This is a genomic window from Nonomuraea fuscirosea (genome assembly GCF_003001935.1).
GTDB classification, from domain to species: domain Bacteria; phylum Actinomycetota; class Actinomycetes; order Streptosporangiales; family Streptosporangiaceae; genus Nonomuraea; species Nonomuraea fuscirosea.
Map to the genome: position 1 here is coordinate 112896 of NZ_PVNG01000005.1, position 55223 is coordinate 168118.

At 72.3% G+C, this 55223-nt stretch carries 53 protein-coding genes and 2 pseudogenes (1 of these 55 only partly in view); 29 read left to right on the plus strand and 26 right to left on the minus strand.

Annotated elements, in window-relative coordinates; all coding sequences use genetic code 11:
* The 3 genes from B0I32_RS13395 to B0I32_RS13405 form a co-directional block, all read right to left on the minus strand.
* A protein-coding gene (locus B0I32_RS13395) for a DNA polymerase III subunit alpha (protein WP_181307346.1) crosses the window boundary here: on the minus strand, positions 1–41 show its 5' portion. 3604 nt of this gene lie to the left of the window's left edge; 41 of the gene's 3645 nt are visible here — the first part of the coding sequence; the start codon lies at positions 39–41; its stop codon lies off the left edge, out of view.
* Entirely contained in the window at positions 41–307 is a 267-nt protein-coding gene (locus tag B0I32_RS13400; protein WP_106238537.1) for a DUF6504 family protein, read from the minus strand. Before B0I32_RS13400 ends, B0I32_RS13395 begins: the two co-directional genes overlap by 1 nt.
* A gap of 80 nt (positions 308–387) precedes the next feature.
* A complete protein-coding gene (locus tag B0I32_RS13405) occupies positions 388–1134 on the minus strand; it encodes a GntR family transcriptional regulator (protein ID WP_106238540.1) in 747 nt (248 codons plus the stop codon).
* 223 nt (positions 1135–1357) lie between these two features.
* On the opposite strand from B0I32_RS13405, the gene B0I32_RS13410 reads away from it, so the two are divergent.
* The 6 genes from B0I32_RS13410 to B0I32_RS13435 are packed head-to-tail and all read left to right on the plus strand — an operon-like array spanning position 1358 to position 7446.
* A complete protein-coding gene (locus B0I32_RS13410; RefSeq protein WP_245955804.1) occupies positions 1358–2398 on the plus strand; it encodes an ABC transporter substrate-binding protein in 1041 nt (346 codons plus the stop codon).
* The gene (locus B0I32_RS13415; RefSeq protein WP_106238545.1) at positions 2395–3219 is read left to right on the plus strand and encodes an ABC transporter permease; all 825 of its coding nucleotides are present in this window, start codon (positions 2395–2397) and stop codon (positions 3217–3219) included. Before B0I32_RS13410 ends, B0I32_RS13415 begins: the two co-directional genes overlap by 4 nt.
* Positions 3207–4052, plus strand: a complete 846-nt coding sequence (locus B0I32_RS13420; RefSeq protein WP_106238547.1) for an ABC transporter permease — start codon at positions 3207–3209, stop codon at positions 4050–4052. The genes B0I32_RS13415 and B0I32_RS13420 overlap by 13 nt, the downstream gene beginning before the upstream one ends.
* Complete coding sequence (locus tag B0I32_RS13425; protein ID WP_106238550.1) at positions 4049–5122, plus strand: ABC transporter ATP-binding protein; 1074 nt, start codon at positions 4049–4051, stop codon at positions 5120–5122. The genes B0I32_RS13420 and B0I32_RS13425 overlap by 4 nt, the downstream gene beginning before the upstream one ends.
* The gene (locus B0I32_RS13430; RefSeq protein WP_106238552.1) at positions 5112–5756 is read left to right on the plus strand and encodes an HAD family hydrolase; all 645 of its coding nucleotides are present in this window, start codon (positions 5112–5114) and stop codon (positions 5754–5756) included. Before B0I32_RS13425 ends, B0I32_RS13430 begins: the two co-directional genes overlap by 11 nt.
* A 58-nt stretch (positions 5757–5814) precedes the next feature.
* Positions 5815–7446: a serine/threonine-protein kinase gene (locus tag B0I32_RS13435; RefSeq protein ID WP_281262593.1), complete on the plus strand. Its 1632-nt coding sequence runs from the start codon at positions 5815–5817 to the stop codon at positions 7444–7446.
* 110 nt (positions 7447–7556) lie between these two features.
* Here B0I32_RS13435 and B0I32_RS13440 read toward each other — a convergent pair whose 3' ends face one another.
* Positions 7557–7937, minus strand: coding sequence for a winged helix-turn-helix transcriptional regulator (locus B0I32_RS13440; protein ID WP_106238556.1), 381 nt, complete (start codon positions 7935–7937; stop codon positions 7557–7559).
* Between the two features lie 80 nt (positions 7938–8017).
* Here B0I32_RS13440 and B0I32_RS13445 point away from each other — a divergent pair, with 80 nt between their 5' ends.
* Positions 8018–8944 carry an NADP-dependent oxidoreductase gene (locus B0I32_RS13445; RefSeq protein ID WP_106238557.1) on the plus strand — a complete coding sequence of 309 codons (927 nt, stop codon included), beginning with the start codon at positions 8018–8020 and terminating at the stop codon, positions 8942–8944.
* A gap of 65 nt (positions 8945–9009) precedes the next feature.
* Here B0I32_RS13445 and B0I32_RS13450 read toward each other — a convergent pair whose 3' ends face one another.
* Positions 9010–9567 carry a TetR/AcrR family transcriptional regulator gene (locus tag B0I32_RS13450; protein ID WP_106238560.1) on the minus strand — a complete coding sequence of 186 codons (558 nt, stop codon included), beginning with the start codon at positions 9565–9567 and terminating at the stop codon, positions 9010–9012.
* A gap of 182 nt (positions 9568–9749) precedes the next feature.
* On the opposite strand from B0I32_RS13450, the pseudogene B0I32_RS61650 reads away from it, so the two are divergent.
* From B0I32_RS61650 to B0I32_RS13465, 4 genes and pseudogenes are all read left to right on the plus strand, one after another.
* Positions 9750–10160: pseudogene (locus tag B0I32_RS61650) on the plus strand (ATP-binding cassette domain-containing protein); the annotation flags it as partial.
* Positions 10161–10862: 702 nt separating this feature from the next.
* A pseudogene (locus tag B0I32_RS61655) lies at positions 10863–11477 on the plus strand (ATP-binding cassette domain-containing protein); the annotation flags it as partial.
* Between the two features lie 104 nt (positions 11478–11581).
* A complete protein-coding gene (locus B0I32_RS13460; RefSeq protein ID WP_106238565.1) occupies positions 11582–12463 on the plus strand; it encodes a Vgb family protein in 882 nt (293 codons plus the stop codon).
* Positions 12464–12782: 319 nt separating this feature from the next.
* On the plus strand, positions 12783–13730 hold the full coding sequence (locus tag B0I32_RS13465; protein WP_106238567.1) for a quinone oxidoreductase family protein: 948 nt from the start codon (positions 12783–12785) through the stop codon (positions 13728–13730).
* A gap of 417 nt (positions 13731–14147) precedes the next feature.
* Here the strand turns inward: B0I32_RS13465 and B0I32_RS13475 are convergent, their stop codons facing one another.
* The 3 genes from B0I32_RS13475 to B0I32_RS13485 form a co-directional block, all read right to left on the minus strand.
* Positions 14148–15215, minus strand: a complete 1068-nt coding sequence (locus B0I32_RS13475; protein ID WP_245955807.1) for a PucR family transcriptional regulator — start codon at positions 15213–15215, stop codon at positions 14148–14150.
* Positions 15216–15910: 695 nt separating this feature from the next.
* Positions 15911–16702, minus strand: a complete 792-nt coding sequence (locus tag B0I32_RS13480) for an ABC transporter permease subunit (RefSeq protein ID WP_106238570.1) — start codon at positions 16700–16702, stop codon at positions 15911–15913.
* On the minus strand, positions 16680–17591 hold the full coding sequence (locus B0I32_RS13485) for an ABC transporter ATP-binding protein (RefSeq protein WP_106238571.1): 912 nt from the start codon (positions 17589–17591) through the stop codon (positions 16680–16682). Before B0I32_RS13485 ends, B0I32_RS13480 begins: the two co-directional genes overlap by 23 nt.
* Before the next feature lie 92 nt (positions 17592–17683).
* Here B0I32_RS13485 and B0I32_RS13490 point away from each other — a divergent pair, with 92 nt between their 5' ends.
* On the plus strand, positions 17684–18511 hold the full coding sequence (locus B0I32_RS13490) for a patatin-like phospholipase family protein (RefSeq protein WP_245955808.1): 828 nt from the start codon (positions 17684–17686) through the stop codon (positions 18509–18511).
* 19 nt (positions 18512–18530) lie between these two features.
* Positions 18531–19559, plus strand: coding sequence for a 1-acyl-sn-glycerol-3-phosphate acyltransferase (locus tag B0I32_RS13495; protein ID WP_106238576.1), 1029 nt, complete (start codon positions 18531–18533; stop codon positions 19557–19559).
* 6 nt (positions 19560–19565) lie between these two features.
* Here the strand turns inward: B0I32_RS13495 and B0I32_RS13500 are convergent, their stop codons facing one another.
* Positions 19566–21065 carry a cobyric acid synthase gene (locus B0I32_RS13500; protein ID WP_106238578.1) on the minus strand — a complete coding sequence of 500 codons (1500 nt, stop codon included), beginning with the start codon at positions 21063–21065 and terminating at the stop codon, positions 19566–19568.
* Positions 21066–21201: 136 nt separating this feature from the next.
* Here B0I32_RS13500 and B0I32_RS13505 point away from each other — a divergent pair, with 136 nt between their 5' ends.
* Entirely contained in the window at positions 21202–22527 is a 1326-nt protein-coding gene (locus B0I32_RS13505; protein ID WP_106238580.1) for an MFS transporter, read from the plus strand.
* A gap of 82 nt (positions 22528–22609) precedes the next feature.
* On the opposite strand, the gene B0I32_RS13510 is transcribed toward B0I32_RS13505, so the two are convergent.
* Positions 22610–22882: an antitoxin gene (locus B0I32_RS13510; protein ID WP_106238582.1), complete on the minus strand. Its 273-nt coding sequence runs from the start codon at positions 22880–22882 to the stop codon at positions 22610–22612.
* Between the two features lie 36 nt (positions 22883–22918).
* The gene (locus B0I32_RS59805) at positions 22919–23251 is read right to left on the minus strand and encodes an SCO4225 family membrane protein (RefSeq protein WP_245955810.1); all 333 of its coding nucleotides are present in this window, start codon (positions 23249–23251) and stop codon (positions 22919–22921) included.
* 128 nt (positions 23252–23379) lie between these two features.
* Between B0I32_RS59805 and B0I32_RS13520 the strand changes: the two genes are divergently transcribed.
* On the plus strand, positions 23380–24417 hold the full coding sequence (locus B0I32_RS13520) for a MerR family transcriptional regulator (RefSeq protein WP_106238586.1): 1038 nt from the start codon (positions 23380–23382) through the stop codon (positions 24415–24417).
* A gap of 83 nt (positions 24418–24500) precedes the next feature.
* Here the strand turns inward: B0I32_RS13520 and B0I32_RS13525 are convergent, their stop codons facing one another.
* A complete protein-coding gene (locus B0I32_RS13525; protein ID WP_106238589.1) occupies positions 24501–25385 on the minus strand; it encodes an NAD-dependent epimerase/dehydratase family protein in 885 nt (294 codons plus the stop codon).
* A 97-nt stretch (positions 25386–25482) separates the two neighbouring features.
* On the opposite strand from B0I32_RS13525, the gene B0I32_RS13530 reads away from it, so the two are divergent.
* Positions 25483–26400 carry a DNA-3-methyladenine glycosylase family protein gene (locus B0I32_RS13530; protein WP_106238590.1) on the plus strand — a complete coding sequence of 306 codons (918 nt, stop codon included), beginning with the start codon at positions 25483–25485 and terminating at the stop codon, positions 26398–26400.
* 30 nt (positions 26401–26430) lie between these two features.
* On the opposite strand, the gene B0I32_RS13535 is transcribed toward B0I32_RS13530, so the two are convergent.
* Positions 26431–26730 carry a hypothetical protein gene (locus B0I32_RS13535; protein ID WP_106238593.1) on the minus strand — a complete coding sequence of 100 codons (300 nt, stop codon included), beginning with the start codon at positions 26728–26730 and terminating at the stop codon, positions 26431–26433.
* A gap of 174 nt (positions 26731–26904) precedes the next feature.
* Between B0I32_RS13535 and B0I32_RS13540 the strand changes: the two genes are divergently transcribed.
* Positions 26905–28410 (plus strand): hypothetical protein, encoded by a 1506-nt coding sequence (locus B0I32_RS13540; RefSeq protein ID WP_146178146.1) that lies wholly within the window; start codon positions 26905–26907, stop codon positions 28408–28410.
* Between the two features lie 31 nt (positions 28411–28441).
* On the opposite strand, the gene B0I32_RS13545 is transcribed toward B0I32_RS13540, so the two are convergent.
* Both B0I32_RS13545 and B0I32_RS13550 read right to left on the minus strand, forming a co-directional pair.
* Positions 28442–29806, minus strand: a complete 1365-nt coding sequence (locus B0I32_RS13545; RefSeq protein ID WP_146178147.1) for a sensor histidine kinase — start codon at positions 29804–29806, stop codon at positions 28442–28444.
* A gap of 195 nt (positions 29807–30001) precedes the next feature.
* Positions 30002–31015, minus strand: a complete 1014-nt coding sequence (locus B0I32_RS13550) for a LacI family DNA-binding transcriptional regulator (protein WP_106238601.1) — start codon at positions 31013–31015, stop codon at positions 30002–30004.
* Positions 31016–31356: 341 nt separating this feature from the next.
* Between B0I32_RS13550 and B0I32_RS13555 the strand changes: the two genes are divergently transcribed.
* The 5 genes from B0I32_RS13555 to B0I32_RS13575 all read left to right on the plus strand — a co-directional run bounded on the left by B0I32_RS13555 (position 31357) and on the right by B0I32_RS13575 (position 36308).
* Positions 31357–32541, plus strand: a complete 1185-nt coding sequence (locus tag B0I32_RS13555; protein ID WP_219911776.1) for a sugar ABC transporter substrate-binding protein — start codon at positions 31357–31359, stop codon at positions 32539–32541.
* An 87-nt stretch (positions 32542–32628) separates the two neighbouring features.
* Positions 32629–33567: a carbohydrate ABC transporter permease gene (locus B0I32_RS13560; protein WP_245955811.1), complete on the plus strand. Its 939-nt coding sequence runs from the start codon at positions 32629–32631 to the stop codon at positions 33565–33567.
* 34 nt (positions 33568–33601) lie between these two features.
* A complete protein-coding gene (locus tag B0I32_RS13565) occupies positions 33602–34420 on the plus strand; it encodes a carbohydrate ABC transporter permease (RefSeq protein WP_106238605.1) in 819 nt (272 codons plus the stop codon).
* Between the two features lie 20 nt (positions 34421–34440).
* Complete coding sequence (locus B0I32_RS13570; protein WP_106238607.1) at positions 34441–35220, plus strand: ThuA domain-containing protein; 780 nt, start codon at positions 34441–34443, stop codon at positions 35218–35220.
* Entirely contained in the window at positions 35217–36308 is a 1092-nt protein-coding gene (locus tag B0I32_RS13575) for a Gfo/Idh/MocA family protein (RefSeq protein ID WP_219911777.1), read from the plus strand. Before B0I32_RS13570 ends, B0I32_RS13575 begins: the two co-directional genes overlap by 4 nt.
* Positions 36309–36412: 104 nt before the next feature.
* Here the strand turns inward: B0I32_RS13575 and B0I32_RS13580 are convergent, their stop codons facing one another.
* The 4 genes from B0I32_RS13580 to B0I32_RS13595 all read right to left on the minus strand — a co-directional run bounded on the left by B0I32_RS13580 (position 36413) and on the right by B0I32_RS13595 (position 42132).
* A complete protein-coding gene (locus B0I32_RS13580) occupies positions 36413–37795 on the minus strand; it encodes a S28 family serine protease (protein ID WP_245955812.1) in 1383 nt (460 codons plus the stop codon).
* Positions 37796–37947: 152 nt separating this feature from the next.
* Positions 37948–39786: a DUF2264 domain-containing protein gene (locus tag B0I32_RS13585; protein ID WP_106238611.1), complete on the minus strand. Its 1839-nt coding sequence runs from the start codon at positions 39784–39786 to the stop codon at positions 37948–37950.
* 100 nt (positions 39787–39886) lie between these two features.
* Positions 39887–41137, minus strand: coding sequence for a phospholipase D-like domain-containing protein (locus B0I32_RS13590; protein WP_181307348.1), 1251 nt, complete (start codon positions 41135–41137; stop codon positions 39887–39889).
* Between the two features lie 185 nt (positions 41138–41322).
* Positions 41323–42132 (minus strand): helix-turn-helix transcriptional regulator, encoded by an 810-nt coding sequence (locus B0I32_RS13595; protein ID WP_106238615.1) that lies wholly within the window; start codon positions 42130–42132, stop codon positions 41323–41325.
* A gap of 73 nt (positions 42133–42205) precedes the next feature.
* On the opposite strand from B0I32_RS13595, the gene B0I32_RS13600 reads away from it, so the two are divergent.
* Positions 42206–42937 carry an SDR family oxidoreductase gene (locus B0I32_RS13600; protein WP_106238617.1) on the plus strand — a complete coding sequence of 244 codons (732 nt, stop codon included), beginning with the start codon at positions 42206–42208 and terminating at the stop codon, positions 42935–42937.
* Between the two features lie 102 nt (positions 42938–43039).
* Complete coding sequence (locus tag B0I32_RS13605; RefSeq protein ID WP_106238618.1) at positions 43040–44557, plus strand: ABC transporter substrate-binding protein; 1518 nt, start codon at positions 43040–43042, stop codon at positions 44555–44557.
* Positions 44558–44566: 9 nt separating this feature from the next.
* On the opposite strand, the gene B0I32_RS58795 is transcribed toward B0I32_RS13605, so the two are convergent.
* The 5 genes from B0I32_RS58795 to B0I32_RS13635 form a co-directional block, all read right to left on the minus strand.
* Positions 44567–46024: a serine/threonine-protein kinase gene (locus B0I32_RS58795; RefSeq protein ID WP_219911778.1), complete on the minus strand. Its 1458-nt coding sequence runs from the start codon at positions 46022–46024 to the stop codon at positions 44567–44569.
* 311 nt (positions 46025–46335) lie between these two features.
* Positions 46336–46812: a hypothetical protein gene (locus B0I32_RS13620; protein WP_106238619.1), complete on the minus strand. Its 477-nt coding sequence runs from the start codon at positions 46810–46812 to the stop codon at positions 46336–46338.
* Positions 46813–46900: 88 nt separating this feature from the next.
* Positions 46901–47272, minus strand: a complete 372-nt coding sequence (locus B0I32_RS13625) for an arsenate reductase family protein (protein ID WP_106238621.1) — start codon at positions 47270–47272, stop codon at positions 46901–46903.
* A 24-nt stretch (positions 47273–47296) separates the two neighbouring features.
* The gene (locus B0I32_RS13630; RefSeq protein ID WP_106238622.1) at positions 47297–47788 is read right to left on the minus strand and encodes a hypothetical protein; all 492 of its coding nucleotides are present in this window, start codon (positions 47786–47788) and stop codon (positions 47297–47299) included.
* Between the two features lie 27 nt (positions 47789–47815).
* The gene (locus B0I32_RS13635) at positions 47816–48325 is read right to left on the minus strand and encodes a DUF2231 domain-containing protein (protein ID WP_219911779.1); all 510 of its coding nucleotides are present in this window, start codon (positions 48323–48325) and stop codon (positions 47816–47818) included.
* Between the two features lie 119 nt (positions 48326–48444).
* Here B0I32_RS13635 and B0I32_RS13640 point away from each other — a divergent pair, with 119 nt between their 5' ends.
* The 3 genes from B0I32_RS13640 to B0I32_RS13650 all read left to right on the plus strand — a co-directional run bounded on the left by B0I32_RS13640 (position 48445) and on the right by B0I32_RS13650 (position 50628).
* Positions 48445–49140, plus strand: coding sequence for a helix-turn-helix transcriptional regulator (locus B0I32_RS13640; RefSeq protein WP_106238624.1), 696 nt, complete (start codon positions 48445–48447; stop codon positions 49138–49140).
* A gap of 198 nt (positions 49141–49338) precedes the next feature.
* On the plus strand, positions 49339–49779 hold the full coding sequence (locus tag B0I32_RS13645; protein WP_181307349.1) for a nuclear transport factor 2 family protein: 441 nt from the start codon (positions 49339–49341) through the stop codon (positions 49777–49779).
* A 180-nt stretch (positions 49780–49959) separates the two neighbouring features.
* Complete coding sequence (locus B0I32_RS13650) at positions 49960–50628, plus strand: TetR/AcrR family transcriptional regulator (protein WP_106238627.1); 669 nt, start codon at positions 49960–49962, stop codon at positions 50626–50628.
* A 107-nt stretch (positions 50629–50735) separates the two neighbouring features.
* Here B0I32_RS13650 and B0I32_RS61390 read toward each other — a convergent pair whose 3' ends face one another.
* Complete coding sequence (locus B0I32_RS61390) at positions 50736–53357, minus strand: MFS transporter (RefSeq protein WP_342751734.1); 2622 nt, start codon at positions 53355–53357, stop codon at positions 50736–50738.
* Positions 53358–53468: 111 nt separating this feature from the next.
* On the opposite strand from B0I32_RS61390, the gene B0I32_RS13660 reads away from it, so the two are divergent.
* Complete coding sequence (locus B0I32_RS13660; protein WP_181307351.1) at positions 53469–53975, plus strand: MarR family winged helix-turn-helix transcriptional regulator; 507 nt, start codon at positions 53469–53471, stop codon at positions 53973–53975.
* Between the two features lie 10 nt (positions 53976–53985).
* Here B0I32_RS13660 and B0I32_RS13665 read toward each other — a convergent pair whose 3' ends face one another.
* A complete protein-coding gene (locus tag B0I32_RS13665) occupies positions 53986–54447 on the minus strand; it encodes a MarR family winged helix-turn-helix transcriptional regulator (protein WP_106238630.1) in 462 nt (153 codons plus the stop codon).
* A gap of 104 nt (positions 54448–54551) precedes the next feature.
* Between B0I32_RS13665 and B0I32_RS13670 the strand changes: the two genes are divergently transcribed.
* A complete protein-coding gene (locus tag B0I32_RS13670; protein ID WP_106238632.1) occupies positions 54552–55211 on the plus strand; it encodes a GNAT family N-acetyltransferase in 660 nt (219 codons plus the stop codon).
* Positions 55212–55223: the final 12 nt, after the last annotated feature.

Genomic DNA, 55223 nt, shown 5'->3' on the forward strand with positions numbered 1-55223 from the left:
TAGGCGGAGGACACGTGCAGGTGCGGGAACGGGGGCGCCATCAGTCCCACGCCCTCAGCAGCAGCCAGCCGTTGCCGGCGGTGTCGTAACGCAGCTCGTACGAGCCGGTCTCGCGGCCCGGGCTGGCCTCGACCCGCCAGAACCGGCGCTCGCCGGGATCGCCCTCCCCGGTCTTCCACCACTCGCGCGCGACCACCCAGTGATCGAGGACGCTCCGGACGAGGTAGAGCCGGTCACGCCAGACGAACTGGGTCGGCTCCCCGTCTCGGGTCCACACCTCTATCGGATCGCCATAGAGTCTGCTCAAGACGCTTCTCCCCGCCGGCTCTGGTCCGTATGCTGAGCCACCCGGGGGAAGACGGGCGCTTATGACTCGAACATATGTTCTCAGCGCTCGAAACGCAAGTCGCCGGGCTCCCGCACGAGCGGGTTGGCCCCGATCGAGTTGCGGATGCTGAAGGCCACGCTGCCCGCCCGGTACCGGTCGTCCGACGACTCCACCGGCCGGCCCTCGTGCGTGGTCGTCACCCGTCTCTGGCGCAGCAGCGGACTGCCCCTGCGCACGCCCAGCAGCCGGGCGTCCTGGGCGCCGGCGGGGACCGCGTCGATGAGGTGCTCGCCGTAGGCGAACACCAGGCCGACGGACTCGTACAGCGCCTCGGTGACCGACTCGCAGTCGGCGGGCAGGCCCTCCACGGCGGCGGCCACCCACCCGGCGTAGACCGTGCGCTCCAGCAGGACGGGCTCGTCCTCCAGCGAGCGCAGCCGCAGCACCTCCAGCACCTCGCCGGAGCCGAGCCGGGCGGGTTCCGAGCCGCTCGCGGGCCGGCGGCGCTGGGCGATCACCCGGCCGCCGTAGCGGTAGCCGTTCGCGCGGGCCCACTGGGCGAAGCTGTGCAGCTCGGCGAAGCTCTGGCTGCGCGTCCTGCCGAGCACGATGCGCCTGGCGCCCTGCCGGGAGCCGACCAGGCCCTCGGTGGCCAGCACCGCGACCGCCTGCCGTACGGTGCCGCGGGCCGCGGAGAAACGCCCGGCCAGCTCCGCCTCGCTCGGAAGCTGGGAACCGACCGGATGGGCGCCGGACAGGATCTCGTCCCGCAGCTCATCAGCGATCCGTTCATAGCGGGCAACCATCCCCGACCCTTCCCATTCATGAAAGAGCAACACTTATGCGACTTACTGGTGCTCGCTTGTTTGTACAAGTTCCCCTACGTTCTTGCCACACCCCCTGGAAAGTGGAGGCGTCGTGTTCACACCTCGCGCCCGCGCGGCCGGCGTTGTCGCAGTCCTGACCGTAGTCACCGCGGCGTGCGGCGCCGCCCCGAGCTCCCAGACCACCCAAGCCTCACAAGGCGGAGTGAACGCGGCCACGGCCACGTCCGCCGCCGACTTCGGCGGATTCGACCAGCTGGTCGCCGCGGCCAGGAAGGAAGGCGCCCTGCACGTCATCGCCCTGCCGCCCAACTGGGCGAACTACGGGGAGATCATCGAGAAGTTCCAGGCCAAGTACGGCATCAAGATCGAGAGCGAGACCCCCGACGCGGCCAGCGCCGACGAGATCAACGCGGTCAAGACGCGCAAGGGCCAGGACCGCGCCCCCGACGTGCTCGACCTGGGCCAGGCGTTCGCGATCAGCGGGGCCAAGGAGGGGCTGTTCGCCCCGTACAAGGTGCAGACGTTCGACAAGATCCCCGAGGGCCAGAAGGAGCCCACCGGGCTCTGGGTCAACGACTACGGCGGCTACGTGTCCATCGGCTGCGACGCCAAGCAGATCAAGACCTGCCCGACGAGCTTCGCCGACCTGCTCAAGCCCGAGTACAAGGGCCAGGTCGCGATGAACGGCAACCCGACCGAGGCCGGCTCCGCCTTCGCCGGCGTGTACGCGGCCGCCATCGCGAACGGCGGCTCCTTCGCCGACATCCAGCCCGGCATCGACTTCTTCAAGAAGCTCAAGGACGCCGGCAACTACAACCCGGTCGAGACCACGCCCGCGACCATCGAGAAGGGCGAGACCAAGATCAGCATCGACTGGGACTACAACAACGCCGCCTACGCGCCCCAGATGACGGCCAACGGCATCGACTGGAAGGTGAACATCCCCGCCGACGGCCAGTACTTCCAGATGTACGCCCAGGCCGTCAACAAGGACGCCCCCCACCCGGCCGCCGCCCGGCTGTGGCAGGAGTACCTCTACAGCGCCGAGGGCCAGAACCTCTACCTCAAGGGCTTCGCCCGCCCCGTCCTGCTGCCCGCGATGACCGCCGACGGCACCGTGGACAAGGCGCTGGCGGACAAGCTGCCCGCGGTCCAGGGCGAGCCCGCGTTCCCGACGACCGAGCAGGTGGACGCGGCCAAGGCCAAGCTGGCCTCCGGCTGGGACGCCGCGATCTCCGGATGACCCGCACCCGTTCGAGGGGCTGGCTCGGCGCGCTCCCGCTGCTGGCGTTCTTCGCCTTCGTGTTCGGCGTCCCCGCCGTCGCGCTGGTGGCAGGGGCGTTCACGGCGCAGGGGCGGCCGAGCCTGGCCAACCTGACGCAGAGCCTCCAGGGCGGCTACCTCACCGCCATGATCGGCAGCGTCAAGCTGTCGGCCGTGGTCGCGCTGCTCGGCGCCGTCCTGGGCACGTTCCTCGCCCAGGCGGTCGTGGCCTCGCGCGGAACACTGCTGCGCGAGGCCGTGCTGACCGCCTCCGGCGTGCTGGCCAACTTCGGCGGGGTGCCGCTGGCCTTCTTCTGGATCGCCACGCTGGGCAACTCCGGCGTGATCAGCGGCCTGGTCGGGCTGCCCTCCGGCTCCCTCTACACGTTCTGGGGGCTGGTCGTCGTCTACCTGTACTTCTCCGTCCCCCTCATGGTGCTCGTCATGGCCCCGGCGCTGGACGGGCTGCGGCCGCAGTGGCGCGAGGCGGCGGCCAGCAGCGGGGCCACCTCGTGGCACTACTGGCGCTTCGTCGCGCTGCCGGTGCTGGCCCCGGCCATGCTGGGCGGCGTGGTGCTGCTGTTCGGCTCCTCCTTCTCCGCCTACGCCACCGCCAACGCCATGGTCGGCACCGTCGTCCCGCTCGTCACGCTGAAGATCGCCAGCGCGCTGACCGGCGACGTGCTGATCGGCTACGAGAACATCGCGCTGGCGCTCAGCCTCGACATGGTCGTGGTGGCCGGGCTGGTGATGGCGATCTACCTGCCGCTGCAGAGGAGGACCTCCCGATGGCTGCACTGACCGGCCTGGAACGGGTCTCCGGCACCGTCACGCGGCGGCCGAAGGCGTGGCGTGGTGTCGTGTTCGCGCTGGCCGCGGCCTACTTCCTGGTCCCGCTGGGCACCTCGGTCTGGTACACGATCTACACGCCCACGGCCGGGGTGTCGCTCTCCGCGTACGGGGAGCTGCTCACCGCCGACGGCTTCGTGCGCTCGCTGTCGCTCTCCCTCGGGCTGGCCGTGGCCACGATCGCGGTCGTGCTGCTGCTCGCGCTGCCCGCGATGCTGGCCGTACGGCTCTTCGCGCCCGGGCTGCGGGTGGTGATGGAGGTGCTGTGCACGCTGCCGCTGGTGGTGCCGCCGATCACGTTCGTGGCGGGGATCGGCACGTCGCTGCGCAACGGGACGGAGGTGCTGGCGCCGACGCCGTTCTGGGCCACGCTCATCGCGGTGCAGGACCCGGCCTTCCCCGTCGTGCTCGTGCTGGCGTACGTGGTGCTGGTGCTGCCGTTCGTGTACCGGTCGCTGGACGCCGGGCTGCGCACGATGGACGTGCGCACCTTGGTCGAGGCGGCCCGCAACCTGGGGGCTTCGTGGCCGTACGTGCTGGTGCGGGTGATCGTGCCCAACCTGCGCTCGGCCCTGGCCAGCGCGTCGTTCCTGACGCTGGCGCTGGTGCTGGGCGAGTACACCGTGGCCAGCCTGCTCGGGTACGAGCCGTTCGCGGTGTGGATCGTGACCGTCTCGGGCTCCAAGGGGCAGCTCTCCGTCGCGGTGTCGATCCTCAGCCTGCTGCTCATCTGGCTGTTGCTGCTCGCCGTGTCCACGGTTTTCGGCAGGAAGAAGGGGAAATGACGGCATCGGTGGAGTTCCGCGGGCTGCGGCGCGCGTTCGGCAGGACGGTCGCGCTCGACGGGCTGGACCTGACCGTGGCGCCCGGCGAGTTCGTCGCCCTGCTGGGGCCCTCGGGCTGCGGCAAGACGACGGCGCTGCGCTGCGTGGCCGGCTTCGAGCGGCCCGACTCGGGCGCCGTGCTCGTGGACGGCAAGGACGTCACCGACGTCCCGGCCAACAAACGGGACGCGGGCATGGTCTTCCAGTCCTACTCCCTCTTCCCCAACCTGAACGCCCGCGACAACGTCGCCTTCGGCCTGCGCGTGCGCAAGGTCCCGGTGGCCACCAGGCGGGCCAGGGCCGGCGAACTGCTCGAACTCGTCGGCCTGCCCACGCACGCCGACCGCTATCCGCACCAGCTGTCCGGCGGCCAGCAGCAGCGGGTCGCGCTGGCCCGCGCGCTCGCCCTGGAGCCGCGCGTGCTGCTGCTGGACGAGCCGCTGTCGGCGCTGGACGCCAAGGTCCGCGTGAGCCTGCGCGAGGAGATCCGCCGCCTGCAGCTCGACCTGGGCATCACCACCGTCTTCGTGACCCACGACCAGGAGGAGGCCCTGTCGATCGCGGATCGCGTGGCGGTGCTGCGCGACGGGCGGCTCGAACAGGTCGGCGCCCCCGCCGAGGTGTACGACCGGCCCGCCACCCCCTTCGTGGCCGAGTTCGTCGGCACCATGAACCACCTGGCCGGGCAGGTGTCAGGGGACCAGGTGACGGTGCTGGGGCAGATCCTGCCGGTGGACGGGCCCGTACCGGAGGATCCGTCCGTGGACGTGCTGGTACGTCCGGAAGCGGTCAAGGTCGTCCCCTCCCCCGACGGGCCCGCCGAGGTGGTGGCCGCGTCGTTCAGGGGCGCCTCCGTGCGGCTCAGGCTCGCGGTGGAGGGCGGGGAGGTGCTCGCGGACGTCCCCGGCCACGAGGCGGCCCAGCTCGGCCCGGGGACGCGGGTCACGGTGCGGCTGGTGGAGCGGCCGGTGCTGGTGGCCGAGCGCACGGTCACCGTTCCCGCGCCCGTCGTGGCGGCCGATGCCGTCTGAGCTCGCCGCGCCGTCCCGCCGCGCCGGGCCCGACGCGGTCCTGCTGGACATGGACGGCACGCTGGTGGACACCGAGGGCCTGTGGTGGCAGGCCGTCGCCGCCGTCGCGGGCCGTCCGCTGACCGACGCGGACACGCCGTACGTGCTCGGGCGCACGATCGAGGACGTCGCCCGGCACCTCGGTGAGCCGGGGCTCACCGGCCGGCTCACCGAGGCCTTCGGCGAGCGCGTCGCCCGTGACCTGACGGTCGTGGCCGGAGCGGCGGAGCTCCTGGCCGGGCTGGCCGCGGCCGCCATCCCCACGGCCCTGGTCAGCGCGTCGCCCCGGAGCATCGTGGAGCTGGTGCTGCCGCGGCTGGGGCACGCGTTCGACCTGGTCATCGCGGACGAGGACACACCGCGGGGCAAGCCGTGGCCGGACCCGTACGTGGAGGCGGCCCGGCGGCTCGGGACCGTGCCGTCACGCTGCGTGGCCGTCGAGGACAGCCCGGCCGGGATCGCGGCGGCCAGCGCGGCGGGGTGCCTGGTGCTGGTCGCGGGACCGGAGCACGGGCTGCCCTCGCTCGACCACCTGCGCGCCTGTTTCCCCTGGTCCCCCGGGCCGGACGACGGGGGAACCCGCGACGAGCCCTGAGGGGTGCTCGTGTGGCGCGACTGCGGCGGCGGGCCTTGTATCGGTAAGCTTGCGCGGCGTGAGCGGTGAAACCTCCCACATCGGGCGCTACAGGCTACTTAGCGTGCTGGGGCGAGGCGGGATGGGCACGGTCCATCTCGCCGAGGACGCCGCTGGGCAACGGGTCGCGGTCAAGGTGATCAACCCCGAGCTCAGCCAGCACGAGCAGTTCCGCATGCGCTTTCGCAGGGAGGCCGACGCGGCGCAGCGGGTGCGCAGGTTCTGCACCGCCGCCGTGATCGAGGCCGCGCTGGCCGGCGACCAGCTCTACGTGGTCACCGAATACGTGCCGGGCCCCAACCTCGAAGAGGCCGTGCAGCAGTCCGGTCCCCTGCGCGGCTCCAGCCTGGAGGCGCTGGCCGTGAGCGTGGCCACCGCGCTCACCGCCATCCACGGGGCCGGGGTGGTGCACCGCGACCTCAAGCCGTCCAACGTGCTGCTGTCCCCCGTCGGGCCCCGGGTGATCGACTTCGGCATCGCGCGGGCGCTCGACACGCTCGGCGGCGTCACGAGCACCGGCGAGATCGTCGGCACCCCCCGCTACATGTCGCCCGAGGTGCTGCGCGGCGACCCCGTCTCGCCGGCCTGCGACGTGTTCTCGTGGGGCTGCCTGGTGGCGTACGCGGCCAGCGGGCGGGCGCCGTTCGGCGGGGAGACGCTGCCGGCGATCGTCTACCAGGTCCTCAACACCGAGCCCGACCTGCAGGCCGTCGACCCCGGCCTGCGCGAGCTGGTCGCCGCCGCCCTGCGCAAGGACCCCGCCGCGCGGCCCACCTCCCAGCAGCTGCTCGACCACCTCATCGGGCGCTCGGCCGGGCCCGAGCACGCGGCGCAGACCGTACAGGTGGCCTGGCAGCGGGCCACGTCGCCGTACACGATCGTCCCGACGGGCGCCGGGCCGCCGCGCAGGGGCCGGCTCTACACGGCGCTCGCGGCGGCCGGGGCGGTCGTGCTCGCGGCGGGCGTGGGCGCCTGGATGCTGTTCGTCCCCGGCGGGCCGCCCGACGACCTTCCCGTGCTGTACCAGGAGGACTTCACCACCTCGGGTGACTGGAGCGGCACGTACGACCCGTCCATGAGCGGGAGCTACTACGGATACCGTACGGACGGGACGTACGGGATCGACGTCGGCTCGGGGCACGAGGAGAAGTGGGCCAGAGCGCCCGTCCCCTTCACCATCCACAAGCCGACGAGCACGCCCGAGCCCTCCGCGACGCCCACGCCGATGCTGCCCGCGTCCGTGCTCATCTCCGTCACCGCCGACGTCGAGAAGTCCTCGGGCAGCGCCGACTACGGCATCTACTGCCACAACTCGGAGGACGACAAGTCGTACTACGAGTTCGCGCTGGACACGACGGGCAAGGCCAAGATCCGGCGCATCTCGAACGGCGCGGGCGGCACGGTGGCCCAGCCCGTGGAGGCGGAGGTCGAGCGCGGGGGCAAGGCGCGGATCGCGGTGTCGTGCGAGCAGTCGGGGAAGACGGTCCGGCTGACGATGTGGGTGAACGGCAAGCGGGTGCACGACGTGGAGGACCCGAACGGGATCGGCAGCGGGTCGCTGGGGGTGTTCGCGCGCACGGTCAAGGACGGCAGGTCGCAGCTGCAGACGACGTGGGACGACTTCGAGCTGCGCGGCCGCCCGGAATCCTGACCCCCGGCCCGATTTCTGGTGAGACGTCGGCCTGGCTGGGCGATCGGCGCGGGAAGTCAGCCGTTCAGACGGTCTGGGCGATCGGCGCGGAAAGTCAGCCGTTCAGCCGTTCAGCCGGGCTGGGCGATCGGCGCGGAGCCGGCGTCGAGCGCGTCGAGGACCGCGTCGCCGTGCTCCCTCGCCCACTCGGTCAGTACGTGGATCGGCTCGATCAGCGTCGCCCCGAGCGGCGTCAGCTCGTACTCGACCCGGGGCGGCGCCTCCGCGTACGCGTGACGGCGGACGAGCCCGTGCGCCTCCAGCCGCCGCAGCGTCTGGGTGAGCACCTTGCGGGAGATCCCGCCGATCAGCTCGACCAGCTCGCCATGACGCACCGGGCCCTCGCTGAGGCCCGCGAGCACGACCACCGTCCACTTGTCGGCGATCAGCTCGACCGCCAGCCGCCCCGGGCAGTCGGCGAGAAAGAACCCGCAGGGACCGGAACCACTCATGGAGCCCAAGGTACCTGGTGGTTCCTGTCGCATACCTAGGGTTGAACTCTCCCCCTTACCCGAAGAGCAGGAGAGTCATCATGCGCGTCATCACCCAGCAGGAGTTCGGCGGTCCGGAGGTGCTCACCATCGTGGACGCGCCCACGCCCCGGCCCCTTCCGACCGAGGTTCTCGTCCGGGTCGAGGCGATCGGGCTGAACCCGGTGGAGGCGCGGCTGCGCACCGGTGAGTTCCCGCTGCTGGGCGAGCCGCCGTTCATCCTCGGCTGGGACGTCAGCGGCGTCGTGGAGGAGGCGAACACCGGGCGGTTGCGGCCCGGCGACGAGGTGTTCGGCATGCCGCTCTTCCCCCGGGCGGCGAACGCGTACGCCGAAGCCGTGGTCGCCCCCGCGCTGCACCTGGCGCGCAAGCCGGCGGCGCTCTCCCACGTCGAGGCGGCGGCGCTGCCGGTGGTCGGGCTGACGGCGTGGCAGGGCCTGGTCGACCTCGCCGGCGTGACCGAGGGTGACCGCGTCCTGGTCCACGGCGGTGGGGGCGGGGTCGGCCACGTCGCGATCCAGATCGCGAAAGCACTCGGCGCGTACGTGATCACCACCGCCGCCGGGAGCAAGCGGACGTTCGTCGAGGAACTCGGCGCCGACGAGGTGATCGACTACACGACGGCCGACTTCGCCGAGACGGTCCGCGACGTCGACGTCGTGCTCGACACGATCGGCGGCGACTCCGTCGAGCGGTCGCTCGGCGTGCTGCGCCCAGGAGGTCACCTCGTGACGGCGGTCGCCGACGAGGACACGCGGCTCATCGCCAGGTATGAGGCGGCCGGCCTGCGCTTCAGCGGCATCGCCGTCGGCCCCGATCCGGCCGGTCTGCGCGGGCTGGTCGAGCTCGTCGAGCAGGGGCGGCTGCGGGTGCACGTGCAGGAGACGTTCCCGTTCGAGCGCGTCGCCGACGCCCACCGCCTGCTGGACGCCGGCCACCTGCGCGGCAAGCTCGTCCTCACCCTTTGACCCTGCCCGCCACCTGCGCCGCGAGCTCGTCCTCACCCTCTGATCCCCCACCGCGGCCCGGCTGGTCAGACGCCGTCGAGGACTCCCGCGCGGGCGGCGGCGAGGGCGGCGTCGGCGGCCCGGTCGGCGTCGCGCTCGGTCACCGGTTCGTGGGCGACGAACAGCCGGTAGTAGACGGGCGCGACCGCCACCCTGATCACCTCCTTGACGTCCACGACGTCGGGCAGCTCACCCCGGGCGACGGCCCGCCGCACCACCTCGGCCGACTGCTCGTGCCTGGCCACGAAGAACTCGTGCAGCGCCCGGGCGGCCGAGGGATTCTGCATGGCCGCCGCCACGAACGCCGACGACACGGGGCCCAGCTCGGGATCGTCGAACCCCGTGCGTACGAGCTGGACGATCCCCCGCAGATCACCCTCGACAGAACCGGTGTCGGGAATGGGCCACGGCTCGTCGCCGGCCAGCTCAAGGGCATCGGAGATCAGCCCTTCGACGCCGCCCCAGCGCCGGTAGACGGTCGTCTTGTGCACACCTGACCGCTCGGCGACGTTCTCCACCGTCAGGCCCGTGTAGCCCCGGTCGAGCAGCTCCGCGAGCGTGGCCTGCCGCACGGCGTCGCGCACGCGGGCGCTCCGCCCTCCGGGGCGCTTGTTGGATTCCAAAAACTACTCCAGTTGCGTTAAGCCCCACACCCATGGCACACTAACGCTACAACAGTCGCGATTGGAGTTCCATCCTGATCCACGTTCACCAGATCACCAAGTCCTACGGCGAGCGGGCCGTCCTCACCGACGTCTCCCTCTCCGTGAGATCCGGCGAGCGCGCCGGCATCGTCGGCGAGAACGGCTCCGGCAAGTCCACGCTGCTGCGCCTGATCGCGGGAGTCGAGCGGCCCGACGACGGCGAGGTGCGCGTCGAGGGCGACTTCGGCCACCTCGGGCAGACCCTCGGCCTGCCGCCGGAACACACCGTCCAGCAGGCCGTCGACGCCGCCCTCGCCGACCTGCGCGCGATGGAGCGCAGGATGCGCGAGCTCGAGTCGGCGCTCACCGACGAGGTCATGGACGAATACGGGGAGCTCATGACGGCCTACGAGCTGCGCGGCGGCTACGAGGCCGACGCCCGCGTCGAGCGCGCCTTCCACGGCCTCGGGCTCGCCCACGTGAGCCGCGACCGGCGGCTGTCGAGCCTGTCCGGCGGCGAGCAGGCCCGGCTGGGCCTGGCCTGCGTGCTGGCAGCCGCGCCGCGCGTGCTGCTGCTCGACGAGCCGACCAACCATCTCGACGAGGCGGCGCTGACCTGGCTCGAAGAGCGCCTGCGCGAGCACCGGGGCACGGTGGCCGTGGTCTCCCACGACCGCGTCTTCCTCGACCGGGTCGCCACGGTGATCCTTGAGGTCGAGCACGGCACGGTCACCCGCTTCGGCGGCGGCTACACCGGCTACCTCACCGCCAAGGCCGCGGCCAGGGCCCGCTGGGAGCAGGCGTACGCGGCCTGGCGCGAAGAGATCCACCAGGTCCGCGAACACGCCGCCACCACCGCCCACCGCGTGGCCGCCGGCCGGCTGATGCGCGACAACAACAAGATGGCCTACGACCGCAACGCCGGCCGAGTCCAGAGCTCAGTGGCCAGCCGCGTCCGCAACGCCCACGAGCGCCTCCGCCGCCTGGAGGCCAACCCGGTCCCCCGCCCCCCGACCCCCCTCCACTTCCAAGCCGCCTTCACCACCACCGACCCCCCGCCCCCGGCCGCCCCCTCCGCCGCCCCGACCCGCTCAACCACCGCCCAGCCCGGCCATATGACGCGGCCATCCACCGACCAGCCCGGCCATGCGGCGCAGCAATCCACCGACCAGCCCGGCCATGCAGCGCAGCAGTCCACCGACCAGCCCGGCCATGCAGCGCAGCAGTCCACCGAACGGGCCGATGACGCGGCTGCACGCGATGCGACGCCGGAAGCCCCGGCCGCACACAGCACGACGCGGGAGGCCACGACCGCACCCGTGCTGGTGGAGCTGCGTGACGTCCGGGTGGCCGATCGGCTCCAGATCGACTCACTGACCATCAGGGCCGGTGACCGGCTGCTGCTCCGGGGCGCCAACGGCGCGGGCAAATCCACGCTGATGCGCATACTCGCCGAACGAGCCGGCTGCCGCGTCGGCTACCTCCCCCAGGAGGTGACCTTCGACCCGGACCACAGCGTGCTGGAGGCATATGGCATCGGATACGCCGACGAACGCGGGTCGGCGCTGCTGAACACCGGCCTCTTCCGGCCACACACCCTGTCCCAGCGAACCGGCGAGCTGTCAGTCGGACAGCGGCGCAGGCTGGCGCTGGCCAGACTGCTGGCCGAGCAGCACGACCTGCTGCTGCTCGACGAGCCGACCAACCACCTGTCACCGGTGCTGGCGGAGGAGCTGGAGCGCGCCCTCGACGGCTACGACGGCGCGACCGTCGTGGTCTCCCACGACCGCGCCCTCCTGCGCCGATTCCGGGGCAAGGAGATCGAGCTGGTACGAGGCCGCCTTCGATGACCGGCACCACGCCATCACATGCCTACGTCGGGGAAGGCAGCGTGACCCGAATCCGTCGGGGACGGGAAATGCCGACCACATCTACCACCATCGGGGAGAAGCATATGTTGACCATGATCGATGCGGGCGCGCCCTACGGCATCGCCACAGGAGCCGACGGAGCCCTCTGGTTCACCCTCGCCCACCAAGGCCGCGTCGGCAGGCTGGTGCCGGGCGAGAAACCGGTGATCCACCAGCTCGACTCCGCGGACGGGCAGCCGACCCTCATCGTGCGTGGTCCGGATGGGGAGATGTGGTTCTCCGAGTACAAGGGCGGCCGGATCAGCCGCATCACCGCTGAAGGCCGGCTCACGACCTACGAGGCGAACACCCCGTACGGGCTCGCCGCCGGCCCCGACGGGGCCCTGTGGTTCACCGAACTGGAGGCCGGCCGGATCGGGCGCATCGGCGCCGACGGGGTGACGACCACGTTCGACGTGCCGGTCGAAGGCGGGATGCCGTCATTCATCGTGGCGGGGCCGGACGACGCGCTCTGGTTCACCCTCAACCAGGGCAACGCCATCGGACGCATCTCCCTGTCGGGCGAGATCACCCTCCACCCGCTGCCCACGGAGGGCGCCGCCCCGGTGGGGATGACGCTGGGGCCGGACGGCGCCCTCTGGTTCGTCGAGATCGGCGCGGGCCAGATCGGCCGGATAGACGTCTCGGGCGCGATCACCGAATATCCCCTGCCCGACCGGGCCGCCCGTCCCCACGCGATCATCGCCGGCCCTGACGGCGCCCTCTGGTTCACCGAGTGGGCCGTCGGCCGCGTCGGCCGCATCACCACCGACGGCGTCATCGACGAGCACCCCCTGCCCGTCCCGCCGGCCAAGGAGGACACCGAACCTGCCAAGGCCGAGCCCCACGGGCTGACGATCGGCCCGGACGGAGCACTCTGGGTAGCCCTGGAAGCAGGAGCCCTGGCCCGCGTCCCTGTCTCCTAGCCGGACCATTCACCACCCGCGTCTGAGGGGCGCTGGGCCGTGTCCCCGACCGCCCAGCCCGCCCGCTTGCCCATCCGACCGCTTGCCCCTCGGCGCCTGAGCGAGCGCTGGCCTGCGTCCCTATCCCTCAGCTCGATCAAGCCTTGGGAGCCGCTGAGCTGCAGCCGCCGAAGCGGAGACCGGTGGGCCATGATTGGCGGGGCCGGGGCCGGGGACGTGGGCGTGCCTGCCGATGGGAGGGGACGGCTGCGTCATCGCGTCGGCGCGAAAGCATGACCCGGGGTGGCATGGCCGGAGGGAGGCGGAGTTGACTAGGGGCATGCATGCCATCGTCATCTCCGCCCAGGGCGGTCCAGAGGTTCTCGAATACGTCGAGCGTCCCGACCCGGCACCCGGTGAGGGGGAGGTCGTGATCGACGTCGCCGCCAGCGGCGTCAACTTCATCGACATCTACCACCGCTCCGGCACGTACCCGCTCGATCTGCCCCTCATCATCGGCAGCGAGGGCTCGGGAACGGTGTCAGCCGTGGGGCCGGGTGTGCGGGACGTCGCCGTGGGGGACAGGGTCGCGTGGGCGAACGTGCTCGGCAGCTACGCCGAGAAGGCCGTGGTGCCGGCCGATCGGGTGGTGCCGGTGCCCGACGGCGTGTCGGCCGAGGTGGCGGCCGCGACGATGTTGCAGGGCATGACGGCCCACTACCTGACGCACTCCACGTACGCGGTGAAGGAGGGCGACCAGGTCCTCGTCCACGCGGGCGCCGGCGGCATGGGCCAGTTGCTGATCCAGCTGGCCAAGCTCAAGGGCGCCAAGGTCTACAGCACGGTCTCCACCAGCGAGAAGGAGAAGCTCGCCAGGCAGGCCGGGGCGGACGAGGTGCTGGGGTACGACGACTTCGCCGATGCCCTGCGCGGCAAGCTTCACGTCGTGTACGACGGCGTCGGCAAGACCACGTTCGAGGGCGGCCTGGAGGTGCTGCGCCCCCGCGGCCTCATGGCCCTGTACGGCGCCGCGAGCGGACCCGCCCCGTTGCTCGACCCCCAGGCGCTCCAGCGAAAGGGCTCCCTCTTCCTGACCAGGCCCACGCTCGGCCACTACATCGCCGACCGCGAGGAGCTGCTCCAACGCGCCTCCGACCTGTTCGGTTGGATCGCGGCGGGCCAACTGACGATCAACATCTCCCACCGCTACCCCCTGGCCGACGTACGCCAGGCCCACGAAGACCTCGCCGGCCGCCGCACCACCGGAAAGCTGCTACTCATCCCCTGACCCCGCCCCACTGAGACGCGACATCCTCAGACCTCGCAGCATCAATCCGAGCCCGGGACCGTGCTGGGGCCGGGGTCGGGTCCAGGCCCAGGCCCAGGCCCAGGTCCGGATCCAGGCCCAGGTCCGGATCGGGAACAGGAGCCAAAGCCGGGTCGGGTCCGGGTCCGGGTCCGGGTCCGGGTCCGGGTCCGGGTCCGGGTCCGGGTCCGGGTCCGGGTCCGGGTCCGGGTCCGGGTCCGGATGTGGGTGGGGTCGTTCGTCGGGCCCGGGTCCGGGTTGGGTCGTTTCGCCGCCGTGGTCGCAACCAGCATCGCCGACGGCCCGCTCGGCGCCCGGCCCCGACGCGGCCCCTCGTCCTGCCCTAGGTCGGCCATACAGTCGGCGCGCCTACCTAGGTGTACGCGCGCCAGGTAAAAGTCACGGGTCTGGGCGTGGGGTGGGGCGGGGAAAAGCGGTGGGCCAGCCCAACAGGCGGGCGCCGAGCACTGCTGTTTCCAGGGTGAAGCGTTGTGTGGGTTCGTCCGGGGAGAAGCCTGTCAGGCGGCGGATGCGTTCCAGGCGGTACGTGATCGCCCGTGGGCTCACCCGCAGTCGCCGGGCCGCGGCTGTCTGGTTGCCCTGGGAGGCGAAGATCGCTTCCAACGTCTCCAGCAGCGGCTCGTGGCCGCCCCGTGCCTCCAGGAGCGGGTTGAGCACGCTGGTCACCAGGTCTTCGATGGCGCTTCTGTCGCGCAGCAGTACGGGGAAGACGAGGAGGTCGGCCGCCTTGACGACGTCCGGTTTGAGACCGAGGCTGTCGGCCAGCTCAAGGGACTGGGCCGCCTCCCGGTAGGAGGCCACCACTCCTCCGGGACCCCGGTGCGGCCGGCCCACGCCGACGCGCCAGCCGGTCGGGAAGCGGGCGCGTACGTGGTGGGTGAACTCGCCGACGGCGGCCGGCAGCATCGCCGGGGCGACGCACACGAGCAGCCCGTCGCGTACGGCCACGAGCACGTTGTGGGAGCCGAACCTGGCGATCAGCTCCCGTTCGATCCTGTCCTGGTCGCCGTCTCGCATGCCGCGGGCCACCGCCACCACGTACGACTCGGCCAGCCGCAGCCCGAAGTGCTCGGCCCGCTCCGCCAGCCGCTCGGCCCGGCCCTGGAGCAGGTCGTCCACGAACTCCCTGCGCGCGTCCTCCTCGGCACGCAGGGCCGCCTGCTGCGCCCGTTCGTACCCCTCCATGAGCGCCGCGACGGCCTTGCGGAGTGCGGGCAGTACGCCGGGCAGACCTTCGCCGGCGGCGAGTGCGGCGTCCACGAGGGCCCGCAACGGGACGCCCTCCTCGGCCGCTCTGGTGCCGGCGGCGCGGTAGGCGTCCATGACCTGCCTGCCGGGTAATCGGCCGGTCGCCGCGTGGTCTGCCAGCCGCTGCCGGTGCCCACCGAGCAGCTCCGCCACCCCACCCAACGACCCATCCGCCCGCAACTCCTTCGGCCGGTCCACGCCATACGAGCCCGCACCAGACGGGCCCACGCCGGACGGACCCACGCCAGACGAGTCCGCACCGGACGGGTCCACGCCAGACGGGCCCCCTCCGGATGGGCCCGCTCCGGATGGGTCCACGCCAGACAAGTCCGTGCCAGACGAGTCCACATCCATCGACCCGTCCGCCTGCGGCGCTCCAGGCAAGTCCGCCCCTACCGGTCCGTCGGCCCGAAAACCGCCAGGTCCCTCCGCCCGCAGGCCGGTGCGCGGCTCCGTGGGCAGACCCGCGGGCACGTCCGCCGGCAGGCCCTCACAAATGTCCACAGGCGCCGCCGGCCGCGGATCCGCAGGTCCGTCGACGGAGGCACCTGTCCGCCGACCGAAAGGCGGCTCGGCGTCCGGCCTCAGCTCGGAAGGCGAGCCGGCGGTCCGCCGACCGGGAAACGGGTCAGTATCCGGCCTCAGCCCGGGAAGCGAGCCGACGTCCGACCGTAGCGCAGCGGGCGAACCAGCCTCCGACTGCGGGCAAGCGGGCAGGTCGGCGTCCGACCGCGGACCAGCAGGCGGATCAGCGTCCTGCCCCCGTCCAACGGGCGAATCGGCGTCCGACCGCGGACCAGCGGGTGGGACGGCGCGCGAGGCGGCGGGTGGGTCGGCGTCCGGTACCCGTTCAGTGGGTGGGTCAGCGTCCGGGCGCTGGTCAGGGCGCAGCATCAGACTCCTACGTCACGCCTGTCGAAGGCGAGCACCGCGGTGAGTGCGAGCACCACCGTCGCCCCCGCCAGCACAAGGTAGTCCCCCACCGGCAGTCCCTCATAGAGGGGCCGCCCCGATGAGTAGTAGTGGAACGGTGAGACCCACTTCAGCCAGGCGATCCCCTCCACCGACCGCCCGATGGTGGTGACGGCGTACCCGGCCACCACCCACACCCCCACCACGGCCGAGGCGACGATCCGGCGGCCGGTGGCGGCACCGGCGGTCAGGGCCACGGTGCCGTAGAAGAGGGCGATCAGCAGGACGCCGGTGTGCCCGGCGAGGATCCGGCCGAACGGGACGCCGGCGGAGACGAGTGTGACCATCCCGGCGGCGACCAGCAGCGTCACGGCGGTCAGCACGAGCAGGCTCAGGACCAGCGCGGCGAACCTGGCGAGCACGAGCCGCCGCCGGTCCACCGGCAGGGTGACGATCAGCTCCAGCGTCCCCGTCTCCTCCGGCGTCGCCAGCGCCCGGTTGGCCAGGAGGGTCGCGCACGCGATGCACAGCATGGGGACGAACAGCTGGTAGACGACCGTCTGCAGGAAGCCGGCGCCGGAGGTCATGTCCTCCAGCCCGCCCATGAGGTCGCGCAGCGGGCCGGGGAACTTGGCCAGCATCGCGGGGCCGTACAGCTCGGGGCTCTGCTTGATGTTGCCGTAGACGGACAGGTACAGAACGATGAAGGCACTGACGCCGGCGGTCCACCAGGTGAGCACCCAGCGGACGTCACGCAGGCTGCGGGTGATCATGGTGCGCCTCCTCGTGGCTGTAGTAGGTCAGGAAGATCTCCTCCAGGTCCGGCTCCGCGCTGACCAGGTGCACCACGGTGAACCTGGCCGCGGCCTTGATCAGCGCGTCGGGCCGGCCGTCGATGGTGCAGCTCACGCCGGCGCCCTCGACGCGCAGGTCCCGTACGCCGGGCAGATCGTCGAAGGCGTCGCGCGGCACGGGCGACTCGAAGTGCAGCTCGACCCGGCGGACCGCCTTCTCGCGCAGGACCGCGACGTTCTCCACGGCCACCAGCCGGCCGGCGCGGACGATGCCGACCCGGTCGGAGACGTTCTCCACCTCGGCCAGCACGTGGGAGGACATGAGCACGGTCCGGCCGGAGGTGCGCACCTCGCGCACCAGCGCCAGGAACTCCTGCTGCACCAGCGGGTCGAGCCCGGCGGTCGGCTCGTCGAGGATGACGAACTCCGGTTCGTGCATGAACGCCTGGATCAGCCCGATCTTCTGCTTGTTGCCCTTGGACAGTTTGCGCATCGGCACCGACAGGTCGGCGTCGAAGCGTTCGGCCAGGGCCTCGATGCGGGCGGCCGGCACGCCGCCGCGGGCGCGGCCGAGGAAGCGCAGGTAGTCGATGGCCCGGTCGCGTTCCTCCAGCACCAGGTCTCCGGGCAGGTAACCCATCCTGGCGCGGGTCGCGGGCTCGCGCGGGTCGCCGCCGAGCACGCGTACGGTGCCTCTGGTGGGCCTGATCACGTCCAGCAGGAGCCGGATCGTGGTCGTCTTTCCCGCGCCGTTGGGGCCGAGGTAGCCGAAGACCTCGCCCGGCTGGATCTCGAGCGTGAGATCCTCCAGGCCCCGGCGTTTGCCGTAATACTTGGTCAGCCCTTCGGTCTGCACCACTGCTGTCATGGCCGAATCGTCGCGCCCCGCCGGGCGGCTCGTCACGGGGCGGGCCCGGCAGGTTTGCGCCCGGTTGGCTTCCGGAACCCGGCAAGGAGAGGGTGAGTCGCGTGGAGACCGCGTTCGTGCTCGGTGGCGGCGGCGTGCTCGGCGCGCACGAGGTCGGCATGCTGCGGGCGCTCGACGAGGCGGGCATCCGTCCCGACCTGGTGGTGGGCACGTCCGTCGGGGCGCTGAACGGCGCGGTCGTGGCCGCCGCGCCGGGCGAGGCGGTCGGCCTGCTGGCGGACCTGTGGAGCTCCGACATCGTCCGTACGGCCTTCGCCGGCTCATGGGTGGCCCGGCTGTCGACGCTGGCCAGGACCGGCACCCATCTGCACCCGATCGGCCCCCTGCGCGGGGTGCTGACCGAGACGCTGCGGGCTTCCCGGATCGAGGAGTTGCAGGTGCCGTTCCAGTGCGTGGCGGCCTCGGTCGAGCGCGCGGCGGCCCACTGGTTCACCGGCGGGCCGCTGGTGGAGGCGGTGCTGGCGTCGTGCGCGGTGCCGGGGCTGCTGCCGCCGGTCGTGATCGGCGGTGAGCACTTCTACGACGGCGGCCTGGTGCACAGCATCCCGATCGGGCGGGCCGTGCTGCTCGGGGCCAGGCGCGTCTTCGTGCTGCACGTCGGCAGGATCGAGCGGCCGCTGTCGCCGCCCAGGCGGTTCTGGGAGGTGGGCATGGTGGCGTTCGAGATCGCTCGCCGGCACCGGTTCGCCGAGGACCTGGCCACGCTGCCGCCGGGCGTCGAGGTGCACGTGCTGCCGGCCGGGCTGACCGAGCCGCTGTCGCCGCTGCGCTACCGCGACGTGTCGCAGATCTCGGCCTCGATCGAACGCGCCTACCAGGCGTCTTCCCGCTATCTGCGGAACGGGGGAGGATGGGAGTAGACCTCTGAGGGAGGCCGCGGTGCTTCCACCACGTATTCTGCGCAGGCTCGTGCTGGCTCCTCTGGTCATCGTGATGACCCTGTTCATGCTGGTGACGCTGCCGTTCTGGCTCGTTGTCACGGCCGCCGCCTCGTTGCGGCTGCCGCCGCCGCAGCGCAGGGGCCCGAGGTTCGTCTGGTTCGGGATCGTCTGGCTGACGCTGGAGTCGGCGGTGCTGATCGCCTGCCTGTGGTTGTGGGTGGCGGGCGGGGCGCGCAGGCAGGAGCGGCACTATGCGCTGATCGGGTGGTTCCTGGCGAAGGTGTACGCCGCCGCGGTGCGCATCTTCCGGCTGACCCTGGACATCGAGGAGCCCGAGCCGACGGCGGAGGAACGGGCGGCCCGGCTGACGCGGCCGGTCATCGTGCTGTCACGGCACGCGGGGCCCGGCGACTCCTTCCTGCTCATCCATCACCTGCTGGCGCGGTATCACCGGCGGCCCCGCATCGTCATGAAGGCCGCACTTCAGTACGATCCCTCGCTCGACGTCGTCATCAACCGGCTGCCGAACGCGTTCGTCCCCCGGAGCTCCGCCGAGCAGAGCCGGGTCGTCGAGGAGATCCGCCGCCTGGCCGGCACGATGGGCGACGAGGACGCTCTGGTGATCTTCCCTGAGGGCGGCAACTTCACCCCGCGCCGCCGCCGGCTGGCGATCAGGCGGCTGGAGGAGAAGGGCCTGGGCGCGCAGGCGGATCGGGCGCGCGGGATGGACCACCTGCTGCCGCCCCGCCCGAACGGCGCCATCGCGGCGATCGAGGCGCGCCCGGGTGCCGACGTCATCTTCGTCGCGCACACCGGCCTGGACGACCTGATCACCCTCGGGGACGTCTGGCGCAAACTCCCCCTTCGCGCACACATCACCGCGAAGTGGTGGCGGGTGCCCGCCGCCGAGGTGCCCGGGGAGCGCGAGGCCAGGATCGGCTGGCTCTACGACCACTGGGAGCAGATCGACGCCTGGATCGGCGCCCAGCGCCAGGCCAGAACCCCCGACCGGGCCGAACACGGCTGAGCGCGGTCAGCGGGGTTCGCCCATCTGGGCGCCCGGTGGCAGGAGCGGCAGGCCGGGTGGCGGGCCGTGCTGGATGAGGTGGAGCAGGGCGGCGGTGTCCAGGTGCTGCTCGACCAGGTCCCCGAGCGCGTCGAGCCGCTCCTCGCGCAGCGCGGCGAAGTCGGTGGCGGGATCCGGTGCGAAGTCCCGTCCCGCCCGCGCGGCCACGTCCGCCAGGAACGCGCGCCGGAAGCCGTCGTTCTCCAGGGCGCCGTGCCAGGTGGTGCCCCAGACGTTCCCCTGGCGGCAGCCGTCGAGGAACGGCTCGCCGCCCTCCACCGTGGCCACCCCGTGGTGGATCTCGTACGCCTGCACCCGCTCCCCGTACGCCTGCCCCTCGGGTCTGGCCAGCCGCTTGTGGCGCTCGAACGTGATCCGTACCGGCAGCAGGCCCAGCCCTTCGACCCGGCCCGCCCCTGACTCCACCTCGTCCACGATCTCCCTGCCGAGCATCTGGAAGCCGCCGCAGATGCCCAGCACGGGCCCGCTCCGCTCGCGCAGGGCGGCCGCCAGGCCGCGCTCGCGCAGCCAGGTCAGGTCGTCGACGGTGGCCCGGGAGCCGGGCAGCACGACGAGGTCGGCGTCGTCCAGTTCGGCCGGATCGCTCACGAAGCGCACCAGCACACCCGGCTCGGCGGCCAGCGCGTCCACGTCGGTGAAGTTCGAGATCCTGGGCAGCCGCACGACCGCGACCCGCAGGGTCTGCCTGCCGTACGGGGGCCGCGCGGCGACCTGGCGGCCGTCGAGAGCCAGGGAGTCCTCGACGTCCAGCCAGGGGCCTTCGAGCCAGGGCAGCACGCCGTACACCTCGCGCCCGGTCAGCCGCCCGATCATGTCGAGGCCAGGTCGCAGCAGTTCCTTCGCGCCCCTGAACTTGTTGACCACGAAACCGGAGACGAGGGCCTGGTCGGCGGCGTCCAGCAGGCCCACCGTGCCGTAGAACGCGGCGAACACCCCTCCCCTGTCGATGTCGCCGACCACGAGCACGGGCAGGTTCGCGGCCCTGGCCAGGCCCATGTTGGCGATGTCGGAGCGGCGCAGGTTGATCTCCGCCGGGCTGCCCGCGCCCTCGCACACCACCACGTCGTACTGCTCGCGCAGCCGTTTCAGAGCCTCCAGGGACGTGGTGCGCAGCAGGTCCTTCAGCGCGCCGTACTCCATGGCGTCCACGTCCGCCACCGGGCGGCCCATGAGCACGACCTGGCTGCGGCGGTCGCTGCCCGGCTTGAGCAGCACGGGGTTCATGTCGGCGACGGGCTCCAGGCCCGCCGCCCGCGCCTGGGCGGCCTGGGCGCGGCCGATCTCGGCGCCGTCGGCGGTGACGTACGAGTTGAGCGACATGTTCTGCGCCTTGAAGGGCGCGACGCGGACACCCTGACGCGCCAGCCAGCGGCAGATGCCGGCCGTCACCACGCTCTTGCCCGCGTCGGACGTGGTGCCCGCGACCAGCAGTGCCCCCTTGACCATGCGACCACCGTACCGAAGGCATGAGTGACGAAATTTCGCGGTAATCACCCATTTACGAACGCTGTGACTTCTGCCACTCTGACTAGAACATCGCCCTAGAACAGAATTCTAGATTTCCCTACTGGAAAGGGTGGGCATGGTCGGGACGTTCGGTTCTCCGCGTGCTGGCTTGATCGACGCGCACTCGCGCGCGCCATTCGGATGGGCGCCCCTCGTGGTGCTCTTCATCGTCGGACTAGTGGACCGGATCGAGCACAACCTCCTGTCCGGGGTGCTGCCGCTCATCCAGCGGGAATGGGGTTTCAGCGACACCGCGGCCGGCTCCATCCCGACCGCCGCCGCGCTGGCCGCGGCCGTCGTCTCCCTGCCCGCCGGCTATCTGGCCGACCGGTTCAGCCGTACGCGCATCATCGCGATCGTCGTCTTCTGCTGGGCGATCGCCACGCTCGGCTCGGGCCTGGCCACCGGATTCGCCCTGTTCTACCTGATGCGGGTGTTCCTGGCGGCGGCCGAGAACATCGACAATCCGGCCGCGGGCAGTCTGCTGGCCGACTACTACCCGCCCGCCAGCCGGGCCAAGGCGTACGGGCTGACCCGCGTCACCACCTACCTGGGCGGCGTCGGCACCCTGCTCGGCGGCGTGCTGGCCGGGAGCTTCGGCTGGCGTACCGCGTTCCTCATCATGGTCGTGCCCGGCGTGCTCACGGCGGTGCTCGTCTGGTTCCTGCGCGAGCCGCGCCGCGGCGAGCTCGACCGGCTGGTGGCCGGGGCCGAGTCACCGCCGGAGGACTCCCCGGCGGTCGAGGCGGCGGCCAAGCCGCCGTTCCGGGCCCAGCTCCGCCAGGTGGTGGCGATCCCGACGCTGATCTTCGTCTGCGTCGGCCTGGCCCTGCTCAGCCTGGGCCTGGCCGGCGTCTTCTTCTGGCTGCCCACGCTCATGGTGCGGACCTTCGGCGTCGACGTGGCCGCGGCCGGCTCGCTCAGCGGCCTCATCACCGTCGCGGGAACCCTCACCGGCACCTTGGTCGGCTCGTGGCTGGGCCGGAAATGGCACGGCACCCGCCAGGGCGGCCGGCTGCTCGCCGGTGGCGGCGGCATCACGGCGGGCTCCGTGGTCCTCGCCGTCGCGCTGTCCATGGACTCGATCGCCGCGCTCACGGTGCTGGTGCTGCTCGCCTGCTCGCTGATGTCGATCGCGATCCCCAACATGACCGCCTGCGTCGCGGACGTGGTGCCGGCCGGCGCCCGCGGCCTCGGCTTCGCGGTGCTGCAGCTGCTGCTCACGGCGGGCGCCGCGTTCGGCTCGCTGGTCGTCGGCATCGCCTCAGACCAGTTCGACTCGCTGCTGTCCGGGATGTACGTGCTGGTGGTGCCCATGGTCGTGGGCGGGCTGCTCACGCTCGGGGCCAGGGCGTCGTTCGAACGGGACGCGAACAAGGTCCTGGAGGACGCGCGCCGGTGACGTGCGAGGACGGTGCCGGTGGTGTGGGCCACCGGCACTCGTGCCCCGTCGTGAGCGGTCCCGCGGCTCTCGCGCCGAGGGCTCAGCCCTGCGGCGGCATGCGCCGCTCGCGCTCCTCCTGCGTCTCCTGGCCGGCCGGCTGACCCGGCTGCTGGTGGCCCTGCTGCTGACCGGGCTGGCCGCCGCCGTAACGCTGCTGCACGGCGTCGGCGCCCTTGCTGATCTGGTCGTCGTACTTGTGTCCGGTGCGTTCCTTCGCGAACTCCTCCGCGCGGTCCAGCACCCGGTCTGCCTGCTTGGAGTGCCCCCGGGCCAGGTTCTCGGCTTTCTTCAGCCACTCCGCTATGCGGCTCATGACCGTATCCCCCTCGTTCGTCCTGTCTTCCGGCCCCTACCCCGGCTGCCGGGGATGATGTGCCACCCGCCGACCCCGCGTGAGCAGCCACAACACCCACGCCTGCAGCAGGCCGACCCCCACGAGCAGCGCCAGGTACACCTCCGACGGAAGCACGCCGGCCACCGGGAGCAGCATGACGAGCAACGAGCTCGGGGCCGTGACGATGAAGAGGTAGATGCCCTCAAGCCCCTGGCTGTCCGCCGCCAGCCGGGTACTGATCTCGACGTAGGCGGCGACCAGCAGGACGAGCAGCGCGTACGCCCCCGCGATCGCCAGACCGCGCCGCCCCCGGTCGTAACGCGACACGTACTCTCTCAGCGAAGTCATTCCCCCAGCCTGTCAGGGGCGAGCCCGCGCCGGCCTGAGCATTCGCCCTCAGACCCGCTGAGTACGGCGGCTCATTCTTCGCGAGGGCGGCTTGAGTCTCCAGTGAGGGGAGACGCGAGAGTGGGGTCATGGACGGGGACACGCTCTACTCGATCGGCGACCTGGCCCGGCTCACCGGGCTCACGGTCAAGACCATCCGGTTCTACTCCGATCAGGGCATCGTGCCCCCCGCCGGCCGCAGCCCCGCCGGCTACCGCCGTTACGACCCGACCGCCCTGGCCCGTCTCGATCTCGTACGCACGCTGCGCGACCTCGGGCTCGACCTGGCCACCATCCGCGGCGTCCTGGACCGGGAGATCTCCCTGGCCGAGGTCGCGGCGGCGCACGCGGCGGCCCTGGAGACCCAGATCCGCACGCTGCGCCTGCGGCAGGCCGTGCTGACGGCGGTGGCCAGGCGCGGCTCCACCCCAGAGGAGATGGAACTGATGCACGAGCTCGCCAAACTGTCGGAGGCCGAGCGGCGCCGCCTGGTCGGCGACTTCCTCGCCGCCGCCTTCGGCGACCTGACCGGGGATCCGGCCTTCGCCGGCGTCATGACGTCGATGACGCCCGAGCTGCCGGACGATCCCGATCCTGAGCAGGTGGAGGCTTGGGTGGAGCTGGCGGAACTCTCCCGCGACCCGGACTTCCGCGCCTCCATCCGGCGCATCGCCGGACACATAGCCGATCACGTGGCCGAGCACACGGCCAATCACACGGCCGAGCGCATGAGCGATCACGTGGCCGGTCACACAGGCGATCACATGGGAGAGCGCATGGGCGAGCGTGGCCGGGGTGTGGCGCGGGTCGCCGTCGTGCGGCCGGATGCGGCGGCCATGGCTCGGGCTCTGGCCGCGCCCGCGCTCGCCGCCGGCGTCGGCCCGGCCTCCGCCGAGGCCGAGCCGTACGTGACGGCGCTGCTCACCGCGACCGGTCTCAGCGGCGCGACGCTGCTGGACCGGCTGGAGGCGGCCGGCGATCCGCGCAGGGAGCGGTACGCCGAACTGCTGGCCGTGATCAACGGCTGGCCGCCGCCGGAGAGCCTGGCCCCGGCCCTCACCTGGTTCATCACCGCGCTACGCACCCACCTGCCCGGCCGGACCCACGCCGCCCACCCGAGCGGATGAACCATCCGCCCCGAACGCTGTACGCCGGCGGGTCACCCGCCGCCCCGATCCAGCCCGGCCGTGCGGACCGGCCGCCCGCGCGGTCAGCCGCCGGTGCTGAAGCCCGTTCGCCAGGTGGGGTGGACGGGGTGCCAGCCGCGTGAGCGGGCCAAGGTGTTGTCGGCGCCGCGCTGCCAGCCCAGCCGCCCTCCCGCCGGAGCCGGTGTGGGAGCGGGAGCCCCCACGGCGGCGGCGAGGGCCGGCAGCCACTCGCGGGCGGGCGCGGGTTCGTCGTCCACGATGTTGACCGGTCCCGACGGCCAGTCCAGCGCGGCGACGGCGGCCAGGGCCGCGTCCTCGACGTGCACGAAGGACGACACCGCGTCGTTCGCGGCCAGGTCGCCGAGCATCCGCGCGGCGGGGTCGCCGGTGTCCCCGTGCAGCACGTCGGCGACCAGTCCGCCGCGCCGGTACCAGGTGCCGGGGCCGTAGAAGAGGCCGTACCGCAGGATGACATGCCGGTCGAGGCCGGTGACGGCGTCTTCGAGCGCGCGGACCGCGGCGACCATGCCGGCCCTGGGTTCCGGCGCCCGCTCGTCCAAGGGGGTGCCCTCGGTGGCGGGAGCGTCGCCGGGCTCGTACACCCAGGAGATGGACTGCGCCACGATCGTCCCCACGGAGGCGTGCCGGGCGGCGTCCACCAGGTTGCGGGTGCCGATCCTGCGGATGCGGCCGTTGTCGGCCGGGTTGCCGTCGCTCAGCGCGGTGAGCTGGTGGATGATCGCGTCGGGCGCGGCGGCGGCCACCGTCCCCCTGACGGCCTCGGCGTCGAAGACGTCGAGGCGCACGCCGGCCGCTCCCTGGCTCTCCAGCAGCGCGAGCCCCGCCTCCGTCCGGCTGGTCGCGGTGACCTCGTGGCCGGCCTTCACCAGCGCCGGGACGAGGTGGCGGCCGACGGCGCCGGTGCCGCCCGCGACGAAGATGCGCATGTCCGTTCCCCTGCCTGTCCGATCTCTGTCCTGCCGTCGCCGAGGCGCCGGCGACGGTGTTCGCCGCCCGGTCCTGAGCGGCGCCTACCATACGCCCATGCCCACACACGGATTCACGATCATCGCCGAAGGTCCCTTCGACTTCGCCGAGACCCTGCGCTTCGTGGAGGACTGGCCGGCCACGACCGCGCTGCCCTCCGACGGCCGGGCGCTGCGTTTCGCCTACTGCGCGGAGTCGGACTGGCGGCCGGTCGGGGTACGCGTGACGGCGGCGCCCGGCGGGGTGTCGGTGGCGACGACGCGGGCGGCGGGGCCGGGCATCAGGGGCGAGGTGGCGCGGATCCTCTCGCTCGACGTGGACGGCGCCGGATTCGCCGAACTGAGCGAGGCCGACCCGGTGCTCGGCGACCTCCAGCGGCTGCGGCCGGGGTTGCGGCCGGTGTGCTTCTGGAGCCCGTGGGAGGCGGCGTGCTGGGCGGTGATCGTGCAGCGCTCGTCGATGCTGGTCGCGGCCCGGATCAAGCAGCGCATCGCGGAGCGGTACGGCGCGCGGGTCGAGGTGGACGGGCAGCCGTACACGGCCTTCCCGCCGCCGGTCTCGCTGCTGGACGCGGGTGGTCTCGGGCTGCCCGCGCAGAAGGAGGAGTGGGTACGCGGGCTGGCCAGGGCGGCGCTCGACGGGCTGCTCACCACGGAGCACCTGCGCTCGCTCGCCCCTGAGGAGGCGCTGGCCGAGCTGCGCGGGCTGCCCGGGGTGGGGCCGTTCTCGGCGGGGCTGATCCTGATCAGGGGCGCGGGGGCGCCGGACGCGTTCCCCGGCGACGAGCCGCGGCTGTTCGCCATTCTGCGCGAGGCGTACGGGCTGGCGCAGGACGCCCCGCCGTCGGCGTACCGGAGGCTGGCGGACTCGTGGCGGCCCTACCGCTCGTGGGCGTCGTTTCTGTTCCGGGCGACCGCGTACGGCGTCATGAACGACGACGAACCGCGCGACCGGCTCCCTGGCGACGGATCCTGACCCACCACCGGCTGCCGGATCCGGCCGGGTCTAGCCGGTGCGGCCCGCGGGCCTGCGGTGCACGCCCACCAGGTGACCGTTGTGCCGGATCTGGGCCTCGTCGTAGGGGCACATCGGACGGGTCACGTACGTCTCCGCGATGCTGTCGGCCTCTCCCCTGCCGACGCCCCAGCCGATCGTGTGCCAGCGGGGCCGGCCGTCCTCGCTCGTGGTGTCCAGGACGGCGATCTCGAACAGCGCGGCGGCGGCGGGAGGTGTGCAGCGGACGTGCGCGGGCTGGTGGCCCGCGGCGGTGCGCTCATGCCGGTCGCCGGATCCCCGCTGGTCCATGTGGATCTCCTTTCGATGTCGCACATTCCCGGTCCGGAGATGCATTCCCGATCTCCGGCGGGTCAGTCATCCCGCAGGCGGCGGCCCTCGCGAACGTCATGGACGGGCATGCGTTACGCCAGCACCCGCCGTTCCGCCCGCCCCGGCGCCGGGTCCGGGGCTAAGAACAGGGCCGTGGGATCGAACGAGACTCAGCCGCCGTGGCGGCACGGGGCGGCCGGGCGGGCGTGGCTGGTTCTGGTGGCGGTGGGGTACGCGGCCGTCCAGCTGGTCGCGGTCGCTCCCGGGATGGGGCTGGGCTGGGACGAGGTCGTCTATGTCAGCCAGGTCGACCCCCGGGTGCCGGCGACGGAGTTCATCGCGCCGCGCGCCAGGGGGATCACGCTGCTGGTCGCTCCCGTGGCGCTGGTCACCTCGTCCACCGAGGCGCTGCGGGTCTATCTATGCCTGCTGTCCGCCCTGGGGCTGTACGCGTCGTTCGGCGTCTGGCTGCGCGTGCGTCCCGGCCCCGTGGTGCCCGTCGCCGCGCTGCTGTTCGCGTCCACGTGGCTCGCGCTGTTCTACGGGAACGAGGCCATGCCGAACCTGTGGGTGGCCTTCGGCGCGGTGGCCGCCACGGGGTTCTTCCTGCGCTGCGTACGTCCGGAGGCGGGGCGTGGCCCGGCGGCCGGGCTGGCGGTGAGCGTGGCGGCCGTGGCGCTGCTGCGTCCGCCGGACAGCGTCTGGCTCGTGCTGCCGCTCGCGCTCGCGCTGGCCAGGCCCGGGTGGAGGTGCCGGCGGGCCGGGATCGCCCTCGTGGCCGGGCTGGTGGTGGGCTGGGCGGACTGGATCGTCGAGGCGTACGTGCGCTTCGGCGGCCCGGCGGCGCGCTGGCACGCGGCCGGTGCGGCGAACGAGACCGGCCTGCACGTTTCGCTCCTCGATCACGTCAGGGCGCTCGACGGGCCGCTGCTGTGCCGCCCTCCCGCGGACTGCGGGCCGGTCGTGACGGCGTGGCTGCTCTGGCTGATCGCGGTCCCCGCCCTCGCCCTGCTCGGCCTGTACGCCGCCCGCCGCCACGACCGAGCACCCACGACCCGGCACCGCGCTCACCCGGTCACGGTCCTGCACCCCGGCGGCCCGCGCGTGCCCGGCGGTGTGCCCGGCCTGGCTGGATGTGTGCTGGCCGCCGTCTGCGGGCTGGCCATGGCCGTGCCGTACGCCTTTCTCGTCGGGTACGCGGCTCCCCGGTTCCTGCTGCCCGCGTACGCGCTGCTGGCTCTGCCCGTGGCGCACGCCGTGTGGTCGCCTGGCCGGCGTCCCGTCCTGGCGGGGCTCGTGGCCGCCGGTGTGGTGGCCCAGGTCGTTCTTCAGGGGATCACGCTGGACAAGGTCGTCACGGGCGGGCTGGCCAGGCGCGGGGCCGACGGCCGGGTGGCGCGAGCGCTGCTGGCCATGGACGTCCGGCCGCCCTGCCTGGTGTACGGCGAGCGCGCCGTGATGATCGCCTACCGGATGGGCTGCCACGGGTACCCGGTGCTGAGCTGGCCGGCGGAGCCGCCTTCCCAGGTGCGCGGGGCGCCGGCTGCGGGCACGCGGGTGGTGGCCGTGGACCGGGGAGGTCAGACGCCCGCGCCGTTCCTGCGGCCCTGGGAGGCGGCCGGGATGCCGCGCCGCTGGCACGCCTACGAACTACGCTGACCACCCACCAGTCACGCTGATCCGAAACCGGTCAGTCCTCTGAGATCGGAATCCGGAGGACGAAGCGGGCGCCGACGTCGGAGTCCTCCAGGGTCAGCGTGCCGAGGTGGACCGAGGCGATCTCGCGGGCGATGGCCAGGCCGAGCCCGGTGCCGCCGGCGTCGCGGCTGCGTGAGGCGTCGAGGCGGGTGAAGCGCTGGAAGACGATCTCGCGCTGGTCGGGAGCGATGCCGGCGCCGTCGTCGACCACCTCGATCACGGCGTCGTCGCCGTCCTGCCGAGCGCTCACGAAGATCTTCGACTCGGCGTGCCGTTCGGCGTTGTCCAGCAGGTTCGTCAGCAGGCGGGCCAGCTGGAGCCGGTCGCCCATGACGCGCAGGCCGGGCTGCAGCGTGGTGATGATCTGCTTGCGGCGCGGCCTGGCGGTCTCGGCGGCGATCAGCTCGCTGAGGTCGAGCGGCTCGCGGTTGTCGGCGGCGCCGGCGTCCAGCTTGGTCAGCGTGAGCAGGTCGGTCACGATGGCCTGGAGCCGGTCCAGGCTGGCCAGCACCTCGGCGCCGGTCTCCCGCCAGTCGGTGTCCTCGGGATGGAGCAGGGCGTCCTCGATCTGGGTGCGCATCGCCGTGATCGGGCTGCGCAGGTCGTGGGAGGCGTCGGCGGCGAACCTGCGCTGCCGTTCCATCAGCAGTCGCTGCTGCTCCAGCGCCTCCTCCAGCCGCCCCAGCATCTCGTTCGCGGTCTCCGACAGGGCCCTGATCTCGTCGTCGGTCTCCGGCACCGGCACCCGCATGCCGCCGCCGCCCGCGCTGATCAGGGAGAGCTTCCTGGTGATGTCGCCGACGGGCGCGAGCGTCCGGTCCACGACGCGCGACACCCCGAACCAGGTCAGCGCGACCAGCGCCACCGCCAGGCCGATCAGGAACATGAGCACCTGCGGGCTGACGTACCAGGGGACGGCCGGGCCGAAGCCGTAGATCGTCCACTCGCCGTCCGGCTGGTACGCGATCAGCACCACCGCGATCTCGCACTTGCCGTCGAAGGCGGGCAGGTCGCACAGCCTGGTGTAGTCGTTGGTCTGGCGCAGGTGGGGGATCTCCGCCGTCACCCTGGGCTGGCCGGCCAGATTGGGGGTCCAGGCGACCGGCTCCCCGCGCGGGTTGATCACCTGGAGACCGTCGAGCCCGACCGGGTCCAGCACCTGGGGCAGCCTGCCGCGTTTGATCATGAGCAGCACCGTGATGGTCTTGCCCCTGATGTCGTGCGCCCTGGCGTCCGAGGCCTCGTTGCGGATGCCGTACAGGACGGACGCGCTGACGATGATGTACAGCAGCAGCATCGCGATGCCGGCGAACATCGCCAGCCGTGTCCGCAGCGAGCGGCCCAACCGTGTGCTCACGCAGTCTCCCCCGAGGATCAGCAGAACACAGTCGTTCCCTTCGCCGCCAACCTCGGGAGATTCCCCGACAAATCCGTTTTAGGGCCCGTAATGGTGCATAACCGCCGCATGGTCGCGCCTCAGCGGCTCAGCGGCTCAGCGGCTCAGCGAAGCGACCCGGCAACGCGGCTCAGGGAGACGGCTCAGCGGCGCGGCTCAGTCCACGGGCGCGGGGCCGACCGACTGGCCCGGCTCCAGCGCGCACGGGATCAGAACGTGCGGCGGCGCGTCCTGGACGCCTTCGAGCTGGTCGATCAGGGCGTCGGCGGCCAGCCGCCCCAGCTGCGGGGCCGGCGCCGCCATGACGGTCAGGGCCGGCTCGATCATCTCGCCCAGCTCTCGCGTGGTGGCCGCCGAGATGATGGACAGGTCCTCAGGAACGCGCCGCCCGAGCGCCCGAGAGCCCTTGACCAGCCCCGCCGAGGCGCCCTCGTTGACCAGGATCACGGCGGTCGAGCCGGGGAAGTCCGCGCCGAGCACGCTCGCGGCCTCGCGGCCGCCGGCCGAGGTGCCCTCCACCGCGACGATGGCGGGCGGGGCCCCGAGGGGCGCGATGGCGTCGAGGTAGGCGGACTCGACCCGCATGATCCGGCCCGGCTCGTGGCCGGCCTGAGCCTTCGTGCGCTGCGTGACCAGCGCGATGCGTTCGTGGCCGAAGGAGCGCAGGTGCGCGACCGCCAGCTCGATCGTGGCGGCGAAGTCGATGTCGACGTACGGCAGATCGTCCTTCTCGGTCCGGCCGATCAGCGCGAACGGCACGCCCGACGCGAGCAGCCGCTCGACCCGCGGGTCGCTGATCCGCACCTCCATGAGCAGCACGCCGTCCACGAGCCCGCCGGCCAGCAGGTGGGACATCTGCTCGTCGTCGTTGACCGGCCACAGCACCAGGTCGTAGCCGCGCTCGCGCGCCCCGTGAGCGGCCCCCATGACGAACTGGATCACCGTGGCGTTGGGCCGGGACTCCAGGTCGGGGTGGAGCAGGGCGAGGATGCGCGTGCGCGAGCTGGCCAGGGCGCGGGCGACGACGTTGCGCCGGTAGTTGAGCTCCTGGATGGCCGCCTCGATGCGGGCGCGGGTCTCCGGGGCGACCCGCTTGCTGCCGTTGATGACGAACGAGACCGTGGCGATCGAGACGTTGGCCCGCTCGGCGACGTCGCGCATCGTGACCATCGAGGCCGCCTCCCCATCAGGCGCGGGTGTGCGAAGCACTGGCGACTATATCGCCCCGGGGACTTCCATAAAACGCTTGACTCGTTGTTGACATCACCGACAGAACGGCGCAACATACTTCACAAGTGAGCGCGGTAAAGCGCTTTGATAGATCAGTGCCGGCCACGCCGCGCGTGGCGCCGTAAACACCTCGTGGCAGGCCGCCTCCGCCTGCCCTCCTCCCCGATCCGCAGCTCCGACCCTTCGTTCACGCCGTGGCCGACCCCCGAACCCCCACACGTGGTGCACAAGGAGTAGCTCATATGGAGACAGCGCAGAAGCGCCGGAGAAAGGCGCCCAAAGTGGCTGTCGCGGCAGTGGCCCTGTTCCCGCTCAGCCTCACCGCGTGCGGCGGAACGGCGGCTTCCGGCCCGAAATCACCGAACACGCTGACGATCCAGGATTACTACGACGACGCCTTCGACCCCATCTACGACGCGTGCGCGAAGAGCACCGGCGTGCGGGTCGAGATCAACCACGTGCCCGGCCCCGGCCTGATCCCCAAGGTCCTCCAGCAGAGCTCCTCCCGCACCCTGCCCGACGTGCTCATGCTGGACAATCCCGACGTGCAGCAGATCGCCGAGTCCGGCGCGCTCTCACCGCTCGGCGACTACGGCCTGCACGGTGAGGGCATGGGCCCGGCCGTGGTCAAGGCGGGCACCTACGACGGCACCCTGTACGGGCTCGCCCCCGCCGTGAACACGCTGAGCATCTTCTACAACAAGGAGCTGTTCCGGGCCGCCGGCATCACCGCCCCGCCCAGGACGTGGGACGAACTGCGCGCGGCGGCGAAACGGCTGACCACCGGCGACCGCTACGGCTTCGCGATGAGCAACATCAACACCTACGAGGGCTCCTGGCAGTTCCTGCCGTTCATGTGGGGCAACGGCGGCACCGAGCAGGACATCACCACCCCCGAGACCGTGCAGGCGCTGCAGTTCCTCGTCGATCTGCAGGCGGACGGCTCGATCTCCAGGAGCTCCATCATCTGGAGCCAGGACGACGTGATCGACCAGTTCCTGGCCGGCAAGGCCGCGATGGTGGTCAACGGCCCGTGGCAGATCCCCACGCTCCAGGAAGACAAGAGCATCGACTGGGGGACGTTCGCCATCCCCACCCGGCTGGCCACGCAGCCCACCGTCGCCCCGCTCGGCGGTGAGCTGTTCACGGTGCCGCGCACGGGCGACCGGGCGCGGATGTCCCGGGCCGGGCAGTACGTGAAGTGCCTCGTCTCACCGGAACGCCAGCTCCAGACGGCGCAGGTCAGGCAGACCGTCCCGGCGGACCCGGACGTGGCCGAGCGGGCGGGCCGGGCCAATCCGGCGATGGCCACGTTCGTCACGACCATGCGGACCGCGCGCTCGCGTACCGCGATCCTCGGGCCCGACTGGCCGAAGGCGGCGACGAAGATCTACAACGCCGTGCAGATCGCGCTGACCGGCAAGGCCGCGCCGGCGCGGGCGCTGCGGCAGGCGCAGGGCGAATAGCCGCGCGCCGAAGACCGTCCGGCGGGACCGGTGCCGGCCCGTGCCCCCCGCAGCCGACCGACCCAGACCTCGCAAAGGAGTGGCCAGGTGACCTCGGCCGACCTCAGCCTTCCCGCCACGGCGGGCGACCAGCGCGCGACCGCCCTCAGGCAGCTGCTCCGCCGCGCCACCCCGTGGCTGTTCTCCCTGCCCGCCGTCGTCTTCGTGGCGATGTTCTTCGGCTATCCGATCGTCCAGAACGTCGTCATGAGCTTCCAGGAGTACACGACCTCGACGTTCTACAGCGGCCAGGCCCCCTGGGTCGGGCCGGCCAACTACGTGACGATCCTGTCGAGCTACCTGTTCACCACGACCATGGTGAACACGGCGCTGTTCACGATCGGATCGATCACCTTCCAGTTCGTGATCGGGCTCGCGCTGGCGCTGTTCTTCCGGCGCAACTTCCCGCTGAACGGGTTCCTGCGCTCGATGCTGCTGCTGCCCTGGCTCATCCCGCTGATCGCCTCCAGCGCGGTCTGGAAGTGGCTGCTCGACCAGGAGAGCGGCGCGCTCAACCAGTTCCTCGGCCTGTTCGGCGGGCCGGCCGTGCCCTGGCTGGTCGACCCGACGCTCGCGCTGATCGGCGTGATCGGGGTCAACATCTGGCTGGGCATCCCGTTCAACGTGGCCATCCTCTACAGCGGCCTGCAGGCGGTGCCGAAGGAGCTGTACGAGGCGGGCTCGCTGGACGGCGCGGTCGGCTGGCGGGCGTTCCGGCACATCACCTGGCCGAACCTGCGCTCCGTGGTCACCGTCGTCCTGGTGCTCGGCGTCGTCTACACGCTCAAGGTCGTCGACATCATCCTCGGCCTGACCGGCGGCGGCCCGGCCAACTCCACCCAGACGCTGGCCACGAACGCGTACAACAAGTCGTTCGTCGAGTTCAACTTCGGCGAGGGCGCGGCGATCAGCAACATCCTCATCGTCGTCTCGCTCGTCTTCGCCCTGGTCTACCTCTTCATCTCGCGCCGGGAGCCCACCGCGTGAGCCCCGCGACGAGCCGCTGATCGGAAGCCGAACCATGAACCACCCATCGACCGCGCGCCGGCTGCCCATGACGGTGCTGGGCGTCTTCTTCCTCGCCGTGATGATCTTCCCCGTCTACTGGATGGTCAACAGCAGCCTCCAGGCCGGCTCGGGGGCCGCGACCAGTGACTTCTTCCCCGTCCACGCGACCTTCGAGGGTTATGCGACGGCGCTCACCGAGCAGGGCGGCAACTTCGTCACGAGCCTGCTCATCGCCCTCGGCACCGTCGCGCTGACGCTGGTCATCGCCACGCCCGCGGCCTACGGCCTGGCCCGCTTCCGCACCCGCGGCGGCACCGCCTTCCTGCTGGTGCTGCTGATCACCCAGATGATCCCGGCGATGGTCATCGCCAACGCGCTCTATCCCCTGTTCAACTCGCTCTTCCTGATCAACAACATCTTCGGTCTCATCCTGGCCAACACCGCCGCGGGCATCCCGTTCGCGATCCTGCTCATCCGCGCGTTCATGGGCTCCATCCCCCAGGCGCTGGTGGAGGCGGCGCTGGTGGACGGCGCGGGCAACCTGCGGGCGTTCGTCTCGATCATCGTGCCGATCAGCAGGAACGCGATCGTCACCGCGGCCCTGTTCACCTTCCTGTCGGCGTGGAGCGACTTCCTCTTCGCGCTCACGCTGACCAGCACGCCCGAGGTCCGGCCCATCACCCTCGGCATCTACGACTACATCAGCGCGAACTCGCAGGACTGGGCCACGGTGATGGCCACCGCGGTGCTCGCCTCCATCCCGGCCGGCCTGCTGCTGATCTTCGCCCAGCGCTACATCGCGGCGGGAGCCGTCAGCGGCGCCGTCAAGTAATCATCGAAGAAGGGACTGTCATGGGAGCCATTCACGTCACGGTCTGGGGTGAGAACCGGCACGAGCAGGTCGAGCCGAAGGTCGCCGAGATCTACCCGGACGGCATGCACCACGCCATCCGGCGCGGCATCGAGGCCCGTCTGGGCGAGCGGGCCACCGTGGGCACCGCCACGCTCGACGATCCCGAGCACGGACTGACCGAGGAGGTGCTGGCCGGCACCGACGTGCTCACCTGGTGGGGACACGCCGCGCACGGCGAGGTGTCCGACGAGGTGGTGGAGCGGGTGCACCGGCACGTGCTGTCCGGCATGGGGCTGCTGGTGCTGCACTCGGGCCACTGGTCGAAGATCTTCACCAAGCTCATGGGCACCACCTGCACGCTGCGCTGGCGCAGCGAGAACGATCGCGAGCTGGTCTGGACGGTCGCCCCCGGCCATCCCATCGCCCGCGGCGTCCCCCACCCCATCGAGATCCCCGCCCAGGAGATGTACGGCGAGCAGTTCGACATCCCGGCGCCCGACGAGCTCGTCTTCATCAGCTCCTTCACCGGCGGCGAGGTGTTCCGCAGCGGCTGCACCTTCAGGCGCGGCAACGGCAAGATCTTCTACTTCAGCCCCGGCGACCAGGACTACCCGGTCTACCACCATCCGGACGTGCTCCAGGTCATCGCGAACGGCGTCGAGTGGGCGGCCGGCGACCGGTCCAGGCGTGAGCTGCCGACACTCCTGCGCTACGACAGCGGCGACTTCTTCACCGGGCACGGCTACCGCGGCGCCATGAAGAACAAGGAGGCCGGGTGAGCACGGTCCGGATCGTGCAGGTCGGGGCGGGCTCGATGGGGATGGCCTGGCTGCGTACGCTGACCGCCTCCCCTGACGTCGAGGTGGCCGGCGTCGTGGACCTCGACGTGGCGCGGGCGGCGGAGGCCGTGCGCTCGGTCGGCGGCGCGGCCGAGGTGAGCGCCTCGCTCGGCGACCTGCTGGCGGCGACCCGGCCGGACGCCGTCGTGAACGTCACCGTTCCCGAGGCGCACACCGAGGTCAGCGTCGAGGCGCTGTTCGCCGGCGTGCCCGTCCTGTGCGAGAAGCCGGCCGCGCCGACGCTGGCCGAGGCGCTCGTCCAGGCCGCGGCCGCGCAGGCGTCCGGGCGGCTGCTGATGATCAGCCAGTCGCGCCGTTACTACGCCGCCCTGGCCGCCTACCGGGAGCGGATCGCCGCGCTCGGGCCGCCCGGCCTGCTCACCACCGGCTTCTACCGGGCCCCGAGGTTCGGTGGCTTCCGCGCCGAGATGCCGCAGCCGCTGCTCGTGGACATGGCCATCCACGCCTTCGACGCGGCCCGCTACCTGCTCGGCACGGAGCCGGTCTCGGTCGTGTGCGAGAGCTGGAACCCCTCGTGGAGCTGGTACCGCGGGGACGCCGCCGCGACGGCGACGTTCCGCTTCGACGGCGGCGCCCGCTACGTCTACAGCGGCAGCTGGTGCGCGGACGGGCTGGAGACGTCGTGGAACGGCGAGTGGCGGGCGGCCGGCGCCGGCGGGAGCGCGACGTGGGACGGCGAGGCCCGGGTCACCTCCAGCGTGGACGGGGTCACCGACGTGCCGCCCGGCGCCAGTGAGCAGATCGCCGGGGCGCTGGCGGAGTTCGTCACGGCGCTGCGGACCGGGGCGGAGCCGTCCGGGGCCATCGCCCGCAACCTCGGCAGCCTGGCGATGGTCGCGGCGGCGGTCCGCTCGGCCGAGTCGGGCGGGGTCCGGGTGGAGCTCGCCGACCTGCTGGAACGCGCGTACCGCGACGCGCTGGCCCTGCCCGTCCGGCCGGAGATCCGCGAGCGGCTGGCGTCCTGGGGGACGGCCGCGCCCGCGCGCACGCCCGCCGGGACGGGCTGAGAGCCCCCGCCCGTGCCCGCCGTCCGTCACCCGCCGGAACGGGAGACGGGCGGCGGGCGGCGGGCGGCGGTCACGCGGGTGCGGCGGTCACTCGGGTGCGGCGGTCAGCGGGTGCGGCGGTCGGGCAGCATGTCGTCGTCGGGCAGGCTCGCCGCCTCCGGCAGCCGCCGCGCCTGCGGCACCTCAGCCCAGCGCAGCAGCGTGTCGGTCGCCGCCTGCCGGTCCGCCTCGCTCAGCCGCGCGATGCTCGCCCCGTGGTTGGAGCCGGGCGCGACGTAGAGGTAGGAGTCACGCCGGCTCGGGGTGAACCGTTCCGCGCTCCAGGGGTCGTTCTGCCCGTAGACGAAGAGCATGCGCTCCGACCGCGTCCGCACCCAGTGGTCCACGTCGAGCATCGGGCGCGGATCGTGCCGGGAGCGCAGCTCGGCGGGCAGCACCGAGTTGGGCTGGTAGAGGCCGCGGTGGCGGGTCAGCCCGCGCAGGTGCGCGAACTCCAGGTCGGGCCAGCCGAGCTGGGTGGCCGCCTGGTAGTAGTACGGCCAGTAGTACTCCAGGCCCTGGTCGGTGTAGAAGCCGAAGAAGGTGACCGCGTCGATCCAGGCGTACAGCTCCTCGTCCGTGGCGCTCGCGGGCGGCACGGCGGCGCAGTCCGCCTCGGACATGTACTGCCAGAACGCCCACGCCGTGTCGAGGATCGTCATCTCGAACCCGCGGTCGGCGCTGCCGAGCGTCCTCGTGAACGTGTAGCCGTTGCGCGCCGCGTCGGCCTCCAGCAGCGCCACCATGCGGCCGCGGCGCTTGAGCGCCTCCCGCTGCACGGTCCGCAGCGCGGCGCGGCAGGCGGGGGTGCCGACACGGTCGAAGAAGCGGTCGTAGGTCTGGTCCGCCTGGTTCACCGGGTCGTCGGGCGCGACGTAGGCCACCACGCCGTCCACGTCGCCGGGGTAGAAGCGGCGGTGGTAGACCGACGTCATGCCGCCCTTGCTCGCTCCGGTCTGGAGCCACTTGCCCGAGTAGACGGTCTTGAGCGCCTGGACGATGCGGTGCTCGTCGGTCGCCTCCTGCCAGATCGTCAGGTCGTCCCAGTCGGCGGGCGAGGGGCGCGAGGGGGTGAAGAAGCGGTGCTCGACGGAGACCTGGTTGCCGTCCACCAGCCGGGTCGGCTCGGTACGGGAGGCCGTGGGGGCGGCGGGCAGCCCGTACCCGCCGGTGTAGAGGACGACGGGCGCCTCGGCCGAGCGGTGCAGCAGGGTGAGCCGCTGCTGGAAGGTCCCCTTGCGGGGGTGGCGGTGGTCGGCCGGCTGGGTGAAGGTCAGGACGAAGAACCGGTAGCCGGCCGGCTGGGTCTCCGAGACCACGGTGAGTCCGGGGATGGCCTTGAGCCTGTCCAGCAGGTCGTCCTGCGCCGCGGCAGGAGGAGCGTTGAGCGTGAGGGCCGTCACGACGGCCAACGCGGCCGCCAGCGCGGCCAGGAACCGGGATCGCACGGTATGTCGCTCCTTGAGGGGAGGAGGACCAGTATCGCCCGACCGTATACCGATCATCCCCCGCCCGAACAGCCTCCCGCCGTGCCCGCCACCCCGCCGCTACGTCGCGTTCAGCGCGGGGACGCTGACTCGTGCTGAGCGGGGCGACCAGGTCAGCTCAAGGTGGCGCGTTCGCAGGACGGGATGCCGTTCAGGTGGACGGTCGCCGTGTCGCCGCCGGGCAGCGTCAGGACGACCAGGTCGTCCCCCTCGACGCGCACGCCGGGCGACGCCGGCGGGGCCCCGGCCAGCCAGACGAGGCTGACGTAGACGGCGGTGCCGCCGGGGTGGTCGCCGATCGCGTACGGGGTGGCCGAGCAGCGGCCGAAGGCGTTGGCCCCCTCGGCCGTGACGATCCCCGTGCCCGCGTACCCGTGCAGCGGCCGTACCCCGCTGCCGAGGCCGTCCGGCCGCCTGACCTCCCCTTCCTTCAGGTCGAGCGGCACCGGGGCGGCCAGGGCGTGACCGCCGTCGCGCACCTGACGCCCCTCGGGAGCGGTGACCCGGTGGATCCTGATCTCGGCCGCGCCGTCCACGACCGAGGCCGTCACCACCCGGACGGGACCGTCCTGGTAGGCGGAGGCGGCGAAGCGGTCGGCGACGGCCAGGGGCTCGATCCGCCGCCTGAGCGAGGCGGCGCCGTCGGAGGCGAGAACGGCCAGGTGGTTGTCCACGGCTCCCGTCTCGGGTCCCGAGTGGCTGGTGTAGGCGAACTTGAGGTAGTGCGGGTCGGGGATGTCCTGGTCCTGGACGCGGTCGCGGTCGCTGCCGTGGTTGATCAGCCGGACCACGCCGTCGTCGCGGGTGGCGTGCAGCAGCCAGCCGGGCGCGGGCATGGCGAGCGTCTGGTCGGCCAGGTCGACGGGCGCGGCCTGCTCGGGCGCCGTCCAGACGGGGTGCTCGGGTGGCAGCAGCAGACCGAGGAACGCCTTGCTCGCCCAGTACGGCGACGCCGGCCCCGAGTACGACTGCGTGACCGGCTCGAAGGCGTCGTACCAGCCGAGGGTGAGCAGGCCGCGCTCGTCGGGCGCGCCGTGCTCGGCGAAGTGGCGCAGCGCGCCGCTGGCGATGCGCCGGGTGCGGCCGGGCGGCAGCGGCGTGGCGCCGGTCAGCGCGCCCAGCCAGAACGGGACGACCGTGGCGAACCGGTACGTCAGCGACCGCCCCTGGTGCACAGGACCGCCGTCGGCCGCGAAGAAGTGCTGGTACTGGCCCAGGAAGCGGTGCAGCCGGGCGGCGTAGAGCTCCTGGCGGGCGGTGTCGCCGGCCATCCTGGCCCACAGCGACGGGTAGAGGTGCATCGCCCAGCCGCAGTAGTAGTCGAAGTTCTTGCCCTGGCCGTCGGAGTACCAGCCGTCGCCGGCGTACCAGTCCTCGATGCGCTCCAGGCCGCCCTGGATCTCGGCGGGTTCGTACGGCCCGCCTGCCTCGGCCAGGAACTGCTCGACGACCACCCGGAACAGCACCCAGTTGTTGTCCGGGGTGCGCCGCCCGATGAACCCGGCCAGCCAGGCCACCACCCGCTCCCGCTCGGCCGGGGCCAGCCGGTCGAACAGCCACGGGCGGGTCTCGTGCAGGGCGAGCGCGATCGAGGCCGCCTCGACGAGCTGCTGCGACATGTCGGTCAGCGGCGGCCAGGCGTGCGGGTGAGCGGGGTCGGTGCCGGCCACCAGGCCGCTCGCGTACCGCTCGATCAGCGCGGGCGGCACCCGGCCGCCCGCACCGGCGATCCTGAAGGCGGCGAGCAGGAACGTGCGGGCGAACCCCTCCAGGCCGTCGCTGACCGGCCCCGACCTGCTCGCCCGGCCCGGCAGACGGAACTGGGCGAAGCCGTCCGTCGCGTACGGGAGCACGGAGTCGAGCAGGTGGTCGGCCATGGCCTCCCAGTGCGCCCGGGTCCAGCCGGTATGACCGGACAGGTGGTCGTCGGACGGCGGGCGGCGAAAAGACATAAAGCGGAGGATACTACGCCGGTAAGCGCTTACCGATCGCGGTGCCGCGCGATGAGACGGCTTCGCCGGCCAGTCCCACCGCGCCCGTCCTCCCCGAGGCTCAGCCGCCGCGGCAGGCGCTGCGGATCTGGTAGAACCACGACAGGTACTGGGAGTGCACGTCACGGCCGCTGATCCGGAGCAGGGAGTCGTCGGCGTTCTCCAGCGTGGTGAAGTTCGCGCTGCCGGTGTAGACGCGGGGCGTGATGCCGCCGTCGTACGCGCCGTCGATCATCATCAGCTTCGTGTGCGGCACCACGGAACGATTCCCGACAGTGAACCGGCACGGCCTGACCTGCAGATACTTGCCGTTCGACGCCTTGCGGGCGAGCAGTCCCCTGATGTGGTGGGTGACGTTCCGCTTCGCGGGGTCGTCGTAGTAGACGATGTCGATCCAGCAGTTCTCGCCGCGCAGCCGGATCAGCTCGTCGGCGATCTCCTTCCTGGCGGCGTTCCAGGCCGTCAGGGCCAGGCGGACGTCCGTCTGCCGCTGCACGCCTTCGGCGTCCTTGTAGCCGCACTTGACCAGCTTGAGCACGTTGACGATCGGGTCGCCCGCCGAGCTGAGCCGGGGGAAGAAGTGCCCCTTGTACGTGGAGCCGGTGGGGGTCGTCCAGAAGTAGTCGGGGTTGACCGGCTTGAGGCGGCCGGCGCGCAGGTCCTTGAAGTAGCGGACGTAGCCGTCGTAGACCGTGGCGTCGGAGAGGGTGAACCCGTCGTTGTAGGAGTTGTACAGGTACCAGTTGGACAGGTTCGACGAGCTCTGGAAGACGACCTTGTCGTAGGTGGCGCCGCCGGCGACGACGCGGGAGAAGGTGGCGAACTTGTCGTGCAGGTAGTTGCGGGCGATGCAGCCGCGGTCGAGGTCCTGGCTCGGGTACTCGCAGCGCACCGCCCACGACGCGGCCGTCTCCGCGGTGCCGAGCGCGGCGCTGAGCTGCCCGAAGACGGCGTCGTTGCCGCCGTCGTCCTGGCTGTCCATGATCACCTGGACGCCGGCGCCCCGCTCGTGCGCGGCGATCAGGGACGCGGCCACCTCGCTCGACCGGTCGCCGGGGGCGAACTCGTGCATCGCGAACCGGATCTCGCCGCCCGCGGGGACGGCCTTGATGAGCCTGATGAGCTGGTCCATGACGGCCGACTGCGCGGCGCTCGGGCTGCCGGCCACGCCCGAGTCGGCCGTCGGGTCGTTGAACACCGGCGCGTTCATCACCGGCGGCCCGCTCACGTCGGCCGCCGCCCCCGTGACCGGCGCGGCGGTGAAGGCTAAGGCCAGGAGACAGGCCAGGACGGTGGTTCGCTTCATTCGCATGAGGGCTCCTGTACGAGATCGCGGACGCCTGGACGCACCACCGCATGATCCCGCCTCCGGGCGGCACGCGGCCGGCGATCCGCATGATGCGCCCGATGCCGTTGAGCCCTCGTTGAGCATCCGTTGAGCCCGCCCGCCGCGCCAAGAGCCCCGAGCCGACCGCGCCGGGCGCGCCGGGCGCGCCGTCAGCGCAGCGTGCGGTTCAGTTCGCGCAGCGCGCGGGCGGCGGGCGTGCCCGGGTCTCCCGTGATGAAGACGACCTGCTGATCGTCGTCGGGAACCACGAGAATGTCGCAGTTCACCCGCAGCGTGCCGCCGCCCGGATGCGGCACCGTCTTGGTCCGGTGGCCCGGCGCGTGCACCGGGTCGCTCTCCCAGAGCTCGACGAACTCCGCGCTGCCCGCCCGCAGCTCGCGCAGCAGCCCGGCCAGCGCCGCGTCCCGCGGATACCGCTCGGCGGCCCGGCGCAGGCGGGAGACCACGACGCGGCCGAACTCCTCCCTGCCGGAGCTCTCGGGCAGCGGGCCGGTGCCCAGGAAGCGGCGGCGGGCCAGGTTCGGCTCGGTCTCGAAGTCGCCGCCCAGCAGGATGCGGGCGAGCGGGTTCGAGGCGATGACGTCGTAGCTCGCGTCGGTGACGATGGCGCCCGCGTCGGGGATGCGGTCGAGCAGCCCGGACACGTCGGGGCGGACCCGGCGTACCGGGCCGGGCGGCGGCGCGGGCGGCGCTCCGGCGAGCTGGAACAGGTGGGTGCGCTCGGCGCGGTCGAGCCGCAGCGCGCCGGTGAGCGCGTCGAGGACGCGCGGCGACGGGCGGGGCCCGCGCGCCTGTTCGAGCCGGGCGTAGTAGTCGACCGACATGTTCGCCAGCTCGGCCACCTCTTCCCTGCGCAGCCCCGGTGTCCTGCGCCGCCGGTCGGCGGGCAGCCCCACGTCGGCGGGACGCAGGCCCTCCCTCCGCGCCCGCAGGAAACGGGCCAGCTCCCGCTTGGCCACGTGCCTCTCCCTTCACTTCCAGGGATCGGTAGTCCCTGGTTGGGCCCCTGCCGCCGATGGCATCGTCGAAGCTATGAACGACTTCGTGGCACCGCAGGATTCCACCGCGCTGGTCACCGGCGCCAACAAGGGGATCGGCAAGGAGATAGCCCGGCAGCTCGCGGACGCGGGTTTCACCGTCCACGTCGGCTCGCGCGATCTAGACCGGGGTGAGCAGGCGGCCAAGGAGATCGGCGGCGACGCCCGGCCGCTGGTCATCGACGTCACCGACGAGGAGAGCATCGCCGCGGCGGCGCGGGCGGTGGGCAGCCTGGACGTCCTGGTGAACAACGCCGGGATCATGGCCGACGACGCGAAGGCGCCCGAGGCTTCGATGGACGGCTTCCGCCGTACGTACGAGACGAACGTCTTCGGCGTGCTCGCCGTCACGAACGCCTTCCTGCCCGCGCTGCGCCGCTCCCCCAGGCCCAGGATCGTGAACATCTCCAGCGGCACCGGCTCGCTGACCCAGAGCGCGGACCCGGCGCACCCGTTCGCGGTCTCCGTCGGCTCGGCCGCCGCCTACCGCTCGTCCAAGGCGGCGCTGAACGCCCTGACGCTCTACTACGCGCAGGCGCTCGACGCCGAGGGGTTCAAGGTGAACGCGCTCGCCCCCGGGCTGCGCAAGACGGATCTCACCGCGCGGGCCGCCTCCGGCGGCGACCCGGCCGAGGCCGCGGAGGCGGCCGTGCGGCTGGCCCTGCTCCCCGACGACGGCCCCACCGGCGCGTTCGTCTCCTGGGACGGGAGCACCGTGCCCTGGTAGCGGCCGAGGGGGCCCGAGCGCTCCCGGCCGGCGGGAGAATTGGCTGACCATCCGGAAGGGCGCCTCGCGCTGGGGCCGCTCTCGTGAGACGGAGTGAGTGCCATGCCCCCCGCACCCACGCGGTTGCTCGCCCTGCTGGCCGCGGCGACGGTGCTGGCGGGCTGCGCGGTCCCCGGCGGCGCGGCCTCGGCCCCGGCCGACCCGTCTCTCGACCTCGCCACCACGACCCTGCTCACGAGCTTCGACACCGAAGACGCGACCGTCGCCACGCTGCCGTACTTCCAGGCGGTCTACGACACTTTGATCAGGCGGGAGCCGGACGGCACGCTCAGCCCCATGCTCGCCACCGGATGGGCCTACGACGCCGAAAGGACCGCGCTGACGCTCACCCTGCGCACCGGCGTGCGGTTCGACGACGGCACTCCTTTCGACGCGAGCGCGGTCAAGGCGAACCTGGATCACCTGCGGCGGGGCGACGGCGCCGCGGCTGCCGTGCTGGCCGGGGTCGAGGCGGTCGAGGTGGTGGACGCCAGGCGGGTGAGGCTGGTCCTGCCGGAGCCCGATCCGGGGCTGCTCCCCTCGCTCAGCGGCCCGGCCGGCCTGGTGGCCGCCCCTTCCGGGCTGCCCGGCGAGGGGCTGCGGATCGACCCGAGCGGCACCGGCCCGTACGAGCTGGACCGGGCCAGGACGGTGGCCGGCTACACGTGGGTGTTCACCAGGGCGGCGGACTACTGGGGCGCGCGGCTCCCCTACGACACGATCACGTTCGGCTACCTCCCCGACGAGAGCGCGATCGTGAACGGCCTGACGGCCGGCCGGTTCGACGCCGCCCTGCTCCGCGACCCGGCCCAGCAGGCGGCGGTCAGGAACGACCCCAGGTTCAGCACCGTCGAGCAGGTCGCCGACCTCCAGGGCCTGCTGCTGTTCGACCGCGCGGGCACGGTGACGCCCGAGCTGAAGGATCCCCGGGTGCGCCGGGCGCTCAACTACGCCGTCGACCGCCCGACCCTGCTGAGCAAGCTCAGGCAGGGCCGCGGCCAGGTCACCGGCCAGGTCTTCGGGCCGCGCACGGCCGGCTACCGGCCCGAGCTCGACACCTACTACGCGCTCAACCGGGCCAGGGCGCGCGAGCTGCTGGCCGAGGCCGGGCTGGCGAACGGGTTCACGCTCAGGCTGCCGCGCGACCCGGCGGTCGTGAGCCCCACGCTGGCCGCTCTGCTCCGGGCCGATCTGGGCGCGGTCGGCGTGGAGGTGGTGTGGGAGCCGCTCGACCACGGCTCGGCCCTGCGGCGGATCCTGCTGGAGCAGGCGTATCCGGGGCTGGTCATGAATCTGCGTCAGTCGGCCGACGACTGGGCCGTGCTGCGCGACCTGGTGCTGCCGGGGACGCTCAACCCGTCCGGCTACACCGACGCCACGGTCGGCCGGCTGCTGCCGAAGCTCAAGGACAGGCCGGCCGAGGCCGATCTCGAAGCGCTCAACCGGCACCTGGTGGAGGACGGCTGGTTCGTGCCCTTCTTCCGGATGACGTACCTGCACGTGTCCGACGGCACGGTGACGATCAGCCCGCAGGACGGCATGGCGACGCCGTCCCTCTACGGCTACGCGCCCGCCCGGTGACGGGCCGGGTCAGCTGAACCCGTTGGGGCACAACCAGCCGCGGATGGTCGCGGGGGCGCTCCTGAGCAGGGACGGCTGGTCGGTCAGCGAGCAGAAGTTGCTGCCGTACTCGCCGCCGGTGAAGCCGCCGGCGTTCCGGGTCGCGACCAGTTGCACGCCGCCGACGCTCGGCGACTCGATCCTGGCGGCCACCCACTTGCCCGAGCACTTGCTGCCGGTGACGCGGGCGTCGGCGGGCAGGCTGCCCTGGTTCATCCGCTTCAGGTAGCTCAGCACCGCGGACGCGCTCGCGCACGGGATGGAGGGCCGTTTGGTCCGGCGCGGGGTCGGGGTCTCGCTCTCGGTCTCCTCGGGAGTCTTCTCCGGGCTCTTGGTGCTCTTCTCGGGGGTCGGCTCGGCGGTGTCGTCGGGCGTCCGCTCCGGGGTGACGTCCGGCTCGGGGGTGTCGGACGGCGTCTCGCCGGAGCTCCGCCCGGCGGCTTCGGCGGTTGCGGGGGACCCGTCCGGGGACACCAGCGCGCCCAGCACTCCGGACGAGCTCACCGCGATCACCACGCCGGCCACCACGACCGCCGTGACGGCCGCCGCCGCCGGCCAGAGCGGCACCGTCATCCGCTTCCCGCCCCCGGCCGGGTCGGCCGTGCCCGCCCTGATCGCGGCCGTCCTGGCGAGGAGTTCGTGCGCGGCGGGCCGGGCCGCGCGGTCCTTGGCCAGGGCGGCGCGCACCAGGGCGCGCAGCGGCGCGGGCACCCCGGACACGTCGGGGTCGGTGCTCATGACGCGGTAGGCGAGCACCTCGGGCGGCCCGGTGCCGAACGGCGGCTGCCCCGTCGCGGCGTACGTCATCAGCGCGCCCCACGCGAAGACGTCGGCGGCGGCGTCTGCCTGCTCGCCCCGGTACTGCTCGGGGCTGATCCACCCCGGCGTGCCGATCAGGCCGCCGGTGCCGGTGAGCCCGCTCTCGTCGAGGGCCCGCGCGATGCCGAAGTCGAGCACCTTCGCGCCGGACGCGGACAGGATCACGTTGCCCGGCTTCAGGTCGCGGTGCACGACGCCGGCCCGGTGGATGTCGGTCAGCGCCTCGGCGATGTCCACGCCGAAGTCGATCAGCCGCTCGTACGCCAGCGGGCCGCCGCCGCGTACGTGGGCGTTCAGGGTCGGGCCGGGGACGTACTCGGTGGCCAGCCACGGCGGCATCGCGGCGGTGTCGGCGGCGAGCACCGAGACCGTGCACCGGCCCCGTACCCGGGACAGCATGTCCACCTCGCGCACGAAGCGGGCGTGGAAGTCGGGGTCGGCGGCCAGCCCGGGATGGATGACCTTGACCGCGACCCTGGCGCCGTCGGGCGCGGTGCCCGCGTAGACCACGCCCATGCCGCCGGCGCCCATCCGGCCCGCGATCCGGTAGGGGCCGATGACCTCGCGCTCGTCCTCCGTGAGGGGGCCGAAGCCGCCCGGGTCGCTCATCGAGGCTCCCGATCGCCGGATCACCGAACAGGGCGATCTTACTGATCAACGCGGGCCGGCCGACGGTCCGGCAGCTCATCGAGGCCCGGATCCCGCTGGAGGTCGAGATCGATCAAGAGCGCCGTGCACGGGCCCGAGGACATCTCCCCCGTCGGCTCCCCCGTCGGCATGGCCGCCGCGATCCACCGGGCGAGGAGCCGGGGCTCGGGGTGGAGCTCGATGAACGGCTGGCGGCGGCTCATCCGTACGAGCAGGCGTACCTGCCGGTCAACCGGCTGCTGGACGGCACGGTGCACGACTGGTAGCCGTGCTCAGAAGTACTGGCCGATGTGGAACTCGCGCACCACGAGCGGCAGCGCGGCCCGGCTGAGCACCTTGACCTTCCGCAGGCCGCTCGGCTTGTGGATGCTCACCTTGACGCACTTCATCCGCACCTCGTGATCCCCCGGGGGTGCGTAGCGGGAGATGATCACGGCCCGCCTGCCGAAGCCCCGGCTCGTCAAGCCCACGCCGACCTCGCGGTAGCGGCGCCACGAGCCCTTCAGCATGAACGCGGTGGAGCCGAGGATCGCGTGGTTCGCCTCGGCAGGGCAGTGCAGCAGCACCCTGAGGACGTCGTTCTGGTGCGGCGCCTCGGGCGAGATGCGGAACGACGTGAGCTTGCGCCACTTCGGCTGGTCGTCGTCGGAGTCGTCGGAGGCGGCGGCGGCCGGCGAGGCGGTCAGGGAGACGACAGCCAGCGGGGCGGCCAGGGCGAGCGCCGCCGTCGCCCTCGTGATGGACCGCATGCGCCCCCTCGCAGGTGGTGATCAGACTGCTGCCCATTGTGACGAACGTGACCCCGCCCCGACCGGTGCCACGCCGGACGCCGCCTCGTCAGCCCTTGTCTCGCTTCTGGAGCGTACGGCGTACCGCATCCTCGGACCGGCCGATCACCGCCGAACCGTCGTCGGCGGTGATGATCGGGCGCTGGATCAGGATCGGATCCTTCGCCAGCGCCGCGATCCACCGGTCCCGGTGGGCGGCGTCGCGCGGCCAGGCGTCCACGCCCAGCTCGGCCGCCCGCGCCTCACCGGTCCTGGTGATGTCCCACGGTTCGAGGCCGAGCCGGGCCAGGACCTCGCGCAGCTCCGCCTCGTCCGGCGGGTCCTCCAGGTAGTGCCGCACGGTGTAGTCGGCGGCCTCGGCGTCCAGGACGGACAGGGCGGAGCGGCACTTCGAGCACGCGGGATTGATCCAGATCTCCATGGCTCACGACCGTACCGGCCGGCCTCAGCCGAGGACGGTGAGCAGGACGAGCACGAGCGTGACGACGGCCAGCACTCCGTGCCCGATCACGACCGCGACCGGGAAGTGCCGCTCGGCCGGCGCGACGGCTCCGGCGGCGGCTCCGGGCGCGGTCCCTGGGGCGGTGGTCTGGAAGGCGTCGGTCGCGGGCGCGGACGTCTCAGGAGCTGCGGTCCCGGGGGCTGCGGCGCGGTGGACCGGGATCCAGCGGGCCAGCATGACGAAGCCCAGCAGGGCCACCGGCACCAGCAGGACCAGCGCCGTCCAGCCGAGGGCGGCCGAGCCGGTCGCCAGGTAGAGGATCCAGGCGACCAGTCCCGCGGCGGCGAGCAGCAGATGCCCGAAGACCACGGGCGAGGGCAGCCGGGTGGGGGCGCCCTCGTCGCGGCGCAGGCCGCCCCGGGAGATCCAGATGCCCAGCATGGCGAAGCCGCCGAGCGCGGTGACGATCCAGGTGATGAGTGCGGCGATGTCCATGATCCTCCTTCGCGGATCAGGTGCTGATCAGGTGTGGAAACCTTCGGCCTGCGTCTTCTCGTCGGCGACGCGGACGCCGTACCGGTAGGCGAGCTTGCCTCCCAGGTAGCCCGAGACCGCCAGGGCGGCCAGGCTGACGGCCGCCAGGGCCACCTGCCCGGCGGGGACCGGCTCGGCCGTGACGCCACCGGAGGCGCGCCAGGCCCAGGCCAGGCCGTACGCGGCGGTGACCGTCAGGTTGAGGCACATGTGCACGATCCCCGTGCGGTACGCGGCGGTCCCCCGCTCGATGCCGAGGAAGTCGAGGAACCCGAACAGAGCCGCCCCCAGCGCTCCGATCACGCCCGTCGCGATCAGCCAGAGCGAGCCCCTGACCAGGAAAGCGGGGTCGGGCACGACGTACGAGGCGAGGTCGAAGACCAGGCTGGTCACCCAGGCGCCGATGGGCACGGTGACCAGGATCGGATGGAACGGATGCCCGTACGGGCCGGCGAGAGCGGTCGCCGGGCGCTTGGCGCGATGCAGTGGACTGATCACGGCCCACCTCCTATTTGCCAACAAGTTTTAGCTTTATTCGATCGAAGGTCTATGGCCGCACAGTTAGAGGAGACTATCCTCATCATTTGACCCATCGACATGGGTGTTATCCTCACCTCATGAGCTCAGCGCTGGAAGCCGTCGCGGTGCTCGGCGACGATCTGCGGCGCCGCCTCTACGACCACGTCCGCCGCTCGCCCGCCCCCGTGACCCGCGACGAGGCCGCCCGCGACGCGGGCATCTCGCGCAAGCTCGCCGCCTTCCACCTGGACAAGCTGGTCGCCGTCGGCCTGCTCTCCGTCTCCTACGCCCGTCCGGCCGGCCTGCGCCGCGCAGGCCGTACGCCCAAGGTGTACGCGCCGGCCGAGACGAGCCTGCAGATCAGCATCCCGCCGCGCGAGCACGGCCTGCTGGCCGGCATCCTGCTGCGGGCCGTACGCCACCAGGCCCCCGGCGAGAGCGGCACCGACGCGGCGCTGCGCTCGGCCGCCTCCCACGGGCGGTCACTGGGCGCGGCCGACCGCGACCGGCTCAGGCCTGGGCGGCTCGGCCCCGAGCGGGCCCTCACCTACGTCGCCGACCTGCTCGAACGCCACGGCTTCGAGCCCGCCCGCGACGCCCCCACGCGGATGAGCCTGCGCAACTGCCCGTTCCACCCGATGGCGGCCGACGACCCCGACCTCGTCTGCGCCATCAACCACGCCTTCGTCTCGGGCCTCCTCGACGGCCTCGGCGCCACCACCCTCGACGCCACCCTCGCGCCGAGACCCGGCAACTGCTGCGTCACCCTCGCCACCCGGCCCCCATCCCCCTGACCGGAACACCGCCCGTCCGACCAGGACACCGTTCACCCGAACAGGACCCGCCCGCCGGATCGGACCACCCGCCTGATCAGAAGACCGTCCAGCCGATCAGGACTTCGCCGGCCCGGCCCGGAAACCGATCGCTTGACCTTGACACCGGCGTCAATGTCTACCCTTGGCGTCCGTCCCTGCCTCGACGAACGGACTCCCATGACCTCCGACCACGGCACTCCCGGCGGCGCCTCCCTCGACATGCCGCCCGACTCCGTCCGCGACACCCTCCTCGATCACGACCAGAGCTTCTTCGACGCCCTGGTGAGCGGCGACGCCGGCCGGCTCAAGGAGCTGCTGGCGGACGACTTCCTCCTCGTGGGCGTCGAGGACGGGGCCGTCGCCGACAAGGAGACGGTGATCGGCCTGGTCGCGTCCGGGTCCCTGGAGTTCCCCCGGATCGAGTCGTTCCCCGGCGAGGCGGTCGTGCGGGTGGTCGGGGACGTGGGGATCGTCGTCGGACGTACCGGGATGAACTTCACCAACCCCGACGGCACCCCGTTCAGCGCCGCGAGCCGCTACACCCACGTGTACGCCGCCTCCTCTTCCCCCGGCCTCTGGCACCTCGTTTCCGCGCAGGGCACCACGATCAAGGGATGAGGGTCTGGACGGCGGCGGGCCGGGATCGAGTACGGGCTCATCGCCTGACCGCCCCACCGGGACTTGCCCACCCGATCAGCCGGGCGAACCACCCGTAACGGTCACCCGAAGCCGTCCTGACGTGGTCGGCCTAAGCCTCATAATGAGGGAGCGGCCGACCGTGGCAGGAGAGGAGAACGGGTGAGCCATCCTGCGCCGACCGAGACCGCCGAGCCGGTCGTCGGGCGCCGTGAGCGTAAGAAACAGGCCACGCGGGCCGCGCTGCGCGAGGCCGCGCTGCGGCTGTCGGTGCGGCACGGCGTCGAGAACGTCACGGTCGAGCAGATCGCCTACGAGGCCGACATCGCGCTGCGCACCTTCTTCAACTACTTCTCCAGCAAGGAGGAGGCGGTGGTGGCCTCGCTGTCGTCCGGGGCGGAGGTGCTCATCGCCGAGTTCCGGGCCCGGCCGCTCACCGAATCGGTGCTCCAGGCGTTCCGCGAGGCGGTGCTCACCGTCATGAACCGCAGCGACGCGGCCGGTCGCGACTACCTCGCGGCGATGCGGCTGGTCAGGAAGGCGCCGTCGCTGGTGCCGCAGAAGCTGGCCGTGCTCGCCGCCCAGGAACAGGCCCTCGCCACCGCGATCGCCGACCGCCTCGGCCTCCCCCCTCCTGGCCAGGGTCCGGGGGACGGCCCGATCTATCCGGCGGTGTGCGCGGCGGCGGTGCTGTCGGCGCTTCGTGTCGTCCTGGATCAGTGGCTGCTGCCGGGACCCGGCCCAGAGCTGACACCGTCCATGGCCGTACTGGGCAAGCAGATCGACCAGGCCATCGCCGAACTGGCCACCGGCCTCGACCGCCACCGCTGACCTCCACCCCGAACCCGACCCTCTGACCTCCACCCCCAACCCGACCCTCTGACCCCCGCCTTGAACCCGGCCGTCTGACCCCCGGCCCGATCAGGACGGCTGGCCCATCAGCGGTCGGCCAGGTTCTTCACCCAGGCGGACACGCTTCCCATGAGCACGTCGAGCTCCCGGCGCAGCTCCGTGTTCTCCTCGCGCAGCCCGGTGTTCTCCGCGCGGATCTCGGCGTTCTCGTCCCGTACGGTCGCGCACTCGCCGCGCAGCTCCAGGTTCACCCGGCGCAGTTCGGCGTTCTCCCTGCGCAGCCAGCGCAGCTCGGCCAGCTCGTCCGCCGTCGGCCGGTCCTGCGGCAGGTACGCGGGCGACAGGTCCGGACGACCAGCCCCCTCAGGGGCTACTCGCTCCTCGCGCGACCGGAACGCGTCCCCCCAAGGCCCGAGCTCCTCGTGCACGATCGGCATGGGCTGCGCCACCCGCCCGAACGGCTGAGTCGCCTCGCCGGACGAACGCCGCCCCGGCTCCCCATCCGCCACCCGCACGTCGCCGGCAGAAGCCCGATACGAGAACCCGCCACCGGTCCCCGCACCCGTACCGGTACTCGCACCCGCACCCGCGTCGGCACCCGCACCGGCACCGGACTCTGCACCGGCATCGGCAATCGCATCGGCATTCGCACCCGCACCGGCGTAAGACCCGGCGGCCGAGCGCGGGCCACTGGCCAAGTGCGCACCGCCGGCTGAGTGCGGGCCGTCGGCCGGGTGCGGACCGGTGGCAGGGAGCGGGCCGACGGCAGAGTACGGGCCGGTGACCGAGTGCGGCCCCGTGACCGAGTGCGGCCCGGTGACCGAGTGCGGCCCGCTGGCCGAGTGCAGGCCGTTGGCAGGGCGCTGGCCAGCGGCCGAGTGTGGGCCGACAGCCGAGTGCGGGCTGGTGACGGGGCGGGGATTGGCGGTCTGAGGGCCTGCGCCCGCCTGGGCGGCGGCAGCCTGAGTTCCGGCCCAATTCTGAGCGCCGACGAGAGCTTGGAGGCCCGCGGCGGCCTGCGCGGCGGCGACCCGCGGATCAGCGCCAGCTTGAGCGCCGCCACCGAGTGCCTGTGGTACAGCGTCAGACTGGGCGGCTCTTGACGGCAGCGAGTCGGCGGTCGAAGCCCCGGCACCTGGTTGCGGCCCGGCGACCGGCCCCACCGCAGCTCCAGCGCCCAGTCCAGCAGCGGGCCCGGCGGCAAACCCATCGGCGGATCCGGCGACCGGCCCCGCCACAGCTCCAGCGATCGGCCCAGCGGCCAGCCCGGCTGCAGGTCCGGTGGCCAGTTCGGCGGCGGGAGGTTGTGGGGTGGTGGGGCGGGGGTTGGGGAGGGTCAGGGTGACAAGGGAGGCTGCGAGGGCGACGCCGCAGCCGATCAGCAGTGCCGTGCGGAAGCCGCCCTCCGACGGCAGGCTGTGCCCGCCGAGCGTCGTGCTCATCTGGGCCAGGACGACCCCCACCACGGCGGCGGAGACCGAGGTGCCGATGGAGCGCATGAGCGTGTTGAAGCTGTTGGCGGAGGCGGTCTCGGTCTGCGGTACGGCGCCCATGATGAGCGCCGGCATGGCGCCGTAGGCGAGCCCGACGCCGATGTTGGCCACGCAGCTGGCGATCATCAGCCCCCAGGCCCAGTCCATGAGCCCCAGCGAGGCCCCGTACCCGGCCGCGATGACCAGCGCGCCGACGAACAGGCTGATCTTGGGCCCCCGGGCGGCCGACAGGCGGGCGCCGAGCGAGGAGACGGCCATCATCATCAGCCCGGCGGGAGCCAGCCACAGCCCGGCCGCCAGCATCGACTGGCCGAGACCGTACCCGGTGGCCACGGGGAGTTGCAGGATCTGCATGACGACCAGCGACTGCGCGTACATCGCGAAGCCGACCAGGATGGAGGCCAGGTTGGTGAAGAGCACCTGCGGCCGGGCGGTCACCCGCAGGTCCACCAGCGGGTCCCGGACGCGCAGCTCGAACAGCCCCCACAGCAGCAGGACGACCACGGCGGCGCCGAGGAGCCCCAGGGTGGTGCCGCTGGTCCAGCCCCAGTCGGCGCCCTTGGACACGCCGAGCAGCAGGCAGACGAGCGCCGTGCCGAGCCCGACGGCTCCGACGACGTCGAGGCGGCCCCTGGCGGTGGCGGGCGTGGCCGGCACGAGGGTCCAGATCAGTACGGCGACCAGCACGCTGAGCGCGGCCGAGCCCCAGAACAGCATCCGCCAGTCCGCGTACTCGGCGACGGCGGCGGAGATGGGCAGGCCGAGCGCGCCGCCGATGCCCATCGAGGAGCTCATCAGCGCGATGGCGGGGCCGATCCGCTGGGGCGGCAGCAGGTCGCGCAGCGCGCTCACGCCGAGCGGGATCATGCCCACGCCCAGCCCCTGCATGCCGCGACCGACGATCATGGGGATCAGCGAGCCGGACAACGCGCACACGACGGAGCCGGCCATGAGGGGGATCGAGCAGACGAGCATCATGCGGCGCTTGCCGTACAGGTCGCCGAGTTTGCCGACGACGGGGGTGGCGACCGCGCCCACCAGCAGCGTCGCGGTGAGCACCCAGGAGGTGTCGGCGGCGCTCGCGTTCAGCAGCCGGGGCAGCTCGCCGACCAGGGGCACCACCAGGGTCTGCATGAGCGCACCCACGATGCCGGCCACCGCGAGCACGCTGACGATCCCGCCGCCGGAACGCACGGCAGGCGCAGAGTGCACCATTCATCCCCCTCTTACCTGTTTATGCCGAATGCACCATACACACGCTATGCTCCATGCACAACTTGTGCATGATGCACATCACAGGCCAGCGGACGAAGAAAGAGACGGCTCGTGAACCAGTCCGTACGCGCGCTCGAGTACGAGGCCATGCTGCTGTGGCGGCACCGCGACATGAGGCAGCACAGCGCCCGCGGCGACGACCGGCACCTGGACCGCAGCGCCTACGTCCTGCTCAGCCGCCTCGAACTCGAAGGGCCGATGTCGATCGGGCAGCTCAGCGAGGCGTTCAAAGTGGCTTCTTCGACCATCAACCGGCAGAGCGCGGCCATGCTCTGCGCCGGGCTGGTGGAACGCATCCCCGACCCCGAGGGCGGCATCGCGCGCAAGTTCCGCGTCACCGAGGAGGGGCGGCGCCGCCTGAACGAGGAGCGGGACCGAAACGTGCGCGGGCTGGAACGCATCCTCGCGGGCTGGAGCGAGGAGGACACCGCGGCCTTCGCCGCGTATCTGAGGCGGTTCAACGCCGGGATGGAGAGCCTCGCCGCCCAGAGCGCGCCCGGCCCTCTCGCCGGACGGCTCGGCGCGGAAGTGGAAGCGGAAGCGGAAGCGGAAGCGTAGGGCGAGAAGGTCAGCGGGCGGGACGGGGCCAGGGGCGGCCTTCGAGCCGTTCGATGTCGGAGTTGAAGCGCCGCAGGTAGCCGGCGAAGGCCGCGGTGTCCTCCTCGCTCCAGCCTTCGAGCACCTTCTCCAGGCCCTGGATGTTCTGCAGGCGCTCGGCCCGCAGGCGGTGCTCGCCCTCCTCGGTGACGCGGAACTTGCGCGCGATGCCGCCTTCGGGGTCGGGGATGCGCTCGACCAGGCCGGCCCGCATCATGGCGGAGGTCTGCCGGTTGAGCGTCGAGGGGTCGAGCCGGAACGCCTCGCTGAGCTGGCCGATCGACATCGGGCCGTCGAGCTCCAGGCGGCTGAGCACGATGTACGCGCTGCGGTCGAGATGTCCGCCGTCGGGGTGAAGACGTGGCGCGGACAGGTAACGGTGCCGCCCGAGCAGCATGGTCTCGTACTCGATGCGGTCGGTGGACTTGTCCATGGCCGGTCTTGATCCCTCCTCGCGGCCAGCCTACACAGGGACGCCCCCACCCGAGCCTGACATACCGGACGCGGACCGTCCGGAACGGCGCCTAACATGCGGCCATGACCGAGCACCAGGCGGCGGGCCGGGCGGCAGGACCGGCCGGCCGGGGGCCGATCGCACCCGAGCGGCTCACCGTCGTCCCCGCGAACGAGGCGTCCTGGGCGGATCTGGACGCGATCTTCGACGCCAACGACGCCCGCCGCTGCCGCTGCCAGCGGTTCAAGGTGGCCGGCTGGATCTGGCGGGACACCACGCTGGGGGAGCGGGTCGCGATGTTGCGCGCCCAGACCGCCTGCGACGACCCGGCCGCGCCGATGACCAGCGGGCTGGTGGCCTACGTGGACGGGGAGCCCGCGGGCTGGGTGGCGGTCGAGCCGCGCCCGGCGTACGTGAAGCTGCGCAACTCCCGCATCCCGTGGGCCGGCCGGAACGAGGACCGTGACGACGACGGCGTGTGGGCGGTGACCTGCTTCGTGGTCCGCCGGGCCTACCGAGGCCGCGGGCTCACGTATCTTCTCGCGCGGGCCACGATCGGCTTCGCCCGTGACCGCGGCGCGCGGGCGCTGGAGGCGTACCCGATGGTCACCCATGCCGGCAAGGAGATCACCTGGGGCGAGCTGCACGTGGGGGCGCGCCAGGTGTTCGAGGAGGCGGGCTTCGCGGAGATCACCCATCCGACGACGCGACGGGTGGTCATGCGGCTCGACTTCACCCCCTGATCAAGTCCGGAG

Bases quoted from the DNA above. Each gene is read 5' to 3' on its own strand.
- B0I32_RS13590 (WP_181307348.1), bottom strand. From the start codon at position 41,137: ATGCGAATGAAGCGAACCACCGTCCTGGCCTGTCTCCTGGCCTTAGCC.
- B0I32_RS13505 (WP_106238580.1), top strand. From the start codon at position 21,202: ATGGTCGGGACGTTCGGTTCTCCGCGTGCTGGCTTGATCGACGCGCAC.
- B0I32_RS13600 (WP_106238617.1), top strand. From the start codon at position 42,206: ATGAACGACTTCGTGGCACCGCAGGATTCCACCGCGCTGGTCACCGGC.
- B0I32_RS13535 (WP_106238593.1), bottom strand. From the start codon at position 26,730: ATGGACCAGCGGGGATCCGGCGACCGGCATGAGCGCACCGCCGCGGGC.
- B0I32_RS13430 (WP_106238552.1), top strand. From the start codon at position 5,112: ATGCCGTCTGAGCTCGCCGCGCCGTCCCGCCGCGCCGGGCCCGACGCG.
- B0I32_RS13440 (WP_106238556.1), bottom strand. From the start codon at position 7,937: ATGAGTGGTTCCGGTCCCTGCGGGTTCTTTCTCGCCGACTGCCCGGGG.
- B0I32_RS13500 (WP_106238578.1), bottom strand. From the start codon at position 21,065: ATGGTCAAGGGGGCACTGCTGGTCGCGGGCACCACGTCCGACGCGGGC.
- B0I32_RS58795 (WP_219911778.1), bottom strand. From the start codon at position 46,024: ATGAGCGACCCGGGCGGCTTCGGCCCCCTCACGGAGGACGAGCGCGAG.
- B0I32_RS13640 (WP_106238624.1), top strand. From the start codon at position 48,445: ATGAGCTCAGCGCTGGAAGCCGTCGCGGTGCTCGGCGACGATCTGCGG.
- B0I32_RS13405 (WP_106238540.1), bottom strand. From the start codon at position 1,134: ATGGTTGCCCGCTATGAACGGATCGCTGATGAGCTGCGGGACGAGATC.
- B0I32_RS13480 (WP_106238570.1), bottom strand. From the start codon at position 16,702: ATGATCACCCGCAGCCTGCGTGACGTCCGCTGGGTGCTCACCTGGTGG.
- B0I32_RS13415 (WP_106238545.1), top strand. From the start codon at position 2,395: ATGACCCGCACCCGTTCGAGGGGCTGGCTCGGCGCGCTCCCGCTGCTG.
- B0I32_RS13570 (WP_106238607.1), top strand. From the start codon at position 34,441: ATGGGAGCCATTCACGTCACGGTCTGGGGTGAGAACCGGCACGAGCAG.
- B0I32_RS13485 (WP_106238571.1), bottom strand. From the start codon at position 17,591: ATGACAGCAGTGGTGCAGACCGAAGGGCTGACCAAGTATTACGGCAAA.
- B0I32_RS13465 (WP_106238567.1), top strand. From the start codon at position 12,783: ATGCATGCCATCGTCATCTCCGCCCAGGGCGGTCCAGAGGTTCTCGAA.
- B0I32_RS13530 (WP_106238590.1), top strand. From the start codon at position 25,483: ATGCCCACACACGGATTCACGATCATCGCCGAAGGTCCCTTCGACTTC.
- B0I32_RS13520 (WP_106238586.1), top strand. From the start codon at position 23,380: ATGGACGGGGACACGCTCTACTCGATCGGCGACCTGGCCCGGCTCACC.
- B0I32_RS13510 (WP_106238582.1), bottom strand. From the start codon at position 22,882: ATGAGCCGCATAGCGGAGTGGCTGAAGAAAGCCGAGAACCTGGCCCGG.
- B0I32_RS61390 (WP_342751734.1), bottom strand. From the start codon at position 53,357: ATGGTGCACTCTGCGCCTGCCGTGCGTTCCGGCGGCGGGATCGTCAGC.
- B0I32_RS13565 (WP_106238605.1), top strand. From the start codon at position 33,602: ATGAACCACCCATCGACCGCGCGCCGGCTGCCCATGACGGTGCTGGGC.
- B0I32_RS13620 (WP_106238619.1), bottom strand. From the start codon at position 46,812: ATGCGGTCCATCACGAGGGCGACGGCGGCGCTCGCCCTGGCCGCCCCG.
- B0I32_RS13630 (WP_106238622.1), bottom strand. From the start codon at position 47,788: ATGGACATCGCCGCACTCATCACCTGGATCGTCACCGCGCTCGGCGGC.
- B0I32_RS13445 (WP_106238557.1), top strand. From the start codon at position 8,018: ATGCGCGTCATCACCCAGCAGGAGTTCGGCGGTCCGGAGGTGCTCACC.
- B0I32_RS13420 (WP_106238547.1), top strand. From the start codon at position 3,207: ATGGCTGCACTGACCGGCCTGGAACGGGTCTCCGGCACCGTCACGCGG.
- B0I32_RS13665 (WP_106238630.1), bottom strand. From the start codon at position 54,447: ATGGACAAGTCCACCGACCGCATCGAGTACGAGACCATGCTGCTCGGG.
- B0I32_RS13550 (WP_106238601.1), bottom strand. From the start codon at position 31,015: ATGGTCACGATGCGCGACGTCGCCGAGCGGGCCAACGTCTCGATCGCC.
- B0I32_RS13645 (WP_181307349.1), top strand. From the start codon at position 49,339: ATGACCTCCGACCACGGCACTCCCGGCGGCGCCTCCCTCGACATGCCG.
- B0I32_RS59805 (WP_245955810.1), bottom strand. From the start codon at position 23,251: ATGACTTCGCTGAGAGAGTACGTGTCGCGTTACGACCGGGGGCGGCGC.
- B0I32_RS13525 (WP_106238589.1), bottom strand. From the start codon at position 25,385: ATGCGCATCTTCGTCGCGGGCGGCACCGGCGCCGTCGGCCGCCACCTC.
- B0I32_RS13625 (WP_106238621.1), bottom strand. From the start codon at position 47,272: ATGGAGATCTGGATCAATCCCGCGTGCTCGAAGTGCCGCTCCGCCCTG.
- B0I32_RS13605 (WP_106238618.1), top strand. From the start codon at position 43,040: ATGCCCCCCGCACCCACGCGGTTGCTCGCCCTGCTGGCCGCGGCGACG.
- B0I32_RS13670 (WP_106238632.1), top strand. From the start codon at position 54,552: ATGACCGAGCACCAGGCGGCGGGCCGGGCGGCAGGACCGGCCGGCCGG.
- B0I32_RS13460 (WP_106238565.1), top strand. From the start codon at position 11,582: ATGTTGACCATGATCGATGCGGGCGCGCCCTACGGCATCGCCACAGGA.
- B0I32_RS13585 (WP_106238611.1), bottom strand. From the start codon at position 39,786: ATGTCTTTTCGCCGCCCGCCGTCCGACGACCACCTGTCCGGTCATACC.
- B0I32_RS13425 (WP_106238550.1), top strand. From the start codon at position 4,049: ATGACGGCATCGGTGGAGTTCCGCGGGCTGCGGCGCGCGTTCGGCAGG.